At 58.9% G+C, this 47,763-nt stretch carries 51 protein-coding genes; 25 read left to right on the forward strand and 26 right to left on the reverse strand.

Features of this window, described 5'->3' with window-relative positions:
* Window positions 1–14: 14 nt before the first annotated feature.
* A complete protein-coding gene (gene glp / locus C8K63_RS27795; RefSeq protein ID WP_108219611.1) occupies window positions 15–1,241 on the reverse strand; it encodes a gephyrin-like molybdotransferase Glp in 1,227 nt (408 codons plus the stop codon).
* Window positions 1,225–1,764 carry a molybdenum cofactor biosynthesis protein B gene (moaB, locus tag C8K63_RS27800; protein WP_108219612.1) on the reverse strand — a complete coding sequence of 180 codons (540 nt, stop codon included), beginning with the start codon at window positions 1,762–1,764 and terminating at the stop codon, window positions 1,225–1,227. The genes glp and moaB overlap by 17 nt, the downstream gene beginning before the upstream one ends.
* Before the next feature lie 81 nt (window positions 1,765–1,845).
* Between moaB and mobA the strand changes: the two genes are divergently transcribed.
* Both mobA and C8K63_RS27810 read left to right on the forward strand, forming a co-directional pair.
* Window positions 1,846–2,448 (forward strand): molybdenum cofactor guanylyltransferase MobA, encoded by a 603-nt coding sequence (gene mobA, locus C8K63_RS27805; RefSeq protein WP_108219613.1) that lies wholly within the window; start codon window positions 1,846–1,848, stop codon window positions 2,446–2,448.
* A gap of 78 nt (window positions 2,449–2,526) precedes the next feature.
* Complete coding sequence (locus tag C8K63_RS27810; RefSeq protein ID WP_108219614.1) at window positions 2,527–2,748, forward strand: YgdI/YgdR family lipoprotein; 222 nt, start codon at window positions 2,527–2,529, stop codon at window positions 2,746–2,748.
* Between the two features lie 84 nt (window positions 2,749–2,832).
* On the opposite strand, the gene C8K63_RS27815 is transcribed toward C8K63_RS27810, so the two are convergent.
* From C8K63_RS27815 to C8K63_RS27830, 4 genes are all read right to left on the reverse strand, one after another.
* Window positions 2,833–3,723 (reverse strand): pseudouridine synthase, encoded by an 891-nt coding sequence (locus tag C8K63_RS27815; protein ID WP_108219615.1) that lies wholly within the window; start codon window positions 3,721–3,723, stop codon window positions 2,833–2,835.
* Window positions 3,724–3,845: 122 nt separating this feature from the next.
* The gene (locus C8K63_RS27820; protein WP_108219616.1) at window positions 3,846–4,163 is read right to left on the reverse strand and encodes a transcriptional regulator; all 318 of its coding nucleotides are present in this window, start codon (window positions 4,161–4,163) and stop codon (window positions 3,846–3,848) included.
* 172 nt (window positions 4,164–4,335) lie between these two features.
* On the reverse strand, window positions 4,336–4,572 hold the full coding sequence (locus C8K63_RS27825) for a glutaredoxin family protein (RefSeq protein WP_108219617.1): 237 nt from the start codon (window positions 4,570–4,572) through the stop codon (window positions 4,336–4,338).
* Window positions 4,573–4,677: 105 nt separating this feature from the next.
* Window positions 4,678–5,886: an ammonium transporter gene (locus C8K63_RS27830; RefSeq protein WP_108219618.1), complete on the reverse strand. Its 1,209-nt coding sequence runs from the start codon at window positions 5,884–5,886 to the stop codon at window positions 4,678–4,680.
* A gap of 328 nt (window positions 5,887–6,214) precedes the next feature.
* Between C8K63_RS27830 and C8K63_RS27835 the strand changes: the two genes are divergently transcribed.
* The 7 genes from C8K63_RS27835 (at window position 6,215) to C8K63_RS27865 (ending at window position 13,903) form a co-directional block, all read left to right on the forward strand.
* The gene (locus tag C8K63_RS27835; RefSeq protein ID WP_007983472.1) at window positions 6,215–6,529 is read left to right on the forward strand and encodes a YqjD family protein; all 315 of its coding nucleotides are present in this window, start codon (window positions 6,215–6,217) and stop codon (window positions 6,527–6,529) included.
* A gap of 1 nt (window position 6,530) precedes the next feature.
* A complete protein-coding gene (locus C8K63_RS27840) occupies window positions 6,531–6,923 on the forward strand; it encodes a phage holin family protein (RefSeq protein ID WP_108219619.1) in 393 nt (130 codons plus the stop codon).
* The gene (locus tag C8K63_RS27845) at window positions 6,920–7,264 is read left to right on the forward strand and encodes a hypothetical protein (protein WP_108219620.1); all 345 of its coding nucleotides are present in this window, start codon (window positions 6,920–6,922) and stop codon (window positions 7,262–7,264) included. Before C8K63_RS27840 ends, C8K63_RS27845 begins: the two co-directional genes overlap by 4 nt.
* Before the next feature lie 216 nt (window positions 7,265–7,480).
* A complete protein-coding gene (locus tag C8K63_RS27850) occupies window positions 7,481–8,809 on the forward strand; it encodes a deoxyguanosinetriphosphate triphosphohydrolase (protein ID WP_108219621.1) in 1,329 nt (442 codons plus the stop codon).
* 177 nt (window positions 8,810–8,986) lie between these two features.
* Complete coding sequence (locus C8K63_RS27855; RefSeq protein ID WP_108219622.1) at window positions 8,987–9,379, forward strand: response regulator; 393 nt, start codon at window positions 8,987–8,989, stop codon at window positions 9,377–9,379.
* A gap of 247 nt (window positions 9,380–9,626) precedes the next feature.
* A complete protein-coding gene (locus C8K63_RS27860; protein WP_108219623.1) occupies window positions 9,627–10,253 on the forward strand; it encodes a response regulator transcription factor in 627 nt (208 codons plus the stop codon).
* Window positions 10,254–10,261: 8 nt separating this feature from the next.
* Window positions 10,262–13,903 carry a transporter substrate-binding domain-containing protein gene (locus tag C8K63_RS27865; RefSeq protein WP_108219624.1) on the forward strand — a complete coding sequence of 1,214 codons (3,642 nt, stop codon included), beginning with the start codon at window positions 10,262–10,264 and terminating at the stop codon, window positions 13,901–13,903.
* An 86-nt stretch (window positions 13,904–13,989) separates the two neighbouring features.
* On the opposite strand, the gene C8K63_RS27870 is transcribed toward C8K63_RS27865, so the two are convergent.
* A complete protein-coding gene (locus C8K63_RS27870; RefSeq protein ID WP_108219625.1) occupies window positions 13,990–14,472 on the reverse strand; it encodes a GAF domain-containing protein in 483 nt (160 codons plus the stop codon).
* Window positions 14,469–15,359: an ATP-binding protein gene (locus C8K63_RS27875; RefSeq protein ID WP_108219626.1), complete on the reverse strand. Its 891-nt coding sequence runs from the start codon at window positions 15,357–15,359 to the stop codon at window positions 14,469–14,471. Before C8K63_RS27875 ends, C8K63_RS27870 begins: the two co-directional genes overlap by 4 nt.
* Before the next feature lie 123 nt (window positions 15,360–15,482).
* Here C8K63_RS27875 and C8K63_RS27880 point away from each other — a divergent pair, with 123 nt between their 5' ends.
* Window positions 15,483–17,846 (forward strand): response regulator, encoded by a 2,364-nt coding sequence (locus C8K63_RS27880; protein WP_108219627.1) that lies wholly within the window; start codon window positions 15,483–15,485, stop codon window positions 17,844–17,846.
* On the opposite strand, the gene C8K63_RS27885 is transcribed toward C8K63_RS27880, so the two are convergent.
* The 3 genes from C8K63_RS27885 to msrB form a co-directional block, all read right to left on the reverse strand.
* Complete coding sequence (locus C8K63_RS27885; protein WP_108219628.1) at window positions 17,830–18,291, reverse strand: MarR family winged helix-turn-helix transcriptional regulator; 462 nt, start codon at window positions 18,289–18,291, stop codon at window positions 17,830–17,832. The two genes, C8K63_RS27880 and C8K63_RS27885, sit on opposite strands and share 17 nt — an antisense overlap.
* On the reverse strand, window positions 18,288–18,773 hold the full coding sequence (locus tag C8K63_RS27890; protein ID WP_056727098.1) for a glutathione peroxidase: 486 nt from the start codon (window positions 18,771–18,773) through the stop codon (window positions 18,288–18,290). The genes C8K63_RS27885 and C8K63_RS27890 overlap by 4 nt, the downstream gene beginning before the upstream one ends.
* 125 nt (window positions 18,774–18,898) lie before the next feature.
* Complete coding sequence (gene msrB, locus C8K63_RS27895) at window positions 18,899–19,294, reverse strand: peptide-methionine (R)-S-oxide reductase MsrB (RefSeq protein ID WP_108219653.1); 396 nt, start codon at window positions 19,292–19,294, stop codon at window positions 18,899–18,901.
* A gap of 226 nt (window positions 19,295–19,520) precedes the next feature.
* Here msrB and C8K63_RS27900 point away from each other — a divergent pair, with 226 nt between their 5' ends.
* Together C8K63_RS27900 and htpX are read left to right on the forward strand one after the other, a co-directional pair.
* Complete coding sequence (locus C8K63_RS27900; RefSeq protein WP_007973513.1) at window positions 19,521–20,732, forward strand: pyridoxal phosphate-dependent aminotransferase; 1,212 nt, start codon at window positions 19,521–19,523, stop codon at window positions 20,730–20,732.
* 315 nt (window positions 20,733–21,047) lie between these two features.
* Window positions 21,048–21,938 (forward strand): protease HtpX, encoded by an 891-nt coding sequence (gene htpX / locus C8K63_RS27905; RefSeq protein ID WP_007973520.1) that lies wholly within the window; start codon window positions 21,048–21,050, stop codon window positions 21,936–21,938.
* Between the two features lie 180 nt (window positions 21,939–22,118).
* On the opposite strand, the gene C8K63_RS27910 is transcribed toward htpX, so the two are convergent.
* The gene (locus C8K63_RS27910; RefSeq protein ID WP_108219629.1) at window positions 22,119–22,775 is read right to left on the reverse strand and encodes a thiopurine S-methyltransferase; all 657 of its coding nucleotides are present in this window, start codon (window positions 22,773–22,775) and stop codon (window positions 22,119–22,121) included.
* A gap of 102 nt (window positions 22,776–22,877) precedes the next feature.
* Here C8K63_RS27910 and C8K63_RS27915 point away from each other — a divergent pair, with 102 nt between their 5' ends.
* Window positions 22,878–23,645, forward strand: coding sequence for a class III extradiol ring-cleavage dioxygenase (locus C8K63_RS27915; RefSeq protein ID WP_108219630.1), 768 nt, complete (start codon window positions 22,878–22,880; stop codon window positions 23,643–23,645).
* 117 nt (window positions 23,646–23,762) lie between these two features.
* Here the strand turns inward: C8K63_RS27915 and C8K63_RS27920 are convergent, their stop codons facing one another.
* Window positions 23,763–25,436, reverse strand: coding sequence for a DEAD/DEAH box helicase (locus tag C8K63_RS27920; RefSeq protein WP_108219631.1), 1,674 nt, complete (start codon window positions 25,434–25,436; stop codon window positions 23,763–23,765).
* A 422-nt stretch (window positions 25,437–25,858) separates the two neighbouring features.
* Here C8K63_RS27920 and C8K63_RS27925 point away from each other — a divergent pair, with 422 nt between their 5' ends.
* On the forward strand, window positions 25,859–26,650 hold the full coding sequence (locus tag C8K63_RS27925) for a crotonase/enoyl-CoA hydratase family protein (RefSeq protein WP_108219632.1): 792 nt from the start codon (window positions 25,859–25,861) through the stop codon (window positions 26,648–26,650).
* 101 nt (window positions 26,651–26,751) lie between these two features.
* Here the strand turns inward: C8K63_RS27925 and C8K63_RS27930 are convergent, their stop codons facing one another.
* Window positions 26,752–27,507, reverse strand: coding sequence for a spermidine synthase (locus tag C8K63_RS27930; RefSeq protein ID WP_108219633.1), 756 nt, complete (start codon window positions 27,505–27,507; stop codon window positions 26,752–26,754).
* Between the two features lie 150 nt (window positions 27,508–27,657).
* Here C8K63_RS27930 and C8K63_RS27935 point away from each other — a divergent pair, with 150 nt between their 5' ends.
* A complete protein-coding gene (locus tag C8K63_RS27935; protein ID WP_108219634.1) occupies window positions 27,658–29,004 on the forward strand; it encodes a class II 3-deoxy-7-phosphoheptulonate synthase in 1,347 nt (448 codons plus the stop codon).
* An 87-nt stretch (window positions 29,005–29,091) separates the two neighbouring features.
* On the opposite strand, the gene C8K63_RS27940 is transcribed toward C8K63_RS27935, so the two are convergent.
* Window positions 29,092–30,321 (reverse strand): winged helix-turn-helix domain-containing protein, encoded by a 1,230-nt coding sequence (locus tag C8K63_RS27940; protein WP_108219635.1) that lies wholly within the window; start codon window positions 30,319–30,321, stop codon window positions 29,092–29,094.
* A 64-nt stretch (window positions 30,322–30,385) separates the two neighbouring features.
* Entirely contained in the window at window positions 30,386–30,601 is a 216-nt protein-coding gene (locus C8K63_RS27945) for a DUF1127 domain-containing protein (protein ID WP_108219636.1), read from the reverse strand.
* A gap of 95 nt (window positions 30,602–30,696) precedes the next feature.
* On the opposite strand from C8K63_RS27945, the gene C8K63_RS27950 reads away from it, so the two are divergent.
* On the forward strand, window positions 30,697–31,551 hold the full coding sequence (locus C8K63_RS27950; RefSeq protein WP_108219637.1) for a LysR substrate-binding domain-containing protein: 855 nt from the start codon (window positions 30,697–30,699) through the stop codon (window positions 31,549–31,551).
* Here the strand turns inward: C8K63_RS27950 and C8K63_RS27955 are convergent.
* Window positions 31,541–32,275, reverse strand: coding sequence for a sulfite exporter TauE/SafE family protein (locus C8K63_RS27955; RefSeq protein ID WP_108219638.1), 735 nt, complete (start codon window positions 32,273–32,275; stop codon window positions 31,541–31,543). The two genes, C8K63_RS27950 and C8K63_RS27955, sit on opposite strands and share 11 nt — an antisense overlap.
* Window positions 32,276–32,401: 126 nt before the next feature.
* Here C8K63_RS27955 and C8K63_RS27960 point away from each other — a divergent pair, with 126 nt between their 5' ends.
* From C8K63_RS27960 to C8K63_RS27975, 4 genes are all read left to right on the forward strand, one after another.
* The gene (locus C8K63_RS27960; protein ID WP_108219654.1) at window positions 32,402–33,358 is read left to right on the forward strand and encodes a LysR family transcriptional regulator; all 957 of its coding nucleotides are present in this window, start codon (window positions 32,402–32,404) and stop codon (window positions 33,356–33,358) included.
* Window positions 33,359–33,425: 67 nt separating this feature from the next.
* Entirely contained in the window at window positions 33,426–33,887 is a 462-nt protein-coding gene (locus C8K63_RS27965) for a MarR family winged helix-turn-helix transcriptional regulator (RefSeq protein WP_008017203.1), read from the forward strand.
* A 346-nt stretch (window positions 33,888–34,233) separates the two neighbouring features.
* Window positions 34,234–34,653 (forward strand): organic hydroperoxide resistance protein, encoded by a 420-nt coding sequence (locus C8K63_RS27970; RefSeq protein ID WP_108219639.1) that lies wholly within the window; start codon window positions 34,234–34,236, stop codon window positions 34,651–34,653.
* A 34-nt stretch (window positions 34,654–34,687) separates the two neighbouring features.
* Entirely contained in the window at window positions 34,688–35,701 is a 1,014-nt protein-coding gene (locus C8K63_RS27975; RefSeq protein ID WP_108219640.1) for an alpha/beta hydrolase, read from the forward strand.
* Window positions 35,702–35,887: 186 nt separating this feature from the next.
* Here C8K63_RS27975 and C8K63_RS27980 read toward each other — a convergent pair whose 3' ends face one another.
* On the reverse strand, window positions 35,888–36,457 hold the full coding sequence (locus tag C8K63_RS27980) for an elongation factor P (RefSeq protein WP_007943632.1): 570 nt from the start codon (window positions 36,455–36,457) through the stop codon (window positions 35,888–35,890).
* A 48-nt stretch (window positions 36,458–36,505) separates the two neighbouring features.
* The gene (gene earP, locus C8K63_RS27985; RefSeq protein WP_108219641.1) at window positions 36,506–37,648 is read right to left on the reverse strand and encodes an elongation factor P maturation arginine rhamnosyltransferase EarP; all 1,143 of its coding nucleotides are present in this window, start codon (window positions 37,646–37,648) and stop codon (window positions 36,506–36,508) included.
* 124 nt (window positions 37,649–37,772) lie between these two features.
* Here earP and C8K63_RS27990 point away from each other — a divergent pair, with 124 nt between their 5' ends.
* Window positions 37,773–38,183, forward strand: a complete 411-nt coding sequence (locus C8K63_RS27990; RefSeq protein ID WP_108219642.1) for a hypothetical protein — start codon at window positions 37,773–37,775, stop codon at window positions 38,181–38,183.
* 2 nt (window positions 38,184–38,185) lie between these two features.
* The gene (locus C8K63_RS27995) at window positions 38,186–38,668 is read left to right on the forward strand and encodes a GreA/GreB family elongation factor (protein WP_108219643.1); all 483 of its coding nucleotides are present in this window, start codon (window positions 38,186–38,188) and stop codon (window positions 38,666–38,668) included.
* A 16-nt stretch (window positions 38,669–38,684) separates the two neighbouring features.
* Here the strand turns inward: C8K63_RS27995 and cysB are convergent, their stop codons facing one another.
* The 5 genes from cysB to C8K63_RS28020 all read right to left on the reverse strand — a co-directional run bounded on the left by cysB (window position 38,685) and on the right by C8K63_RS28020 (window position 42,638).
* The gene (cysB, locus tag C8K63_RS28000; RefSeq protein WP_007998136.1) at window positions 38,685–39,659 is read right to left on the reverse strand and encodes an HTH-type transcriptional regulator CysB; all 975 of its coding nucleotides are present in this window, start codon (window positions 39,657–39,659) and stop codon (window positions 38,685–38,687) included.
* 112 nt (window positions 39,660–39,771) lie between these two features.
* Window positions 39,772–40,275, reverse strand: a complete 504-nt coding sequence (locus C8K63_RS28005; protein WP_108219644.1) for a universal stress protein — start codon at window positions 40,273–40,275, stop codon at window positions 39,772–39,774.
* A 95-nt stretch (window positions 40,276–40,370) separates the two neighbouring features.
* Window positions 40,371–41,276: a 5'-nucleotidase gene (locus C8K63_RS28010; protein ID WP_108219645.1), complete on the reverse strand. Its 906-nt coding sequence runs from the start codon at window positions 41,274–41,276 to the stop codon at window positions 40,371–40,373.
* 25 nt (window positions 41,277–41,301) lie between these two features.
* Entirely contained in the window at window positions 41,302–42,255 is a 954-nt protein-coding gene (locus C8K63_RS28015) for a putative 2-dehydropantoate 2-reductase (protein ID WP_108219646.1), read from the reverse strand.
* Complete coding sequence (locus tag C8K63_RS28020; protein ID WP_108219647.1) at window positions 42,252–42,638, reverse strand: co-chaperone YbbN; 387 nt, start codon at window positions 42,636–42,638, stop codon at window positions 42,252–42,254. Before C8K63_RS28020 ends, C8K63_RS28015 begins: the two co-directional genes overlap by 4 nt.
* Between C8K63_RS28020 and C8K63_RS28025 the strand changes: the two genes are divergently transcribed.
* Window positions 42,637–43,080 (forward strand): PilZ domain-containing protein, encoded by a 444-nt coding sequence (locus C8K63_RS28025; RefSeq protein WP_108219648.1) that lies wholly within the window; start codon window positions 42,637–42,639, stop codon window positions 43,078–43,080. The two genes, C8K63_RS28020 and C8K63_RS28025, sit on opposite strands and share 2 nt — an antisense overlap.
* 188 nt (window positions 43,081–43,268) lie before the next feature.
* Window positions 43,269–44,345: a 3-deoxy-7-phosphoheptulonate synthase gene (locus C8K63_RS28030; protein ID WP_108219649.1), complete on the forward strand. Its 1,077-nt coding sequence runs from the start codon at window positions 43,269–43,271 to the stop codon at window positions 44,343–44,345.
* 71 nt (window positions 44,346–44,416) lie between these two features.
* Here C8K63_RS28030 and C8K63_RS28035 read toward each other — a convergent pair whose 3' ends face one another.
* A complete protein-coding gene (locus C8K63_RS28035; RefSeq protein WP_057397257.1) occupies window positions 44,417–44,704 on the reverse strand; it encodes a GNAT family N-acetyltransferase in 288 nt (95 codons plus the stop codon).
* Between the two features lie 638 nt (window positions 44,705–45,342).
* On the opposite strand from C8K63_RS28035, the gene oprI reads away from it, so the two are divergent.
* Entirely contained in the window at window positions 45,343–45,594 is a 252-nt protein-coding gene (gene oprI / locus C8K63_RS28040; protein WP_003199355.1) for an outer membrane lipoprotei OprI, read from the forward strand.
* A gap of 122 nt (window positions 45,595–45,716) precedes the next feature.
* On the opposite strand, the gene C8K63_RS28045 is transcribed toward oprI, so the two are convergent.
* Entirely contained in the window at window positions 45,717–46,691 is a 975-nt protein-coding gene (locus tag C8K63_RS28045; RefSeq protein WP_108219650.1) for a L,D-transpeptidase family protein, read from the reverse strand.
* Window positions 46,692–47,763: the final 1,072 nt, after the last annotated feature.

The raw sequence follows: 47,763 nt of genomic DNA on the forward strand, positions 1-47,763 counted from the left end.
GGCCGCTGAAACCATCAGCTCAGAACTTCACTCAGTGGAATGAAGAAAACGCTATCGCCCTGAACCAGCGTGCGACCTTCCAGGACTTCTACCAATCCATCAGCCCAGGCGGCGCTACGCAGTACGCCAGAACTCTGGTTTTTGTAGATCGTCGCCCTGCCGTTTTCCAGCCGTGCGCGCAAATACTCACGCCGATTGCCAGGTTTGAGCCAGTCAAACCCTGCCGGCACCTGCACCTTCAGCGGCTCGACTTCTTTTACACCCTGACGGCGCAAGAGATAGGGCCTGGCCAACAATGCAAAAGTCACGAGGGTCGATGCCGGATTGCCCGGCAAGCCAATCACCGGCACTCCGCGAAAATGTCCGAAGGTCAGCGGTTTACCGGGCTTGATGGCGAGTTTCCACAGCGTCAATTCGCCCTCTTCACGCAAGGCGATGCCCAGAAAATCGGCTTCCCCTACCGATACGCCACCGGTCGAGAGGATCAGGTCGACATCCTTCAACTCACCCAATCGGGAGCGAGTGGTTTCCAGATTGTCTGGCAGAATTCCCGCGTCGACGACCTCACACCCCAAACGCTGCAACCAGCTGCACAACAACACCCGGTTGCTGTTGTAGATCTGTCCCGGCCCCAGCGTCTGCCCAGGCTCAATCAATTCGTCGCCGGTGGACAGCACCGCCACACGCACCTTGCGAACCACCTCCAGCTCAGCGCACCCCAATGAGGCAGCCAATCCTTGCTCGATCGGCCCCAACCGCGTACCTGCCGGCAGAATCAGCTCGCCGACGGTGGTTTCCTGGCCTTGCGGACGGATGTTCTGACCTTGGGTCAAGGCTTCAGCGAAACGTACTCGCTCATCCGCCTGAACCTCGACATTTTCCTGCATCTCGACGCAATCGGCACCGGCGGGAACAGGCGCCCCGGTGAAAATGCGCGCACAGGTTCCTGGCTGCAACGGATCGGGGGCCTGGCCGGCAAACACCTTCTGACTGACCACCAACGGCTCTCCCGTCCAGTCAGCCATGCGCAGGGCAAAACCATCCATGGCACTGTTGGGCCAGGGTGGCAGATCAAGGGTCGACACCAGGTCTTCAGCCAGTACACGCCCCTGTACCTGTGCCAACGGCAAGCGTTCGCGCTCGACAATCCTTGAGGCCTCGGCCATTTCCAGCAAGCGTGCCAACGCCAGCTCGACGGGCATCAGGCTGCCAGTCTTGCCAGGCTTACCCACGGGATTCACAAGGCGCTGCCTGTTTCAAGTGAGGCACGAAATTGCACGGACGATGCCGCGAATCCAGTTGCTCGGCCAGTATGCCGTCCCAACCGGTGCGCACGGCATTGGTCGAGCCCGGCAAGCAGCAAACCAACGTGCCGTTAGCCAAACCGGCCAACGTCCGGGACTGAACGGTCGAGGTGCCGATATCGGCAACCGAGATCTGGCGAAACAGCTCACCAAATCCATCAACCTGTTTGTCCAGCAGGCAACTGACGGCTTCCGGCGTGCTATCACGCCCGGTAAAACCGGTTCCGCCGGTGATCAGCACAACCTGCACGACATCGTCGGCAATCCAGTTGGCGACTTGCGCGCGAATTTTGTAGAGGTCATCTTTGAGCAACACCCGGGCTGCCAGGTTATGACCGGCAGCGGTCAGGCGGTCGACAAAGACCTGACCTGAGGTGTCGGTTTCCAGTGTGCGGGTATCGCTGACAGTCAGCACTGCAATATTCAGTGGTGCGAAAGGCACATCAGCCTTGGCTTTCATAGGCTCGTCCAGTTGTAGGAGAAACAGCCCGGTGTTATATCACAGCGCTCGGTTTTTTCGCCGCTCCCATGGAGACCTGCCATGACCTCGAATTCACAATTGCCACCCTGCTCCATTCTGCTCCTGGCGGGCGGGCGCGGCCAACGTATGGGCGGGCGGGACAAAGGATTGCTGGACTGGCACGGCGAACCGTTGATTGCACACTTGCATCGCAAGACCCGCCCGCTGACCGATGACCTGATCATCTCCTGCAATCGCAACCTTGAGAAGTACGAGCCCTACGCCGACCAGTTGGTCCACGATGATGAAGGTGACTTCCCCGGGCCGCTGGCCGGTATTCGCGCAGGCCTGAAAGCGGCTCGTCATACCCATCTGCTGGTCCTGCCCTGCGACGTTCCCGGCATTGATGCGGCGCTGATCGGCAATATGCGCGAGGCCGCCAACCTGCATCCGGAAAAGCCGCTGATGGTGCGGCATGATGGCCACTGGGAACCGTTGTTGTGTGTGATTCCTGTGCTACACAGGGCAGCATTTGAAAACGCCTGGAACGAAGGTGAGCGCAGCCCTGGCCGGTTGATGCGCAAGCTCGGTGCGACCGCACTGCAATGCCCCGACAAGGACCCTCGGCTGGCCAACCTCAACACGCCGGAACTGTTAAGCGGTCATAACACTGTGTCAGACTGAGATTAATCAGGAACTTGCGCGAACGGTGCACGTCTCAAGTTCAGTAACCAAAGATTTCTTTTTCGGAGATACACACTCATGACTCAACGGACCCTCGCCACTTTCATGCTCGCACTCGGTCTCGCCACCCTCGCCGGTTGCGCATCACCTACGGTGATCACCTTGAATGACGGTCGCGAAATCCAGGCCGTCGACACGCCAGATTTCGACAAGGATTCCGGTTTCTACGAATTCGAACAGCTCGACGGCAAACAGACCCGTATCAACAAAGACCAGGTTCGTACCGTTAAGGAGCTGTAATCCTGGCACCGCCGGATACAGAAAAGCCCGCTTGATGCGGGCTTTTTCATGCCTGAAGAACAATGCTTCAGGGTAGCTTTGTGATCACCATTGCAGGGTGATTTCACTCTCGAACTCTCGCGCCCGGCCTGTGACCGGATCGATAAATTTCAGCCCCTGAGCCAGCAGTTTCAAAGGATTGGCGTAGTCATCCTGCGCATCCTTGAGCACCTCGGGGTAAAACGGGTCGTTGCAGATACCGGCTCCCAACGCCGCCATATGTACCCGCAGCTGATGTTTCTTGCCCGTCACCGGGTAAAGACCGTAACGCCAGAGATCCCCCTGTTTCTCCCTGACTTGCATCGCTGTCTCGGTGTTGCTGGCCCCGGGCCCCTCCTGCATGCGGAAAAACGGTTCGCCATCGACCAGTCGGCTTTTATGCACCAACGGGAAAGCAAGCTCAGGCAACGCCGCTGCGATGGCCTCGTAACGCTTTTCGATCTGCCGGGTTGGAAACAACGACTGATAAGCCGAACGACTCTGCGGATTGGCGGAAAACAGTACCAGCCCTGCGGTATGCCGGTCGATGCGATGCAATGGCACCAGATGCGGGTTGTCCAGGCGACGGATCAAGCGCCTGAGCAGCGTCTGTTCGACGTATTCGCCAGCCGGCGTCACGGGCAGAAAGTGCGGTTTGTCGGCCACCACCAGATGCTCGTCCGCGTACAGGATCGACTCGATCACCGGGATCGGCTTTTCATCCGGCACCTCGCGAAAATAATGAATCCGCAAACCTTCCTTGTAGGCCAGATCGAGGGCTATCGGCATGCCCTGTCCATCGAGGACCCGGCCACGGGCGATTCTGTCCAGCCATTGTTCGCGACCGATGGCGCTGAAATGCTCGCACAGGCAATCGACAACGGTGTGCCACTGGCCGGGCGGCAAGTAGAGCGTACTGGCCTGACTGTGTGCCGCGGAAAAAGAAGAAGTGGACATACGAAAGCTCTAACCCTCAGTGCAGAGCGGCATTATCCAACAGCAAGGGGAATGAACCTAGGGGCCGTTCTCAATTAGTTTTCCCGTGAAAACTAATTGAGAACGCCACTGGAGGAGATTCCTCAAGCCGGGATCAGCGTGCGCGCCGCCGCTTCGGTGTACTCCTTGAGCCAGCGCAACACATCGACTGCCTCCCAGCGGGCAGGGTCATACAGGGCGTACAACAATCCCTGATAACCCACGACATCGAGTTGCCGGTGATATCCCGCGCGCTGAAACAAGGCTTCGATTTCTGCGAAACAGGTATTGAAATGCGTTTTATTGAAGGGCGTTTTCCCCTCGGTCACCAGACCATCCAGACTCAACTCAAGGACGGCTTCGCGCACGACGTCTGCGGACATCCGGTTCACGCTGTTCTTCAACTGTTCGACATTGACCACGATTCATCCCTCTCACGCTCGGGCTTGCCGGCTCACTCCCGTAAATCAGGAGCGGCAAGGCAGGCGCCGCGAATAACTGTATGAGCATACAGTATCCGATCAACACCGATTAAGCCAAGGGGATCAATCGCAAAGTTCGACAGGCGGGACATGTCGCCAGCGCAAAAACCGCTCAACGCAGGAATATCACCACCTGATCGGCACTGAACGGCCAGCCCAGCTCAGCGCCGGTATCAACTCGTCGCAGCACTGGAATTCGCAGGCTGTAAGCGGCGTACCACTCTTCATCGTCGGCGATATCCACCAGTTCCACCAGCAGGCCGCGCTCGACGAACTCCATCAACATGGCTTCGGCTACTTCACAGAGGTGGCATCCAAGGGTGCCGAACAGCTGACATTCGGGATACATGAGCGCTCAACCAGATAATGAATTGATCATTCTAGGCCTGCCCCGAAAAACCGTCGAGCCATTGAGCTCCCTGCCCTGATGCCACAGACGATGAAAAGACCTGAATCAGTCCTGGCTCACGGCACCGATCTTGTGGATCGACAGGTCCGCGCCGTAATACTCCTGTTCCTGACTCAGGCGCAATCCATGCAACGCCTTGATCGCGCCATACACGGCAAACCCGCCGGCCAGGGCCACAGTGATGCCCAGTGCAGTGCCGATCAACTGGCTGATCAAACTGACCCCACCCAGCCCGCCCAAGGCGCTCTGACCGAAAATGCCGCAGGCAATGCCGCCCCACACGCCGCACAAGCCATGCAACGGCCACACACCCAATACATCGTCGATGCGCCATTTGCCTTGGGCCGCGGTAAAGCACCAGACAAACAGGGCCCCCGCGATGGCACCGGTGACCAGCGCCCCCACAGGATGCATCAGGTCGGAACCGGCACAGATTGCCACGAGCCCCGCCAACGGACCGTTATGCAGAAAGCCGGGGTCGTTGCGCCCGACAATCAACGCCGCCACCGTACCGCCCACCATGGCCATTAGCGAGTTCACCGCCACCAGTCCGCTGACACCTTGCAGGGTTTGCGCGCTCATGACGTTGAAGCCGAACCAGCCAACGATCAGGATCCACGAGCCCAACGCCAGAAACGGGATGCTCGATGGCGCGAACGCAACCAGGCGACCTTCGCGATAGCGGCCATTACGTGGCCCGAGCAACAGCACCGCCGCCAGTGCCAGCCAACCGCCCATGGCATGCACCACCACGGAGCCTGCGAAATCATGGAAACCGGCGCCGAAGCGCTCCAGCAACCAGGCTTGCAAACCCAGGTTGCCATTCCAGACCACGCCTTCGAAGAACGGATAGATGAACGCGACAATCAACGCGGTTGCACACAATTGCGGGACAAACCGGGCGCGCTCGGCGATCCCGCCGGAAATGATCGCCGGGATCGCCGCGGCAAAGGTCAGCAGGAAGAAAAACTTCACCAGTCCATAGCCATGGTCGGCATTGAGCACGGCCGCTGGCTGCATGAATGTCACGCCATAGGAAATCCAATAGCCTATAAAGAAGTAGGCCAGTGTCGAAACGGCGAAGTCACTGAGGATTTTCGACAACGCATTGACCTGGTTTTTCTGTCGCACGGTTCCGACTTCGAGAAAGGCAAAACCGGCGTGCATGGCCAGAACCATGACCGCACCGATCAGAATGAACAGCGTGTTGGAGCTATGGACCAGGGTGTCCACAGCGCTTTGCAGGTTTTCCATGGGATGGGCAGACCTTATGGCAGAAAAAAGCACCAAAGCAGTTCGCGATGACTGTCCGTGCACCAAGTTGCGGCTTCCAAGCATCAGCGCACTGATCTCGTTGAACCACTTTGGCGCACGGACGCCCTCCAGGAAAAACGCGCCCCGGACGTTTACGCGAGTTTTTGATTGTTGGTCCTACGGTTTTACTGAAATCATGCCCGGCCATAGCGCAATGGTGCGAACCGGTGCACCACGACAAAGCAAAAGTTGTACCAGTCATTTGTACTGAACCTTCGCCGAAGGCTCATACTCGAACGCATCAGAAAGCCACTTAAGGAGATCCACCATGGCCCGCACCCAGGCAAAGACCGCCCAAGAAATCCTGATGAACGACTTTCAGACACTGGTCAGTGACACCGAACGGTTGCTGGAGCACACCGCGACCCTGGCCGGCGATCAGGCCGACGAATTGCGCGAGCAGATTCACGACAGTCTCTTGCGTGCCCGTGAAACCCTGAAACTGACCGAAGACTCCCTGCGCGAACGCGGCAAGGCAGCTGTCACCGCCACTGAAGACTATGTCCAGGCCAACCCTTGGCAATCCGTCGGGATCGCGGCCGGCGTGGGGTTCCTGATCGGCCTGCTGGCCAGCCGGCGCTGATATGTCGATCGGTGAATCCGGCCCGTCTGTAGCGGGTACCAGCAGCTCCTCATCGCGGCGCCTGGGCGCTGCCTTCCTTGGGTTGCTGCACAGCCATGTCGAACTGTTCGGCATCGAATTGCAGGAACAAAAAGCCCGCACCGTCAGCCTGTTGCTGTTTGCCGGCCTGGCACTGGTGTTTGCATTGCTGCTGTTGGTGGGGTTGTCGACGCTGGTGCTTATCGTGTTCTGGGACACCTATCGCCTGACCGCCATCATCGGGCTCTGTGTGTTCTACACCCTCGCCGCCATATTCTGTGGAATGCGTTTGAGAGCAGCGATTTTCGATGAATCCTCGCCCTTCCACGGCACACTGCAAGAGCTGGCCAACGATCGGGAGCGCCTGCTGCCATGAGCCTGCCTGAATTGCCACACAACAGCTCTCGCACGGAAATGCGCAAGGCCCTGATCCGCTTGCGCATGGAAATGCATCGTCAGGAAATCCGCCACGAATCCGCGCAACTGCTACAACCTTTGCAGCGGGTGCGCGGGATCACACAAAACCTGCAGGACGGTTTTGGTATCAAGCACGCGCCACTCTGGGGCGTGGCCGCCGTCACCTTGCTGGGCTTTCTGAGCGGCAAGGGTGCAAAAAACGGTGGCGGCCTCAGCAGCCTGACCCGGCTGGTCCGGCTCGGTGCCACACTGGCGCCGCTGATCAAGCTGATCACGCAGGGCTCTTCGCGCAAAGACTGACCAGTTTTTTCTGGCTGTATTCTTGCCATGCCGACGGGATGCGCCCCTCTATCGAGGGGTGCAATCCTGTGTGCCTATCCGGTCAACAGGCACCCTGCAAAAAAAGATCTTACAAGGAGGCCTCGATATCGACGCCGCCGAGTTGTAGTTCCGCTTGCAGGTCATGGCGCGAAACGGGAAGCTAGGCCATCAGTCACCTGACGGAGAGACCCCGCCTTGGATTGGCACACTCTGCTTACCCGCGAACGCCTCGGAAAGCCTCTGCACAGCCCTGAAGAACTCGGCCGCAGCCCTTTTCACAAAGACCACGACCGCATCATTTTCTCGGGGGCTTTCCGCCGCCTCGGGCGCAAGACCCAGGTCCATCCGGTGTCCAGCAATGATCACATTCATACGCGCCTGACCCACTCGCTGGAAGTCAGTTGCGTGGGTCGTTCACTGGGCATGCGGGTCGGCGAAACCATCCGCAATGCCCTGCCCGACTGGTGCGAACCCAGCGACCTGGGGATGGTGGTGCAATCGGCTTGCCTGGCACACGACATCGGCAACCCGCCTTTCGGCCATTCCGGTGAAGACGCGATCCGGCACTGGTTCCAGCAAGCCGCCGGCCGTGGCTGGCTGGATGCAATGAGTGAAGCCGAGCGCAATGACTTCCTGAATTTCGAAGGCAATGCCCAGGGCTTTCGGGTACTCACTCAACTGGAGTATCACCAGTTCGACGGCGGCACCCGACTGACCTATGCAACGCTGGGCACGTACCTGAAGTATCCATGGACGGCCAGGCACGCCGACTCGCTGGGCTACAAGAAACACAAGTTCGGCTGTTATCAGAGCGAGCTGCCGCTACTCGAGCAGATCGCCCATAAACTCGGCCTGCCACAACTGGAGGAGCAACGTTGGGCGCGACATCCTCTGGTGTACCTGATGGAGGCTGCCGACGACATCTGCTATGCACTGATCGACCTGGAAGACGGCCTGGAAATGGAGTTGCTGGAATACGCCGAAGTCGAATCCCTGCTGCTGGGCCTGGTGGGCGATGACTTGCCGGAGACCTATCGCCAGCTCGGCCCCGGCGATTCGCGCCGACGCAAACTGGCGATACTGCGCGGTAAAGCCATCGAGCACTTGACCAATGCCGCGGCCCGGGCGTTTGTCGAGCAACAGGATGCGCTGTTGGCCGGTACGCTTTGCGGCGACCTGGTGGAACACATGCACGGTCCCGCCAAGCGTTGCGTGCTGAATGCCAAGGACATGGCCCGCAAGAAAATCTTCCAGGACAAACGCAAGACTCTGCACGAGATCGGTGCCTACACCACACTGGAAATCCTGCTCAACGCCTTTTGCGGCGCAGCGCTGGAGCAACACAACGGACGTACGCCGTCGTTCAAGAGCCGTCGTATCCTTGATCTTCTGGGCAACAATGCACCCGACCCTCACGGCCCATTGCACACTTCGTTTTTGCGCATGATTGATTTCATCGCCGGCATGACCGACAGCTATGCCAGTGACATGGCCTTGGAAATGACCGGACGCGCCAGCCACTGAGGTGTATCGATTGATCAGCCATTACGGCATTCGTAATGGCTGATCCCCCCTTCAAACTCCAACAGCACTCAAGTTTCGTCGAATCGCCCTACAGCACCTGTCGAGCAAACTGATCGCTTGTCCGGCACTCTCGCGAAACAATCGCCCTCCCTTCTGTTCGACAGATGAAGTGCGCCCATGGCCGAAGACGATCTACGCATCCTCGTGGTGGAAGACCATCCCTTCCAACTAATAGCCACTCAGTACTTGCTGGAAAGTTATGGTTTCACCCGGCTGACTACCTCCGATAGCGCCAAAAGCGCCATGCAGCAAATGCTCGGAGCCGACCAACCGTTCGACATTCTTTTATGCGATCAATGCCTGCCCGATCTGACGGGACTCGATCTGGTCCGGTTCGCCAGCCAGCGAGGGCTGATCAGACAGGCGATCATTCTGAGTAGCCTGACAACGTCTGAATTGGATGAGCTTGTAAAAACGGCCACTGATTACGGGCTGCCATTATTGGGATACTTGATAAAACCGCTGAAACAATCTGAATTTAGAGACTTGTTGACCTCAGCACCACTATAGAAAAAAGAAACATATAAAAGCCGGAAGACATACAGCGTAAAACTTACAGACAACTTCCTTCCAAAGTGCACCAAAGCGCTGGACTTCCTTAGCCTTCCTAATAAGAAACCTAGTTGATACGTAGTCCCATTCCTTTTAATCTGTAGGATTTCTCCTATATTGCTGCTACAGCTCGGTCAGTTCATGCGGCCCTTCAAGTATCTGAGCTAAGGTGCGCGCTTTATTTGAGCTCGCATGGGACTTGATTATGAACTCCGTTTTTATTGTCGACGATCACCCGGTTATCCGCCTTGCCGTTCGAATGCTGCTGGAGCATGAAGGTTACAAAGTCGTCGGCGAAACTGACAATGGGGTCGACGCCATGCAGATGGTTCGCGAATGCATGCCGGATCTGGTCATTCTCGACATCAGCATTCCAAAACTGGATGGCCTGGAAGTGCTATCCCGATTCAACGCAATGAATACACCTATTAAAACACTGGTACTGACAGCACAATGCCCGACACTTTTCGGCATTCGTTGCATGCAATCCGGTGCCTCGGGCTATGTCTGCAAACAAGAGGACATCAGTGAACTGGTCAGCGCCATAAAAGCGGTATTTGCAGGTTACAACTATTTTCCGAGTGAGGCCTTGAACCCCGTTCGCGGAGATGAAACACGCTGCATCGAACTGGAACTGTTCAAATCCGTAAACGACCGGGAACTGATGGTCTTACAACTTTTTGCCCAAGGTCGCACAAACAAGGAAATCGCCAAGGGGATGTTTCTGAGCAACAAGACCGTGAGCACCTACAAAAAGCGCCTCATGCAGAAGCTCAAAGCCAAATCCCTGGTTGAACTAATCGAGATGGCTAAACGAAACGCGCTAGTGTGAGATCCTCGATGCCCAGCCGTTTGAAGGTTTATCTGATACAGGTGACTGCAGGTCTATGCGTGAGCACCTCGTTGTTTGGGGCACCGAACAGTGAACACTACACGCTGCTCAGCCGTTCGAAGGCCGGAGCAATGGAGGTTCGACTGGATGAATCCCAACGGCAATGGATAAAGCAAAAACAAGAACTGACGCTCGGGACGTCGGCCCCGGACTACCCCCCTTTCGACCTGACCACCAGTGGGCAGGACTATGAAGGGTTTACTGCCGATTACGCGGGTCTTCTGGAAAAAATAACCGGTTTGCCCGTCAAGGTTCAGCGTTTCGATTCCCGAGGGGCCGCGATCGCTGCACTGGAAAGCGGCGAAGTCGATCTGCTAGGCACCGCGAATGGATTCGAAGCTGGCAATGCCGACATTGCACTGTCGATACCCTATGCCGTCGACCAGCCCGTATTGGTGACCCGCGAAGGGGAAACCCGATCCCTCACCGATGGCCTGGCCGGATTGCGCCTGAGCATGGTGTATCACTACTTGCCGCTGACGGAAGTCAGGGCGTTGTACCCGAAGGCGATCATCACGTCCTATCCCTCCTACCAGAATGCAATCAACGCCGTTGCTTTCGATCAGGCGGACGTGTTTCTCGGTGACACCATTTCAACTCACTACATGATCAACAAGGGATACTTGAACAATATCCGGATGGCCAACTTCGGCAAACATGAAGCCTATGGTTTCAGCTTCGCCGTTAACAGGAACAACCCCGAGCTGCTTGGCATCATCAACGCGACGATCACGGCCATCCCCTCCAGTGAACGAGAAAACATCGCCAAACGCTGGAGCGCCGGCAGCGACATTCTGCTGACCGATCAAAAGTTGCAACTCACTGAACGGGAAGAACGCTGGCTGGCACGCCACCCGATAGTGCGCGTCGTCGTCAACGAAGCCTTTGCGCCACTGACGTTTTTCGATAGCAACGGCAACTTTCGCGGGGTCACCGCAGATTTGCTTGAGCTGATCAGACTGCGCACCGGCTTGCGCTTTGACATCCGGCACAGTCGGAGCGATGACGAGATGATCAAACAGATCAAGGACAACAAGGCCGATGTGATCGCCGCGTTGCTTCCCAGCGCGCAACGTCAAACCCAACTGAACTTTACCCGACCCTTTCTGGAAAATTCCTACGTCCTGCTGACCCGCAAAGCCGCCGACAGCCCGACCAACCTCGTGCAGTTGCAGGACAAGCGCCTGGCCATTGCCCGCGGCAATCCACTCATGGACTACCTGCGCAGAGAATTTCCCCGGATCAAGTTGATCGAAGCCCCGGACACCTTCAGCGCCGTAGAGTTACTCGCCGGAGGCCAGGCCGAGGGCGCGGTGAACTCACTGATCATTGCCAATTACTTCATTTCGTCGCGACTGTTCGAGCACACACTGCAAATCAGCACCACCATCGGCACCGAGCAGGCAGCGTTTTCCCTTGCCACTGCTCAGGGCGCCAAAGAGCTGAACGCGATTCTCGACAAGGCGTTACTAAGCATCTCGCCGGAAGAGCTGGGCATCATCAACAGCCGTTGGCGCGGCTATTCGGCGTCTTCGCAAAACACCTGGCGCAACTATCAACGACTGTTCTATCAGATCGTCATCGGTGCCGGCTTGCTGTTGCTGATTTCCATTGCGTGGAACGACTACATGCGACGCCAGATCAAGCAACGCAAGGCTGCCGAGCGTGCGTTGAACGATCAGTTCGAGTTCATGCGATCGCTGGTCAATGGCACGCCCCATCCGATCTATGTACGTGATCGCCAGGGGCTACTGCAAAGTTGCAACGACAGTTACCTGCAAGCGTTCAGTGCCAGGCGTGAAGATGTCATCGGCAAAAGTGTCATGCAGGGCTCGATGAGCAATGTATTCGAAGCCCGGGAGTACCAGGCTGACTACCAACGCGTGGTGGCCGAGGGCAGGCCTTTGATCGTCGATCGCGAACTGCACATTGGCGGCCGGCGGCTGACGATCTATCACTGGATTCTTCCCTATCGGGATTCCAGCGCAAAAGTGCAAGGCATTATCGGTGGCTGGATCGATATCAGCGAACGGCGGCAACTGCTCGATGATCTGCGTTGCGCGAAAGAACGTGCCGATAACGCAAACCGGGCCAAAAGCACGTTTCTAGCCACGATGAGCCATGAGATCCGCACGCCGATGAATGCAATCATCGGCATGCTTGAACTGACACTCAAGCGTCTTGATCATCAGCACCCGGAGCGTGCGGCCATTGATGTCGCGTACAACTCGGCGAAAGGGTTGCTGGAGCTGATTGGCGACATTCTAGACATTGCCAGAATCGAATCAGGACGCTTGAGCCTGAGCCCGGAGCGCGTTATTGCGGGTGAACTCGTAGCCTCGGTCGTGCGGATTTTCGATGGCCTGGCCCGACAGAAGGAGCTCGAGCTGGTACTGGAGTTCTCACCGGCCAACCCGACCTTCGATGTGTTGCTGGACCCTTTGCGCTTCAAGCAAGTGCTGTCCAACCTGATCAGCAATGCCATCAAGTTTACCGAGCAAGGTCAGGTCCGGGTCATTGTCGATCTGCAGCCGGCAACGCAATCCGGGCGCGTGCAGATGCAGGTGCAGGTTCACGACAGTGGTATCGGGATCAGCGAACAGGATCAACAGCACCTGTTCGAACCCTTCGCCCAGGCCGACAACGCCATGCAATCGGCCAGGGGGGGCGCAGGGCTGGGGCTGGTGATCAGCCGCAACCTCTGCGAGATGATGGGCGGCAGTCTGCAATTGCGCAGCGAGCCGGGCGTCGGCACTCAAGTGGAGGTGTTGCTGCTGCTGGAAACGTTGCCGCTGCAACAGTCAGCCCAGGTGGCCGAAACGCAAATCATCGTCGCCACAACCCCGTTGAGTGTGCTGGTAGTCGACGATCACCCGGCCAATCGCTTGCTCACGTGCCAGCAACTGGAGTTTCTTGGACATCGATTTACCGTCGCGGCCGATGGCCAGGAGGGACTGGATGCATGGAAAGACCAGCCGTTTGATCTGGTGATCGCCGATTGCAACATGCCGGTCATGAACGGTTACGAGCTGGCCCGCGCCATTCGCCAGCATGAACGACAAAACCATCGTCCTCCTTGCACCGTTCTCGGCTTTACTGCCAACGCGCAACCGGAAGAAGTACAGCGCTGCAAACAGGCGGGAATGGACGACTGCCTGTTCAAACCCCTCAGCCTCGGTGCCTTGAGTCAATGGGTGGAAGGCATTGGGCCCACCCAGACAACCCCGGCGTTCAACCTGCACGGGTTGAAACTGATGACCGGAGGCAACCCGATGTTGAACCGGCGATTGCTCAACGAGTTAGTGAATAGCAACCGCCAGGATCTGCAAACACTGTTGGCACTATCCAGCTCAGGGGATACGCAGGCGCTGCAGGACATTGCCCACAAAATCAAAGGCGCAGCCCGGATAGTGCAGGCATCCCGCTTGATCGACCGCTGCGAGGCACTCGAAGCAGCCTGCCATGAGGATTTCGATCGCGAAAATGTGGCTGCATGCTGCAAATCCATGGAGTGCGCCATGCTTGAACTGGAGGACGCGTTACTACGTCAGATCGAGCATTACGACGAAGGCAAAGTGACAGAGCCTTGACGATGCCTGGCCCCTCGGCAGTGCGTTGACCATCATGGAGAAAACCGGCGTCAGGCCTGCTGCTCAAGGCAGGCCCGGGGTCTTGATCAGCAGTCGGTCAGCCGCAGGAAAATCGCCGCCAGATGTTCGATTCCTGCCTGGTCCTGTGCAGTGAAACGCGCCAGTTTCGGACTGTCGAGATCGAGCACGCCGATCAATCGGCCGTCCTTGACCAGCGGCACCACCAGTTCGCTGTTCGAGGCGCTGTCGCAGGCAATGTGACCGGGAAACGCGTGCACATCTTCGACCAACTGAGTCTGCAAGGTGGCTGCCGCTGTCCCGCATACGCCGCGACCGAATGGAATCCGCACGCAAGCAATCTGCCCCTGAAACGGCCCCAGCACCAGTTCTTCATGGCGGTTGAGGTAGAAGCCGGCCCAGTTCAAGTCATCGAGCTGATTGAACAGAAACGCCGAGAACTGCGCGGCATTGGCGATGAAATCCCGCTCGTCCGCCAGCAAGGACTCCAGTTGCGCGTGCAGCATGCCGTAGCCCTCGAGGCCCTGGCCGCTCTTTTGTAAATCGATCATGCCTTGTGCTCCAACAGTTTCAGCCCGACCCAATAACGGGCAAATTGATAAGCGCAACGTCCATTGCGATTGCCCCGGCCGGTGGCCCAGCGTACCGCCAGAATGTCCAGTTCCTCGGTGCGCTGCCACGCCAGTCCGGCCTTGCCGGCCAACTGGCCGATCCAGTGTTCGACGACGTCGAGGAAGTGTTCCTGGGTAAACGGATAGAACGACAGCCACAGGCCGAAGCGGTCCGACAGCGCGATCTTGTCTTCCACCGCCTCGCTTGGATGCAATTCGCCGTCGACCCGTTTCCAGTTTTCGTTGTCGCTTTCCTTTTCCGGCACCAAGTGGCGACGGTTGGACGTGGCGTACAGCAAAACGTTGTCCGGCGCCTGTTCCAGCGAGCCATCGAGGACGCTTTTGAGCACTCGGTAATCACCCTCGCCCGACTCGAAGGAAAGGTCATCGCAAAACAGCACGAAACGCTGGGGCAGTTTGCCGATCTGTTCGACCACTCGCGGCAGGTCTGCCAGGTGATCACGTTCAATCTCGATCAAGCGCAAACCGGCTTGGGCGTGCTCGGCCAACAAGGCGCGCACCAGTGACGACTTGCCCGTGCCGCGCGAGCCCCAGAGCAAGGCGTGGTTGGCCGGCATGCCATCGAGAAACTGTCGGGTATTGCGCCCAAGCTGCTCGACTTGCCGGTCGACGCCGATCAGGTCCGACAGGCGCATGTCGAGGCAGACCTCCAGCGGCATCAGATAACCGCCGCGCGACTCACGCTGCCAGCGCGCGGCCAGGCATTGCGTCCAGTCGATGGCTGGCCGGGGGGCCGGCAGCAACGGCTCGATACGGGCCAGAACGGCATCGGCGCGTTCAAGAAAAGCATTCAATCGGGAATCCACGACTTCTCCTCGGGCACGTTCACGGTAATGATGGTGATACAGCGACGAAACACAGCGTCACACAAGCGGCGGCCCCCGCAGTACTGGCCTCGCGAGAACATCAACAGGCAGGCATGATCGACTATGCTTGAGCAGCGAAAGGAAACGGAAGTGGTTCACCCCTCCATGGACATCAAATTCACCAACCGGCTGTCATTCAAGCAAGCCCGGCTTACCGTGCTGGTCGGTTTCATTCTGGGCACGCTGCTCAGCCTGCTGCAAATAGGCATCGATTATGCCAGTGAAGACGCCTCCATCAATCGTGAAATCCTTTCATTACTGGAAATCAGCCACAACCCGGCCTCGCGAATTGCCTACAACATCGACGCCGAACTCGCCAAGGAACTGACTCTGGGCCTGCTGCGCTCGCCAGCGATCACTGGTGTGAAACTGACCGACAACAACGGCACCGTGCTGGCCAGCGTCAAGCGACCCGGTGTGGAAAACGGATACCGGATGCTCAGTGACTTCCTGTTCGGTGCCAACCGACAGTTCGAAGACCGGCTTTACCTGGATCATTTACCCAACGAATCCCTGGGTACGCTGCGACTGAACGTCGATACTTACGCTTTCGGCGACCGGTTCCTGCGCCGGGCCGAAGTGACCCTGCTCAATGGTTTCGCCCGCAGCCTGCTGCTGTCCGGCATCCTGCTGGCGCTGTTCTATGTGATGCTGACCAAACCCCTGGTGCGGGTCATCCGTGAACTCAGCGGTCGCGACCCGAGCAGCACCGAGCCGACCTCACTGGAGTGTCCCGCCGGGCACGCCGACGATGAGATCGGCGTGTTGGTCAAGGTTGCCAACCAGCAATTCAAAAACATCGCCACCGAAATCCAGCAGCGGCGCAATGCGGAAAACCGCCTGACCGAGTATCTCGGCCAACTGGAAAATATCGTCTCGGCCCGCACTGCCGAACTCAACGCGATCAATGCCCGGCTGAGCCAATCCAACGAGGAACTGGAAGTCGCTCGCAGCACAGCACTGGACATGGCCGACGCCCGCTCGGTGTTCCTGGCCAACATGAGCCATGAAATCCGCACGCCCCTCAATGGCTTGCTCGGGATGATCGCGCTGTCCCTCGACGGGCCGCTGACTGCCGAACAACAGCAACAGCTGTCCATCGCCCATGACTCGGGCAAAGTGCTGGTGGAATTGCTCAACGATATTCTCGACTTGTCGAAGTTCGATGCCGGTCAACTCGAACTCGAACACATCCCCTTCGACCTCGGTTCGCTGATCGAAGACACTGCCAACCTGTTATCGCAGAACGCCGCCCCCAGCGTCGAACTGACCTGCCTGATCGATCCGAATTTCCCGACACTCGTGCTCGGCGATCCGACCCGGGTGCGGCAGATCGTCAGTAATCTGCTGTCCAACGCCCTCAAGTTCACCCGTTTCGGGCGTGTCGACGTGCGCCTGTCGACATTCGGGGACGGCGTCAGAATCGAAGTGTGTGACACCGGCATCGGAATCCCTCTGGATGCCCAAGTGAAAATTTTCCAGCCTTTCACTCAGGCCGGCGCCGGTATTACCCGCCAATTTGGCGGCACCGGGCTGGGCCTGGCGCTGACCTACAACCTTTGCGAAGCCATGCAAGGGCGCCTGACGATCGACTCCGAGCCGGGTTTTGGCAGCCAGTTCTGCGCGGACTTGCCATTACCCAGCCATACCCGTGCAATGCCTGCTGTTTCGCTCAAGGGCAAAGTCATCGCCATCACGGCCGCCAGCAGCGGGCTGGGCGAACTGCTGAACGGCCTGTTGCCTGGCTGGGGACTGGACTACGAACGGCGCTCCATGGATGACCCACTGTTTGGCCTGGCGGCCGACGTGCTCATCACCGACTGCCCCGAGTGCCTGTTCAATTTGCGCCCCACCCTCAGCGCGCCGATCCTGCTGGTTACCGCTTATGGCAATTTCATGCCCAGCGAAGAGGTCAATGCCCTCGCCCCCTTGCAACAGCAGGCCCGCCCCCTGGCACGCAATACGCTGCATCAGTTGCTGCGGCGAATCCTGCAACCGCAAACCCACCCGATCAACAATGCCCCACTCGACGCGCAAAGCCCGCCGCGCCGCGGGCGCGTGCTGCTGGTGGAAGATAATCCGGTCAACCAACTGGTGGCCAAGGGCATGCTCGGTAAACTCGGCTGCGAGGTGACCACCGCGGCCCATGGTGCCGAAGCCCTGGATCAACTCGAACAACGGGAATTCGATCTGGTGCTGATGGACTGCAACATGCCCGTGATGGACGGCTATGAGGCCAGCCGGCAAATCCGCCGCAGCGGACGCTGGCCCCAACTGCCCATCGTCGCCCTGACGGCCAACGCCATGTCGGAAGAGCGCGAACGCTGTCGTGCCGCGGGCATGAGTGACTACCTGGCCAAACCCTTCCGGCGGGAAGAACTGGCTGCCCTGCTGGACTTGTGGATCTGCGCTACGTCAGCGCCTTGATCTGTCCCAACAAGTGATCGAGACCATCGCGCAAATCGTTGAGACGGTTCAGATCGACCCCGCTGTCGCACAACAGGCGGGCCTTGAGTGGCCCTACCTGATCGCGCAGGGCCGTGCCGGCTGGCGACAGGCTCAGATGCACTTCACGCTCATCGCGCGCCGAACGCTGACGCTGCACCAGTTGCAGTTGTTCGAGGCGCTTGAGCAACGGTGTCAGCGTGCCGGAATCCAGGGCCAGACGCTCGCCCAGCGCCTTGACGGTCGGCTGCTCCGGGGGCGCTTGCTGCCACTCCCACAGCACCAGCATCGCCAGGTACTGAGGGTAAGTCAGGCCCAACTGATCGAGCATTGGCTTGTAGGCGCGAATGACCGCCCGGGAAGCGGCGTACAGCTTGAAACACAGCTGGCTGTCGAGCTTCAGGGAATCGACTGACAAGGTATTCATTTGAGCAGGGCTTCGATCTCGCGGGTCAGGTCCTGCGGCTTGGTCGCCGGGGCGAAGCGCTTGACCAGTTGCCCGTCCTTGCCGATCAGGAACTTGGTGAAGTTCCACTTGATGCCTTGGGAACCCAGCACACCCGGTGCGCGCTTTTTCAATTGCACGAACAGCGGATGGGCGTCGGCACCGTTTACGTCGATCTTTTTGAACAACGGGAAGCTGACACCGAAGTTCAGTTCGCAGAATTCGGAGATCGCCCCTTCATTGCCCGGCTCTTGTTTACCGAACTGGTTGCAGGGAAAACCGAGCACCACCAGGCCCTGGTCCTTGTAGGTCTGCCACAGTTCTTCCAGGCCTTTGTACTGCGGAGTGAAACCGCATTTGCTGGCCGTGTTGACCACCAGCACGGCCTTGCCGGCGAAATCCGCCAGGGTCTTTTGCTCACCCTTGATGGTGGTGCAAGGGATGCTCAGCAGGTTGTCGCTCATGTTTGAGGGTCCGAGTGGATGGGAGATATAACAAAATAGCGAGCAATTGAATTGAGTGCAATTTAATTAATCAAAACGCTGACCAACTGTAGGAGCTGCCGAAGGCTGCTCCTACAGGGCTTGCATTACGCGCGGGGCACCAGGTCCAGGCACACCGAGTTGATGCAATAGCGCAGACCGGTCGGCGGCGGACCATCGGGGAATACATGCCCCAGGTGCGCGTCGCATTTGGCGCAGACCACTTCGGTGCGGATCATGCCGTGGCTGACATCACGGATTTCGGTCATGGCGCTGTCGCCGATCGGCGCGTAGAAACTTGGCCAGCCGCAGCCGGAGTCGAACTTGGTCCGGGAGTCGAACAACGGCTCGTTACAGCAGATGCAGTGGTAGATACCGTCGGTCTTGGTGGCGTTGTATTTGCCGGAAAACGGACGTTCGGTGCCTTTGAGGCGGCACACGTTGTACTGCTCTGGGTCGAGCATCGCCTTCCATTCTTCCAGGGTTTTTTCCAACTTTTCCATCATCACACCTCAGCGGCTGAAAAAGCCCGATCTGTACCTTTTCCACGGATCGGGCGGCACGTATGATTGCGCCTCGTCAAACGCCAGTCTGGCAGCCAGTCCACGCGCATTCAAACGGAAATATGGGTGCTGCATCTCAAGGCGTCAGGCCTGTGTGAATACGCAGGATTCCCAGCACGGTTGTCCAAACGCCGTCTGGATCGTTCATTTTCGGGAACACATCGCCATGCAGGTCAGCAAATCGAACAAGCTCGCCAACGTCTGCTACGACATTCGCGGCCCGGTGCTCAAGCACGCCAAGCGCCTGGAAGAGGAAGGCCATCGCATCCTCAAGCTGAACATCGGCAACCCGGCGCCCTTTGGTTTCGAAGCACCGGATGAAATCCTCCAGGACGTGATCCGCAACCTGCCGACCGCCCAGGGCTATAGCGACTCCAAGGGCCTGTTCAGTGCGCGCAAGGCCGTAATGCAGTACTACCAGCAAAAGCAGGTGGAAGGCGTCGGCATTGAAGACATTTACCTGGGCAACGGCGTTTCCGAACTGATCGTGATGTCGATGCAGGCCCTGCTCAACAATGGCGACGAAGTGCTGGTACCGGCGCCGGACTATCCGTTGTGGACCGCAGCCGTGAGCCTGTCCGGCGGCAATCCGGTGCATTACCTGTGCGACGAGCAAGCCAACTGGTGGCCGGACCTGGCCGACATCAAGGCCAAGATCACCCCGAACACCAAGGCCCTGGTGATCATCAACCCGAACAACCCGACCGGCGCGGTGTATTCGAAGGAAGTGCTGCTGGGCATGCTGGAACTGGCCCGCCAGCACAATCTGGTGGTGTTCTCCGACGAGATCTACGACAAGATTCTCTACGACGATGCCGTGCACATCTGCACCGCCTCCCTGGCGCCGGACCTGCTCTGCCTGACCTTCAACGGTCTGTCCAAGTCCTATCGCGTGGCCGGTTTCCGTTCCGGCTGGATCGCCATTTCCGGCCCGAAACACCACGCCCAGAGCTACATCGAAGGCATCGACATGCTGGCGAACATGCGTCTGTGCGCCAACGTGCCGAGCCAGCATGCGATCCAGACCGCCCTGGGTGGCTATCAGAGCATCAATGACCTGGTGTTGCCGCAGGGCCGCCTGCTGGAACAACGCAACCGCACCTGGGAGTTGCTCAACGACATTCCGGGCGTGAGCTGCGTCAAGCCGATGGGCGCGCTATATGCGTTCCCGCGGATCGACCCCAAGGTCTGCCCGATCCATAACGACGAAAAATTCGTCCTGGACCTGCTGCTCTCCGAGAAGCTGCTAGTGGTACAAGGCACCGCCTTCAACTGGCCATGGCCAGACCACTTCCGCGTCGTGACCCTGCCGCGTGTCGATGACCTGGAGATGGCCATCGGACGCATCGGCGGCTTCCTCAAGTCCTACCGCCAGTAAACGATCTGTCACCGTGCGACGCCCCCGAACGTCGCACGGTGATTCATCCGGCAACATTTGTTTGCATTGCGCCACTGGCAGTCGCTTTGTCACTGCCGGACAGCGCCTTGCCTGCTCGCGCCTAACAAAGGCTGGGCCTTCGACACGAATTGACTGACAAACACTTCCCGCATACTTGTCGGAAATGCCCTGCAAGCAGCTAGACTGTTGCCGTAGGACACAGTTTGAAATAGTCACCCGGTTGAATACCCCAGTGCAGCACCTTATATACCCCGCAGTACGCTACATCTTTAGCATGAGGAGATTTCTACAACCATGATGCGCATCCTGCTGTTCTTGGCCACTAACCTGGCGGTCGTGCTGATTGCCAGCATCACCCTGAGCCTTTTCGGCTTCAACGGGTTCATGGCGGCCAATGGGGTTGATCTCAACCTCAATCAGCTGCTGATTTTCTGTGCGGTCTTTGGTTTCGCAGGTTCCTTGTTCTCGCTGTTCATCTCCAAGTGGATGGCGAAAATGAGTACCAGCACCCAGATCATCACCCAGCCGCGCACCCGTCACGAGCAATGGCTGCTGCAAACCGTAGAGCAACTGTCCCGTGAAGCCGGGATCAAGATGCCCGAAGTCGGTATCTTCCCGGCCTACGAGGCGAACGCCTTCGCTACCGGCTGGAACAAGAACGACGCATTGGTCGCGGTCAGCCAGGGTTTGCTCGAGCGCTTCTCGCCGGATGAAGTGAAAGCTGTCCTGGCCCACGAAATCGGTCACGTGGCCAATGGCGACATGGTTACCCTGGCGTTGATCCAAGGCGTGGTGAACACCTTCGTGATGTTCTTCGCACGGATCATCGGCAATTTCGTCGACAAGGTGATCTTCAAGAACGAAGAAGGCCAGGGCATTGCCTACTACGTGGCGACCATCTTCGCCGAACTGGTTCTGGGCATCCTGGCCAGCGCCATCGTCATGTGGTTCTCGCGCAAGCGCGAATTCCGTGCCGATGAAGCCGGTGCGAACCTGGCCGGCACCGCCGCGATGATTGGCGCCCTGCAACGCCTGCGGGCGGAACAGGGGCTACCGGTGCACATGCCCGACACCCTGAACGCCTTTGGCATCAACGGTGGCATCAAGCAAGGGTTCGCTCGCATGTTCATGAGCCACCCGCCGCTGGAAGAGCGTATCGACGCACTGGCTCGTCGCCGGGGCTAAGAGGCTCCACAGCAAACAAAAAAGGCCCGCAGCGATGCGGGCCTTTTTTTGTCGGCTAATTATTGGTATGTGTGAGGGCCTCATCGCGAGCAGGCTCACTCCTACAGGTGATTTGTGAACGATGCAGACCCCTTGCAGGAGCGAGCCTGCTCGCGATGAGGCCAGAACTGTCGCTACAAATTACCGCGTGGAAACCCGATACACCCGCTCCTCAAGCCGCGTAACACCCGCCTCCAGGAATTTCCCGCCTTCACTCAACACATCCTGATCCTCGAGGATCTTCAGCGTCCACGAGTCCCCGAACAACCGCCGCACCTCATCATCGAGCACAGCAAACGGCGGGCCGGGCATTTGCGCCTGGTCATAGTCCAGGGTAATCACCAGGCCAAGGGACTCCTTCGGCAGTATCCGCTTCAAATGGGCGGCGTAGCGCTCGCGCATTTCCGCCGGCAACGCGATCAACGCCGCGCGATCATAAAGCGCGGAGCAATCGGCAACATCGCCTGCCGTCAGCTCGAAGAAATCGCCGCACCACAGCTCAATGGAACCTGCCCGATAAACCTTGAACGGCCCCTGCTCGCTGACGGCCGGATCAAAGCCATGTTCGCTGAAAAACTCCTCGACGGCTTTTTCCGACAGTTCGACTCCCAAGACCTCATGGCCTTGATGGGCGAGCCATAGCAAATCCAGGCTTTTTCCACATAACGGCACCAACACGCGTGCGCCTTCTTCAAGGCTTAACGCTGGCCAGAACCGCTTCAGATGAGGGTTCACCTGCGGCAGGTGAAAGCCGATCTGGTTCGCCGCCCACTTTTTGTGCCAAAACTCCGGCTGCATAAATAACCCCGAAAATTCGATCAAAACACCCTAAAACTTATATTAGATTTAGATTAATGATCTGACTGAAGATGTTGCATCTTAACTCTCAGGAGCTCATTCATGTTCCCCAGCCTGTACATATCCCACGGCTCCCCCATGCTCGCCCTGGAACCCGGCGCCAGCGGGCCGGCACTCGCCCGCCTGGCCGCCGAGATACCGAAGCCAAAAGCCATCGTGATTGTTTCCGCACACTGGGAAAGCAATGAGCTGCTGGTCAGCGGCAATCCACAACCGGAAACCTGGCATGACTTCGGTGGCTTTCCCAAAGCTCTGTTCGAAGTGCAGTACCCAGCCCCAGGTGACCCACGACTCGCCGCAGAGGTTGCCGAATTATTGAAAACCGCTGGCTTTCCAGCACGCATCGACAGCAATCGGCCTTTCGACCATGGCGTCTGGGTACCTTTATCGCTGATGTACCCGCAGGCAGACATTCCGATTGTCCAGGTTTCGCTGCCCACCCGCGGCGGCCCCACCCTGCAGACCCGCGTTGGCCACGCGCTGGCCAGCCTGCGCGAGCACGGAGTCCTGCTGATCGGCTCAGGCAGTATCACCCACAACCTGCGGGAACTGGATTGGCATGCCGGCCCCGAGAGTGTTGAGCCCTGGGCCCTGGCATTTCGCGACTGGATGATCGAGAAGCTCGCAGCGAACGACGAAGCTGCGCTGCACGACTATCGCGCGCAAGCACCGAATGCTGTGCGTAACCATCCCAGCGACGAGCACTTGTTGCCGCTGTACTTTGCCCGTGCCGCCGGGGGGCAGTTCGGGATTGCCCACCAGGGGTTCACCATGGGCGCGCTGGGGATGGACATCTACCGCTTCGGCTGACAGACAGACCGCGTCGCGGGCTTGCTCGCGAAGGGCGGCGACACAAATCAGCAGGCAAAAAAAATCCCCGAACCAGTCGGGGATTTTTTATGTTCGATCAATCAACCCAAGAGCGGATCAATCTTCGCGATAACGACGCAGCTTCAACTGCTTGCCGGCAACGCGAGTGTCCTTCAGCTTGGTCAGCAACTTCTCAAGACCATCTTCCGGCAGCTCAACGAGGCTGAAGCTGTCACGCACCTGGATGCGACCGATCGCTTCACGTGCCAGACCACCTTCGTTGAGGATGGCGCCCAGCAGGTTCTTGGCAGCGATACCGTCACGCGCGCCCAGCGCGGTACGGCAACGTGCACGGCCTTCGCCCAGTGGCATCGGAGCACGACGCTCGCGGTCACTACGCTCAGGACGATCACCGGAACGCTCTGGACGATCGCCACGCGGTGCATTGTTCGGCACCAGTGGACGCTCTTTCTCGATTGCAGCCAGGGTCAGCGCTTGAGCGTTGGTTGCCTTGCGCAGCAGGGCTGCGGCCAGGGCACGCGGGCTGCAACCGATGTCGGCAGTCAGGCGATCGAGCAGATCACCGTGAGTCGATTCGGCATCGGCCACCAGCGGCGACAGGCTGTTGGTCAGCTTCTTGATGCGCGCATCCAGAACAGCTTGAGCGTCTGGCAAGCGAACTTCAGCAACCTTTTGACCGGTTACACGCTCGATCACTTGCAGCATGCGGCGCTCACGCGGAGTCACCAGCAGCAGTGCACGACCTTCGCGACCGGCACGGCCGGTACGGCCGATACGGTGAACGTAGGACTCCGGGTCGTACGGCATGTCAACGTTGAACACGTGAGTGATGCGCGGAACGTCCAGGCCACGAGCAGCAACGTCGGTCGCCACAACGATGTCCAGACGGCCATCCTTGAGGGAGTCGATCACGCGCTCACGCTGGTTCTGGGCGATGTCACCGTTCAGCGCAGCGGCTTTGTAGCCTTTGGCTTCCAGGGCACTGGCCAGATCCAGGGTCGCTTGCTTGGTGCGCACGAACATGATCAGGGCGTCGAAATCTTCCACTTCCAGCAAGCTGAGAACGGCGGATGTCTTCTGGTCAGCGTGAACCAACAGGTGAGCCTGTTCGATCGCGGTAACGGTCTGGGTCTTGGTCTGGATCTTCACGTGTTGCGGATCGCGCAGGTGGCGTTCGGCAATGGCACGGATCGACTGCGGCAAGGTAGCCGAGAACAATACGGTCTGACGGGTTGCAGGCAGAGCCTTGAAGATAACTTCCAGGTCGTCCATGAAACCCAGCTTGAGCATTTCGTCGGCTTCGTCGAGAACCAGATGGTTCACGGTCGCCAGTACTTTTTCGTCGCGACGCAGGTGGTCGCACAGACGCCCCGGAGTAGCGACAACGATCTGTGCGCCATTACGGATTGCTTTCAGTTGTGGGCCCATCGGCGCGCCGCCGTAGACAGCCACAACAGTTACGCCCGGCATTTGCTTGGCGTAGGTTTCGAAAGCGGTTGCAACTTGTAGCGCCAACTCACGAGTTGGGGCCAGGATCAGGGCTTGCGGTTCGCGCTTTGCAGGATCGATGCGATGCAGGATCGGCAGGGCGAACGCAGCGGTTTTACCCGTACCGGTTTGCGCCTGACCAATCATGTCGTGACCGGCCATGATGATCGGGATCGATTGCTGCTGAATAGCCGATGGTTCTTCGTAGCCAGTCGCGGTGACGGCTGCAAGAATATTCGGATTAAGATTAAAAGCGGCGAAGCCGCCGGTTTCCTGGGTCATGGGTCTGCCTCTAAGTGCATCCGCAAAGACCCATGCTCCAAAGCTGCGCGTGCCGTGTTGAGACTCAAGAGTCGCCCTGGCAGCTTTGTCGGCGGGGATTTGCGAAAACGAATGAATGAAAAGAATCGTCAAGGGAGAGTCCGCAGTACGGACGTGCAGCCGAAGCTGACTTCGGGGAATTGCTCTACCTAAACGCGGCCCGGCTAAAGGCCGGCGCGCACTATACCGGAATTTGCCCAAAAAGGGAGCTTTTTTTATCGGAAATCCACCTGATACACCGTTGTGTCACAGGCTTTGCGAATAATCGGTCAGCCGTCTACTTTTCAAAGGCCCGGCCTTGCGGGTGATGGCGCTAAAACGGTTCACCCTTTGCCGTGCAGACCGCCGGTCCGGCACGCCTTTCCCACCCCGAGGATCACTCCATGAATCAGCCCAGCACCAGTCGAGTCAGCCGCGAACGGCATGGTCATGTGTTCATGATCGGTCTGGATCGGGTAGCCAAGCGCAATGCCTTCGATCTCGACCTGCTCAACGCATTGAGCCTGGCCTATGGCGAGTTCGAAGCCGACAGCGAGGCGCGCGTGGCGGTGGTGTTCGCTCATGGCGAGCACTTTACCGCCGGGCTCGACCTGGTCGATGCCAGCGTTACACTCGCCGAAGGCTGGCAGGTGCCCGCTGGCGGCTGTGATCCGTGGGGGGTGTTCGCTGGCCCCAGGGTCAGCAAACCGGTAATCGTCGCCGCCCAGGGCTATTGCCTGACCATCGGCATCGAGTTGATGCTGGCCGCCGATATCAACCTGTGCGCCAGCAACACCCGGTTCGCGCAGATGGAAGTGCAACGCGGGCTCTTCCCGTTCGGCGGCGCCACCCTGCGCCTGCATCAAGTCTCCGGTTGGGGCAATGCCATGCGCTGGTTGTTGACCGGTGATGAATTCGACGCCCGTGATGCCTTGCACCTGGGTCTGGTGCAGGAAGTCATGGCCAGTGAAGACTTGCTGCCCCGGGCGATTGAACTGGCCGAGCGGATCGCCCGGCAGGCGCCGCTCGGCGTTCAAGCGACGCTGATGTCTGCGCGACAGGCCCGGTATGAAGGGGAAACCGCTGCTGCACAAGCATTGCCTCTGCTAGTCAAGAAGTTGATGGCTAGCGAGGATGTCAAAGAAGGTGTGCGGTCGATGGTGGAGAAGCGGCCTGGAGTGTTCAAAGGTTGCTGAAAGTCTGTGTAGGAGCTGCCGAAGGCTGCGATCTTTGATATTGCTTTTGAAGATCAAAAGATCGCAGCCTTCGGCAGCTCCTACAAGGGGATCTGTGCTCCTCAGGTAGCCGGGCGAATGCACTTGATCAATGACTGCAACGAATACCCCAAGCGCGGCCCCAGCGCTTCGGCGCGGGCGATCAGGCCGTCCATGTCCAGTTCCTGATCCAGCTCCGACGGCACGATCAGAATCACGTTGCCCTCCTTCACCGGCAGCTCCCAGTAATGTCGGTGGTACAAACCACGCAACAACGCGGCGCCCAAGGGTTTGCCATCGTCGGTAGCCCACTGATTGATGACCAGCCAGCCACCCGAATTCAATCGCTTCTGGCAGTTTTCCAGAAAGCTCCAGGCCAGATGCCCGACACCCGGACCGACATCGGTATAAAGGTCGACGAAAATCAGGTCGGCCGACTCAGCCGTGTCGAGCAGTTCCAGGGCATCGCCAACGCGGATGTACAGGCGCGGATCGTCATCCAGCCCCAGGTACTCGATGGCCAGACGCGGTACGTCCGGGCGCAGTTCGATGGCTTCGACATCTTCCAGCGGCAGGAACTTGAGGCAGGCCTGAGTCAGAGTACCGGCGCCGAGACCGAGAAACAGCGCACTTTCCGGTTGCTCGTGGCACAACGCGCCGATCAGCATCGCCCGGGTGTAGTCGTACTCGAGCCAGCTCGGATCGGCCGTGAACACGCAGCTTTGCTCGATGGCATCACCGAACTCGAGAAAACGGTAATCGGCCACTTCCAGCACACGAATCACGCCGAACTCGTCCTGTACCTCGGCGAGCAGATGCTCGACGCGCTCCTCAGTCATTTCATCTCCTGATCGTCACCGGGGCCGGTAACGCAATAACACCGCGTATAGAGAGCGGCAAAGGCGAGATTGTCGGCGAAGCGACGGGAACAGGTCACGCACTAATTTGCTGATAACATGGAGGTCCGAGCGAAAACACTAGAGACCGTGATGAGCCAACCCTGGAGCCCTGACAGCTGGCGCGCCCTGCCGATCCAGCAACAACCCCAATACCCCGACGCCGCGCATTTGCAGCAGGTCGAACAGACTCTGGCCAGCTATCCACCACTGGTGTTTGCCGGTGAAGCCCGGGAGTTGCGCCGTCAGTTTGCCGAGGTGACCCAAGGCCGCGCGTTTCTGTTGCAGGGTGGCGACTGCGCCGAAAGCTTCGCCGAATTCTCCGCGGCGAAAATCCGCGACACCTTCAAAGTGTTGTTGCAGATGGCGATCGTGATGACTTTTGCCGCCGGCTGCCCGGTGGTCAAGGTCGGGCGCATGGCCGGGCAGTTCGCCAAGCCCCGCTCGGCCAACGACGAAACCATCGATGGCGTGACCCTGCCAGCCTATCGTGGCGACATCGTCAACGGCATCGGTTTCGACGAAAAAAGCCGCGTGCCGGACCCGGAGCGCCTGTTGCAGTCCTATCACCAGTCCACTGCCACCTTGAACCTGTTGCGCGCGTTCGCCCAGGGCGGTTTTGCCGATCTGCATCAGGTGCACAAGTGGAACCTGGACTTCATTGCCAACTCGGCACTGGCAGAAAAGTACAGCCACCTGGCCGACCGCATCGATGAAACCCTGGCGTTCATGCGTGCCTGCGGCATGGACAGTTCGCCGCAATTGCGTGAAACCAGTTTCTTCACCGCCCACGAAGCGCTGCTGCTGAACTACGAAGAAGCTTTCGTACGTCGCGACAGCCTGACCAACGATTACTACGACTGCTCGGCCCACATGCTGTGGATCGGCGACCGTACGCGCCAGCTCGACGGCGCTCACGTCGAATTCCTGCGCGGGGTGAACAACCCGATCGGGGTCAAGGTTGGCCCGAGCATGAACCCCGACGACCTGATTCGCTTGATCGACGTGCTCAACCCGGACAACGACCCGGGTCGCCTGAACCTGATCGCGCGGATGGGCGCGAACAAGGTCGGCGATCACTTGCCGCAGCTGATCCGCGCCGTCGAGCGGGAAGGCAAGCAAGTGCTGTGGAGTTCCGACCCGATGCACGGCAATACGATCAAGGCCAGCAGCGGCTACAAGACTCGCGACTTCGCGCAGATCCTTGGCGAAGTGAAGCAGTTCTTCCAGGTACACGAAGCCGAAGGCAGCTATGCCGGTGGTATCCATATCGAAATGACCGGGCAGAACGTGACCGAATGCATCGGTGGTGCGCGGCCGATTACCGAAGACGGCTTGTCGGATCGCTACCACACCCATTGCGACCCGCGGATGAATGCCGATCAGTCGCTGGAGCTGGCGTTTTTGATTGCTGAAACGCTGAAGCAGGTTCGGCGCTAAATCCCGTCGCCTTCATCGCGAGCAAGCTCGCTCCCACATTGGACCGCGTTCCCCTGTGGGAGCGAGCCTGCTCGCGAAGGGGCCTGCTCAGTCACCATCAATCTGTGCCAATGCCACCCGCAACCTTGCCGCACTCGCTCGTGGGCAATTCAGCTGAACATGCGCCAACCCCAGCCAATCCGCCATCTGCCGCAGATTGACCGCCAACGCCAGCATCCCCTCGTCATCCAGCCCCGCTTCCTCCTCATGCACTGCATGCACCGCCAAACCTCCAGCCTCCCGCTCGGCGCGCAGATCGACTCGCGCGGCAATCCGTTCGTTGTGCAAAAAAGGCAGGACGTAGTAGCCATAAACGCGCTTGTCCTGTGGCGTGTAGATCTCCAGCCGATAACGGAAATCAAACAGCCGCTCGGTCCGGCTGCGCTCCCAGATCAGCGAATCGAACGGTGAAAGCAAGGCACTGGCCGCGACTTTGCGCGGCACTTTTGGCTCGGGCAGACAATAGGCCGGTTGCCGCCAGCCCTCAACTTCGCAGGTCAGCAACTCACCGGCCTCGACCAACTCAGCCAATCGTGGGCGACTGTCCGCAGGGTTCAAGCGGAAATAGTCGCGCAAGTCCTTCTCCGTACCGACACCCAGGGCCGTTACCGCATGCCGCAACAGGCCGCGCTGGGCTTCCTCTTCGCCCAGAATGGGTTGTGCAAGCACCGCCGTGGGAATCACCCGCTCCGGCAGATCGTAGAGCCTTTCGAATCCGCGCCGTCCGGCAACAGTCACTTCACCGGCGGCGAACAACCATTCCAGCGCATGCTTTTCCGCGCTCCAGCCCCACCAGGGACCGGCCCGTTCCTGACGGGTCGACAGGCTCCCGGCACCCAGCGCGCCCCGCTGCTCAACTGAAGCCAGCACCCGGCGAATGGTGTCTTGTTGTTCGCGACCAAAACGCGCCAGTTGCTCATAAATGTCTTCGCCACGGCTCGCACGCTGCATGCGCCAACGCATCAACGGGTACATGGAAAGAGGCAATAACGAGGCTTCATGGCCCCAGTACTCGAACAACGTACGGTGCCGGCCCTGACTCCAGGCAGCCTGGTCGAGTAAACCGGAAGAATAGTTACCGAGGCGGGAAAACAGCGGAAGGTAGTGCGAACGCACCAATGCATTGACTGAATCGATCTGCAAAATGCCCAGCCGTTCGATCAGGCGATTGAGCGCAGCAGCCTTGATCGCCGCTGGCGGCTGCCGCCCGTTGAACCCTTGGGCGGACAGCGCCAGACGCCGAGCCTGTTTGAGGGTAAAGGACAATGTTGCGGGCATGGGCGTCTCCTTGTCTGCTCGCAACCTACCTCACCGGTAAGGGGTTTGTGTAGCTTGGGACTCATCATTTATGCATCGGGTCATTCCAGAACGGTTTGATCGACTCGTTCTCCACATCCGCACGGCTCATGCCGATGTCCTTGAGTGCTTCGTCGCTCAAGCTCGCCAGCATTTCGCGCTCGCGATGCAGTTCGTACCAGCGGCTGACCTTGTGCAGCAGATCGGATATCACGTGAATCGAGTGTTTTTCTGCACCGTGGAATTCATGTTGACCTTTCATCTTGTTGCCCTCCGTTTGGATGGCTCCAGTCTCGCGCCGGGTCTAAGATCAATCCAACGAATGTTTCTGATGTCACATATCTCGGAGATTGATGGATGTCTGCCTACCCGAGTATCGATACCGAAGTGTTGCGCACCTTCGTCGCCATCGCCGACCAGGGCGGCTTTACCCGCGCCGGTGAAATGGTCAACCGTACCCAGTCAGCCGTCAGCATGCAGATGAAACGGCTGGAAGAAGATGTGCTGCAGCGCCAGTTGTTCCAGCGCGACGGGCGGCAGGTGCGGCTGACGGCCGAAGGCCAGGTGTTGCTGGGCTATGCGCGACGGATCCTCAAGCTGCACAGCGAAGTGTTCAACACCCTGCGCGAACCCGACATGGTCGGCACTGTGCGCATCGGCACGCCGGACGATTATGTGATGCGGTTCCTCCCGGGGATTCTGCGCCGATTTGCCCAGTCCTACCCGCTGATTCAGATCGAGGTGCACTGCGAATCATCCAAACAACTGCTGATGCGCCAGGACCTGGACCTGTCCATCGTGACCCGCGAACCGGGCAGCGAAATCGGCCAACTGTTGCGCAAGGAGCGTTTTGTCTGGGCCGAGGCGCAATGCTACAGCGCCCATGAACAGACGCCGTTGCCGCTGGCGATGTTCAACAGTGATTGCTTCTGCCGCCTGTGGGCCTGTAATGCACTCGATGCCATGGGTCGCGATTACCGGGTGGCGTACAACAGCGACAGCCTGTCGGCGATCATGGCGGTGGTCAGCGCCGGCCTGGCCGTCACCGCGCAACTTGAAAGCCTGATTACCACGGACATGCGCATCCTCGGTGAGGCCGAGGATCTGCCGCTGCTGCCCGAGGCCAGCATCATGCTCGTGCGCAACCTGCATAACCCGTCGCCGATCACCGAGTGTCTGGCCGAGCACATTGTCGAAGGTTTCAAACCTTGAAGGCGAGCATCGCCGAACAGAACACCAGGAACCCGCAAAACAGCCCGCGCAGCAGCCGCTCCGGCAATGCGTGGGCAACCTTCACGCCCCAACTGATGCTCATCAGCCCGCCGACCGCCAAGGGTAAGCCGATCACCCAACTGACCTGATGGTGCACGGCGTAAGTCACCAGCGTCACTCCGGTACTCGGCAAGGCCAGCGCCAACGACAACCCCTGCGCAACCACCTGGCTGGTGCCGAACAGGCTGGTCAGCACCGGCGTCGCCACCACCGCGCCCCCCACGCCGAACAACCCGCCCATCGTGCCGGATGCAGCGCCAAGCACGCCAAGCCAGGGCCATGAATAGTTCATCTGCGAAACCGGCGCAGCACTGGCGGCGAACATGCGAACGAGGTTGTACGCCGACAGTGCGACCAGAAACGCGACAAAACCTATGCGCATGGTTTGCGCATCAATGCCCACCGCCCAGATCGACCCGAGCCAGGCGAAGCAGAACCCCATGATGGCCAGCGGTAGCGCGTGGCGCAGCTCGATCCGGTTGCGCTGATGATAGCGCCACAGCGCCAGCATCACGTTCGGCACCACCATCACCAGTGCTGTGCCTTGGGCAATCTGCTGATCGAGCCCAAACAGCACGCCCAGCAGCGGAATGGCGATCAGGCCGCCGCCGATGCCAAACAACCCGCCGAGCGTGCCCAAGGCAGCGCCGAACGCCAGATACATCAAGAACTCAATCACAGCATTTTCCCCGTTGCCGTCAGGCCTTTGATCCTACGCAGTTGCTTGTGGCGCGGAAACGCACAGCGACGCACAATGGCTGTGCCAAATTCGCACAAGCGCAAACCTGCCATGAACCCCAATCAACTGACCGACCAACTGGCTTTGTTCCTCGACGTGCTGGAAACCGGCAGTTTTTCCGCCGCCTCGCGCCGTCATCCGCTGACCCCTTCGGCCGTCGCACGGCGTATCGACAGCCTGGAAAGCGCGGTCGGCAGTCAATTGTTCCTGCGCAGCACGCATGCAGTACGCGCCACCCCGGCGGGATTGGCCTTTGCCGAGCGAGCACGGCGGATCGTCGCCGAGTTGCGCCTGGCCCGGGCCGAGGCGGTATCCCTGAGCAGCGTGCCGGAAGGTCTGATTCGTATCGATGCACCAGCAGCCTTTGGGCGCCGGCATCTGGCACCGGTGATTGCCGATTTCCTCATGCTCTATCCCGGGCTCGATGTGCAATTGCACTTGATCGACAGTTTCGTCGACATGCAGGGACAGAACCTCGGCAAGGTCGATCTGGTGCTGCGCGCCGGCCAAATGGCCGACACCCGACTGGTGGCCACGCCGCTGGCGAGCATCGTGCGCATCGCCTGCGCCAGCCCTGAGTATTTGCGGTGTCGCGGCGTACCGACCGATCCGTCACAACTGAATGAACACGACGGACTCGATTGGGATGGCCTGGCCCCGCTATTCGCCTGGCGCTTCGAGCGGGATGGGCAAATGCAGCTGCACCGGCCGGCGCGGGTCCGCATGAGCGCCAACAATGCCGAGGCACTGGTCTGCGGCGCGCTGGCCGGACTGGGTATCGCGCACCTGCCAACCTGGCTGGCCAGCGAGTACCTGTTGCGGGGTGAGTTGCTGCCGTTGTTCTGCGAAAGCGGCCTGCCGAAACCTGAAAGCGCCGGCATCTATGCCTTGCGCCTGGAACAACAACCCAACTCCCGCAGTCGCTTGTTGCTGGAGTACCTGAAAACCCGCTTCAGCCCGGTTCCACCCTGGGATCTGCTGCTGCAAACCCATTTGCAACAGCATTGATCAAATTTATCTGGCGCATTAAAGATTCGCCCGCTAGATTCTTAGGATCACAGATCAAGGCTTCGACATGACCACCGAGCGCAACACCCCGGACAACTGCGACAACCTGCTGCTGGACAATCAGGCCTGCTTCGCCCTGCATTCCACTTCGCTGATGATGACCAAGGTCTACAAACCCTTGCTGCAAGCGCTGGGCCTGACCTACCCGCAATACCTGGCGATGATGGTGTTGTGGGAACGGGACGGTTTGACCGTAGGCGAAATCAGCACGCGGTTGCTGACCGATCCAGGCTCGTTGACGCCGCTGCTCAAGCGCCTGGAAGCCGAAGGCTTGCTCAGCCGCACCCGCAGCCGCGAGGACGAGCGTGTGGTGATCGTCGAACTCACCGAGCAGGGCCGAGCCTTGCGCGACAAGGCCCGGGATATCCCCCAGTGCATCCTCGGCGCTAGCGGAATGACGCTGGAGCGCCTGCAAAACCTGCAAGCGGAGCTACAAGAACTGCGTCGTCACCTGCAAGACAGCCTCTGACTTCAAGACCAACAAAGCCCCCCTGTGGGAGCGAGCCTGCTCGCGATGGCAATGTCACATTCAACCTCTACGTTGACTGACACACCGCCATCGCGAGCAGGCTCGCTCCCACATTTGTTTTGCGCGGGACCGAAAAATCGAGTTCGCCACATCTTCTTGAAAAATCCTCCTCGATAGCTCTAATTCAACACTTCCAGCCAAAACGCCCCCGCTGCCTTTTCGTTTTTTCAAATTTCTTTGAAAATTTATCTTGCGCGCAAAATATTAGCGATATACATTTATCTCGCACTTACTTAGCGCGCAAACATTTAGCGCAAAAAACAAAACCCCGAACGAGGCCTTCACCATGCAAACTCTCTACACCGCAATCGCAACTTCCACCGGTGGCCGTGACGGTCGTGCGGTTTCCAGCGACAACATCCTCGACGTCAAACTCGCCACCCCGAAAGAACTCGGCGGCGCCGGCGGCGCAGCCACCAACCCTGAGCAACTGTTCGCCGCCGGCTACTCCGCCTGCTTCATCGGCGCCCTGAAATTCGCGGCCAGCCAGACCAAACGCAGCATCCCGAACGACGCCTCGATCACCGCCCATGTCGGCATCGGCCAGATTCCTGGCGGCTTCGGTCTGGACATCGACCTGCACATCAGCCTGCCGGGTCTTGAACAAGCCGACGCACAAGCACTGGTCGACGCGGCCCACCAGGTCTGCCCGTACTCCAACGCCACCCGTGGCAACGTCGATGTGCGTCTGCACGTAACCGTCTAAGCGCTGACTACCCAGGCCCGAACAGGAAACGAACATGAACACTTTCAGCAAAGTCTTGACCGGTACCCTTCTCGTCTTGTCCATCAGCAACGCGTTCGCAGGCACCGGGGTTGAACACAACACCCAGGCGTTCCTCGACGTTCTGAACGCCGGTACCGGCAAGCCGATGGAGCAAATGACGCCCGCCGAGGCCCGCGCCGTTCTGGTAGGCGCGCAGGCCGGGGTGAAGCTGACACTGCCAAAAGCCGATGTCAGCCAGAAGACCATTCAAGTCGACGGCCAACCGATCAGCCTGACCATCGTCCGGCCGGCCGGGGTCAAGGGTGAGCTGCCGGTGTTCATGTTCTTCCACGGCGGTGGCTGGGTACTGGGAGATTTCCCGACCCACGAGCGGCTGGTACGTGACCTGGTGACAGGTTCGGGTGCAGCAGCCGTCTTCGTGAACTACACGCCGTCGCCGGAGGCGCATTACCCGGTGGCGATCAACCAGGCTTACGCCGCGACCCGTTGGGTGGCCGAGCACGGTAAAGAGATCAACGTCGATGGCAAGCGCCTGGCGGTAGCCGGCAACAGTGTCGGCGGCAACATGGCGGCGGTGGTTGCGCTGATGGCCAAGGATAAGGGCACACCGGCGATCAAGTTCCAGGTGCTGCTGTGGCCGGTGACTGATGCCAACTTCGAAACGGCGTCCTACAACCAGTTTGCCGAGGGGCACTTCCTCACCAGGAACATGATGAAGTGGTTCTGGGACAACTACACCACCGATGCCAATCAACGGAACGAGATCTACGCCTCACCACTGCGCGCGACCACCGCCCAGTTGAAAGGACTGCCTCCAGCGCTGGTGCAGACCGCCGGAGCCGACGTGTTGCGCGACGAAGGTGAAGCCTACGCCCGCAAACTCGATGAAGCCGGTGTGCCGGTGACCTCGGTTCGCTACAACGGCCTGATCCACGACTACGGTTTGCTCAACGTAGTGAGCCAGGTGCCGGCGGTGCGTTCGGCGATGTTGCAGGCGTCTGAAGAACTGAAACAGCACTTGAAATAACACCGCCCAACTGTAGGAGCGAGCCTGCTCGCGATGGACGCCCAGACAACGCGGGCATTCAGGAAGCTCGCGTTATCGTTAACGCCCATCGCGAGCAGGCTCGCTCCTACAGGAGAACTGGATGTTTCATCCAGGCACAAAAAAGCCCGACTCAATGGTCGGGCTTTTTCATTCCTGAAGCTGTGCTTATTTGGCACGGCCTTTGTAGGAACCGCCTTCGCGGGTATCGATCTCGATCATGTCGCCGATTTCGATGAAGTCAGCAACCGACAGCTCGGTACCGTTCTTCAGTTTGGCAGGCTTCATTACCTTGCCGGAAGTGTCGCCGCGAGCGGAACCTTCGGTGTAGTCAACCTGACGCACGATGGTGGTCGGCAGCTCTACGGAAACCAGACGCTCTTCGAAGAAGATCGCTTCGCAAACATCGGTCATGCCTTCTTCAACGAAAGGCAGAACGGCTTCGATGTCTTCAGCGTTCAGCTCGTACATGGTGTAGTCGGTGGTGTCCATGAACGTGTAGGTATCGCCGCTGATGAAGGACAGGGTCGCTTCTTTGCGGTCGAGGATTACGTCGTCCAGTTTGTCGTCGGCGCTGTAAACGATCTCGGTCTTGTAACCGGTCAGCAGGTTCTTCAGCTTGGTCTTCATGATCGCGCTGTTACGACCGGACTTGGTGAATTCAGCTTTCTGAACCAGCCAAGGATCGTTTTCGAGACGAATCACGGTCCCGGGTTTCAGTTCTTTACCAGTTTTCATTGCGAATATCCGAATTTGGATGGGATTTACAAAAATCTAGGCCGCGTATCATATCCAATTTCCATAAAACTGTACCAGCGCCGTGGCAAGATCGGCCTGCAAGGCCTGCTCCAGACACCACGCCTCGGCGTGTTTTTCCAGCTCTGGCCAGTGTTTACGGGTGAATTGCCAGTGGTCGGCCATTTTCTCACCGGCGTTCCACGCGCGCCAGAGACCGCTGATCGCCTCCCGTGCAGGTTCAGAAAGCCCCTTTATATAGACTTCGAGGAAGGCCTCGAGTTTGTCCAGATGGATATCTTCTTCCTGCCGGTAGATGTGCCAGAGAAATGGCCGGCCGGCCCATTGAGCGCGCACAAAGGAGTCTTCGCCGCGCACGGCATTGAAATCGCAACACCACAGCAACAAGTCGTACTGGTCCTGGCGGACGAACGGCAGCACTTGCACGGTCAAGGCATCACGCACATGCACCGCACCGGCCGCCAAACCCTCCATACCGAGCCAACGTTCTACGTCGCCGAGAATCCGCCCTTCCGGCACCAGCAGATGAGTGGTCGTCGAATCGCCTGCCATCCCATCGAGCCAACTGCTCAAACCGGTATTTTCGTAGGCAAACAATGAGATCATCTGTGCGCCGGGTGCAGGATCAATCCCCAAACCTTGCAGGAATTCTCTTTGAGCCTGCGGGTTTTGCTGAAATTGCCGACGACGCTCAAGCAACCCGCGCTCACGTAACAACCCCCCAGTGCCCTTCTGGAACCCCGGAAAGAAAAAGAACTTCTGCACGCTTTTGTATTTCACCGAGGGCAAACCGTGGCAGCCGATGACCCAGTCCTCGGCACTCAGGTAATCGAGGTTCATCCACAGCGGCGTTTTTTCCCGCTCGGCCATGGCCTCCATATAGGCGCTCGGCAACTGGCAGGCAAATGCAGCAATCACCACATCGGCGGCTTCGGTCGGCTGCCACTCGGCGGGCCATTGGCGCACTTCGACGTCTTGCTGCCACTGCTGCACAGCATGGATGTCGATTTCCGGGCACAGGCGCTCGAACGCTCGCAGATCATCGACCCACAGACGCACCGCCACTCCATGCTCGGCCACCAGTTGCCGGGCCAGTCGCCAGGTCACGCCGATGTCGCCGAAGTTGTCGACCACGGTGCAAAAAATATCCCAGCGGGTTTTTATTTCAGGCATTGCAGGCTCCCGTTGGCAAAGGCGCCGATTGTCCGCATAAATTACCCCGTACAGAAGAGCCGACGGCGATTATTCTTCATGCGACAATCGCCACTCGCCAGTGACCTTTCGCCAAGAGGCAACCATGCCCCACCGCCCCACTCCGCGCCGTTCTTTCCCGATCAGCCTCAACGCCCTGCAACTGACCGGCAGCATCGCCCTGGGCATATGGCTGGGATTCATTGCCATTGTGCTGACCTGCTGGCTCGCTTCGCGCCTGCTTTTCAGCGAACAATTGGCATCTGTGGCGGCAGCTGTGGAACAACTGGCCAAACCACCGGTGGTGACTCAACCAGTGCCGGACATCGCGCCACAGAGCCCGCTGTTCGAGCAATATGAAGAAAATCTGCGCAAGAACGAGCAGCGGCAACGGCTCGATCAGGCGCGCAGCAGCGGTCGCAACCTGTCCAACCCAAGCTGTCAGTTCTGGCTGCAACAGGACCGGACTGCACCCAGCGAAAAAAGCCGCGCCAACGTCCAGCAATTCTGCGATTGATCATGAATAAGCATACCGTCCACCAACTGATTCTCGATAAGCTGCGGATCGATCTCGACATCTCTGAACGGGCCGCACAAACCGCCTACGAAACGGCGACCCATGAAGAAAACATCGCCGAGAACAAATACGACACCCTGGGGCTGGAAGCCTCCTATCTCGCGGCAGGACAAGCCAGGCGGGTCGAGGAAATTCGCCAGTCACTGAGCCTCTGCCAGAACCTGGCCCTGCGCCCGTATGACGATCAGCGGGGCATCGAAGTGGGCGCGCTGCTCGGGCTCGAGGACGAGAAGGGGCGCGAACAATGGCTGTTTCTTGCCCCCGATGCAGCCGGATTGAAGGTCGATCTGGTGGGGCAACTGATAACCGTCATCACCCCGCGCTCACCGCTGGGCAAAAGCCTGCTGGGCAAGTTCGAGGGCGATGAGGTGGAGATCATGGTGGCGGGCGCTCGGCAACAGTTCGCTGTCACCGAGGTGATTTGACCGGCAGGAAACGCTATCAGTGAACGGGCAGTTCGACGCCGTCGAACAGCTCTTCCAGTTCCTGCTTGTTGTGGCATTGAATGGCCTTGGCCATGACTTCGCGGGTCAGGTGCGGCGCGAACTTCTCGATGAAGTCGCACATGAAACCCCGCAGGAAGGTGCCGCGACGGAAGCCGATCTTGGTCACGCTGGACTCGAATAACTCACTGGCATCGAGCACCACCAGGTCGCTGTCGAGTTTGCTGTCGACGGCCATTTTCGCCACGATGCCCACGCCCAGACCCAGGCGAACATAGGTCTTGATCACGTCGGCGTCGGCGGCGGTGAACACCACTTTCGGCGTCAGGCCACGATGGCTGAACGCTTCGTCGAGTTTCGAACGACCGGTAAAACCGAACACATACGTCACGATCGGGTACTCGGCCAGCGCTTCGAGGGTCAGTTTCGACAGTTTGGTCAACGGGTGCCCTTGAGGCACGACCACGCAACGGTTCCAGCGGTAGCACGGCATCATCACCAGATCACCGAACAGCTCGAGCGCTTCGGTGGCAATGGCGAAATCCACGGTGCCATCAGCGGCCATTTCGGCGATTTGCATGGGCGATCCCTGGTGCATATGCAGGGCAACGTCCGGATATTGCTTGATGAAATTGCTGATCACCGGCGGCAACGCATAACGCGCCTGGGTGTGGGTGGTGGCGATCGACAGGGTGCCTTTCTTCTCGTTGGAGAATTCCTGGGCGATCTGCTTGATGCTTTCAACCTTGCGCAGAATTTCGCCAGCGGTGGTGATGATGCGCTCGCCGGCCGGGGTAACCCGGGTCAGGTGCTTGCCGCTGCGGGCGAAAACCTCGACGCCCAGTTCGTCTTCCAGCAGACGGATCTGTTTACTGATGCCCGGTTGAGAGGTGTAAAGACTTTGGGCTGTAGCGGAAACGTTGAGGTCGTGGTGCGCCACTTCCCAGATGTAGCGCAATTGTTGAAGCTTCATATGAATCCCTCAAAGCAGGTAGACGCCACGGGCATCAGCGACGGTATATAACTATATTAATGGTACGAAGAATAAATCTAGAACTTTTTTATCAAATTGCCATTATTCTGTTCTAGCGATCCCCTTGCCGACGACGTTGCATCAGCGGCACCAGATAGACCGGTACCTTGGACAGTTGCAGCACACGGGCGGCGGTTCGCCCCAGAGGCGTTTCCGCACCCGCACCGTGGCTGTGACTTCCTACGATCAACAAATCCACGGAGAGTTTCTGCGCCTGGTCCAGAATCACCTGCGATGGGTCGCCCTGCAGCACCCGTACTGCCTGAATCCGCTCCAGATCGTGCTCCCCTTCATCCCCCAACTCCTCACGAAAACTGTCGAGCACACGCTGCTCGATACTGGCAATCACAGTATTCAGGCCCTGGCTGTGAAACTCGTTCAGCGCCTGTTCATCGAGATAACTTTCGAGCACCGATTCAGCAAACAACCCCATGGGTTCAACCGCATGCACCACATACAAATCGGCATTGAAGATCCGGGCCAGCTCCAGGGCATGCTGCATCACCACGGGCGCGTACAGGCCAAGGTCAGTGGCATACAGCATCGAACGAATCATATGACCTCCTCGACTGCCAACATGGCGGAGATTTGATTCAGCTTAGCAGTGCCTTGGCGACTGCGACGTGCGGCGCAACGCATTGAACGGCGGGCTTAAACCTTTTGCTCGTTGCTTATGCCATGGGGCACATGACCGGTGGCGACGACTTCACGGGCCAATTCGCAGTGGCCGGCCTGATCGTCGAAAAACACATCGGCCGCGAAGGCTTCGAGAAAGGCTGACTTGGTCAGGCCGCCGAGGAACAGCGACTCGTCGAGACGGATGTCCCATTCGCGCAACGTGCGAATCACTCGCTCATGGGCCGGCGCCGATCGCGCCGTGACCAGCGCAGTACGGATCGGACAGGCGTCCTCCGGGAACTCACGCTGCAAAAGATTGAGGGCGGCGAGAAAGCCCTTGAACGGTCCGCCGCGCAACGGCTCACGGGCGGCCTCACGCTCGCTGGCCTGGAACGCCTCCAGACCACCGGCCTGATAAATGCGCTCCGACTCATCGGAAAACAGCACCGCGTCTCCGTCGAAGGCGATGCGCAATTCGTCGCTGGCCGCACGACTGGCACCGCCCGACAGAATGGTCGCCGCGGCGAACCCGGCGTCCAGTGCATTGCGTACGTCTTCGGCGTGGGTCGAGAGAAACAGGTCGCAGCCAAAGGCCTTGAGGTAGGGATACGGACTGCGCCCGCCGACAAAGGCCGCGCGCGAGATTGCCAGGCCATAATGGTCAATTGAGTTGAATACCCGCAGCCCGGTGTCGGCGCTGTTGCGCGACACCAGAATCACCTCGACCCGGGCACGGCCAAGGCTATTGTTGAGGTTCAGGAGTTTGTGCACCAACGCAAAGGCATCGCCGGGTTGGAGGATTTCGTCTTCGTGTTCGATCTGATACTGCCGGTAGGCTTCGACGCCGCTCGACAGATAGACCTTGTGGCTTTCGCTCAGGTCGAACAGCGCCCGCGAAGAAATCGCCAGCACCAGTTTGTCGTCAATTGCCTTTGGCATGCCCTTCCCCCTCAGGTCGGTCGACTCAGGTGTTTCGTCGATCAATGAAACTCAAACTGCGATACAAGGCCTCGATGCGCGGCATCTCACACCCCGCGGCCCTGGCGGCCGCCAGTGGCCGGGCGTAGATCGCGGCCAGCTCCAGCGGTCGCTTGTGCAGGAAATCGTGGTACATGCTCGGCCAGTAGTCAGGCATTTTTTCGGTCACCATGAACAGGTGCTCGGCATACCCCGCCGGTACACCGTGCCCGCACGCGACTGCGCCTTGCACCACTTCAGCCATCAGCGCCTTGATCAGTTCACGACTGTCGGCATCGGCCATCAACGGTGTGGTGCTCGCTCCCAGCAACACCGAGAGACCGTTGTACGGGATATTCCAGACCAGTTTTTGCCAACGCGCCTGATACAAATTCGCCATGGCCTGGGAATCGAGGCCGGCGTTGCGAAACAGCCCGACACCCTCCTCGACAATCGCAGTGCGTGCCGGCCCGTCGGCGGGACCGCTGTGATAACCAACGTGCACTGCGCCCAGCGCCTGATGGGTGATGACGCCCGGCGCCTCGCGATGGACGCAGATGTAGCAGAGCCCGCCGAGCACATGCAGCGAATCGGGGAGCAACTCACGCAGGCTGTCCTCGACGTCCAGGCCATTTTGCAACAGCAGTACCCTGGCGTTCGGTGCCGCCGCTTGCAGGATGGCGGGTGCCAGGCCTGCATTGCTGGTGGTTTTCGCGCCCACCAGCAGCCAGTCGCAGAGCGGCATGTCTTCGGCGTTCGAATAAGCCTGCACCGGGTTCAGTTTCAGCGCACCGTGGGGCGCGCTATCGACTTGCAACCCGTGCTCGGCCACGGCGCAAAACTCGCTGCGCAGCAGAAAATGCACATCAAAACCGGCACGCGCCAGCATCATCCCGTAGAAACCGCCGATTGCGCCGGTCCCGATAATGCCGATTCTCGGCCTGGCAACTGTCCCCATCATGGCAACTCCTCTGCTGTTCGGCTCAACGCCTGGCGCACCGCCCGATTGAGCTCGGTGTCGGTCAGGCGGGATTTCAGTGCTCCAAAGAATTCGCCGTCGCGAACAACAAACAGCGCCGGCAAGTGAAAGACCTGATAACGCTCGACCACCCCGCCGTTGTTGCCGGCATCGATCCAGCACAGTCGATCGACTGCCAGGTCGAGTGTCGGCAATTGCTCACGGGCAAAACGGCAACCGGCGCAGCCGACACTGGTGAAAATAACCAGCGATACGCCGCTCATCGCCAGCAGCCGTTGGTCGGCGTCAAAATCGGTCAGTTCCAATTCGACCACTATACTGGGGAGAACAATGTCAGATGGCCGACACATGGAGTCTGTGTTCATGGGACGTTTTATTCCTCACCCTGACGATGTTCCCGTCGAATTAACGTTGCTGAAACCTGAGTGTATTTCGCGACGACAGCTGCACACTATCAGTCTCGGGGGCATGGCTTGCAATTATCACCGCGCGTGGCGCTACGGCACGGCGCTGGAGGTACGCATGCCGACCGTGAACCCGGACATGCGCTATCTGGGCTATGTCGCCTGGTGCCTGCGGCGCAAACGCGGTTATCTGGTGGGCATCGCCTTTGTCGACGAGCAAACGCTGTTCAGCGCCCGAATGGGCGAGCAGGTGTGCCAGATCGAACGCTACTGCCGCCTGCATGACACCCATGACGACTTGCAGGATATCCAGGCCCTGGCCCTCGAATGGGTCCAGGAGCATGCCGACGAGTTCTCTCACGATTCGGTGCAAAGGGCTTTTGCCGAGCCTGTGCCGGATTAGGGGTATTGCCGAAGCGTTTGCCGGTCACGTTGGGGAAAACTCACTGAGAATGGCCCCTAAACCGGTGTCTGCCCATTGTCGAGCCACGGTGTAACGCGCTAAGGTTCGGCTTCCCGACGCGCTTAATTTGCTGTGCTCCGCCGCGCGGGTTCGCTGGCGGCCGGCACCCGTGACCTGACGAGTAAACGATGGCTGATTTACCGATCAACGACCTAAACGTCGCCTCCAACGAGACTCTGATCACTCCCGATCAGCTCAAGCGCGATATTCCCCTGAGCGACGCCGCACTGCGCACCGTCACCAAGGGCCGCGAAGTCATTCGCAACATTCTGGATGGCACCGACCACCGCCTGTTCGTTGTCATCGGGCCTTGCTCGATCCACGACATCAAGGCCGCCCATGAGTATGCCGAGCGCCTGAAGGTTCTCGCTGCCGAAGTGTCCGATACCCTGTATCTGGTCATGCGCGTTTATTTCGAGAAGCCACGTACCACCGTCGGCTGGAAAGGCTTGATCAACGACCCGTACCTGGACGACTCGTTCAAGATCCAGGACGGCTTGCACATCGGTCGCCAGTTGCTGCTGGACCTGGCCGAAAAAGGCCTGCCGACCGCCACCGAAGCCCTCGACCCGATCTCCCCGCAATACTTGCAGGACCTGATCAGCTGGTCGGCCATCGGCGCGCGCACCACCGAATCCCAGACTCACCGTGAAATGGCCTCCGGCCTGTCCTCGGCCGTCGGCTTCAAGAACGGCACCGATGGCGGCCTGACCGTGGCGATCAACGCCCTGCAGTCGGTTTCCAGCCCACACCGCTTCCTGGGCATCAACCAGGAAGGTGGCGTGTCGATCGTGACCACCAAGGGCAATGCCTACGGTCACGTGGTATTGCGCGGCGGCAACGGCAAGCCGAACTACGATTCGGTCAGCGTTGCGCTCTGCGAACAGGCGTTGAACAAGGCGAAGATCAAGCCGAACATCATGGTCGATTGCAGCCACGCCAACTCCAACAAGGATCCGGCCCTGCAACCGCTGGTGATGGAAAACGTCGCCAACCAGATCCTCGAGGGCAACAAATCGATCATCGGCCTGATGGTTGAAAGCCACCTGAACTGGGGCTGCCAGGCGATTCCGAAAGACCTCGCCGACCTGCAATACGGCGTGTCGATCACCGACGCCTGCATCGACTGGACCGCGACCGAAAACACCTTGCGCAGCATGCATGCCAAGCTCAGGGATGTACTGCCTAAACGCGATCGCAGCTGATCGCTTTTAGCGAACACACAAAAACGCCGGACTAAACCCGGCGTTTTTTTATACGTTCGTTTTATTGAAGGTCACTGACTCAGCTTGGCCGCATGCCGCTGGTGACGCTCCATGTAGCGCTCGACGTAGGAACACGATGGAATGACGGTGTAGCCCATTTCCTCCGCGTACTCCAGCGCCTTCTCGGTCAAGGCTGCCGCAATACCGCGACCACGCAACGCGTTGGGCACGAAGGTGCGATAGATATCCAGGGTCTGCTTCCCCAGATCCATATAGGTCAGATAGGCACGATGACCGTCCACAATGGTCTCGAACTGATGACCAGCCTGGTCATGGTGGATGGACAACGCCTCGCTCATCACTACTCCTCGCGGGTCTGGAATTCCGACCCCTACCTTACCGATGTTTTTCCGGCGAAGGAACATCTACGCCACCCCGTGCCTGAATGGACACCGAGAAGAGCTGCACCGATCTCGCGCTACCGAGCACCTACAAATAGTAGGCACCATTGGCAGAAATGCTCAAGGTGCGCTCGTCATCGTGCGGGTTGGCGGGTGCTGCTCCGGATCACGCAGGAATGGCTCGACCGAAGATCACTCCGGGTCGATAGCCTGAACATTGCCGGATGTTGAGACTTAAGACGAGCGCCCATTGTTAAAGTCACCTGAATATCGAGAAAGATATTGAGGGGCGCTACGCAAAAGCCGAACAAAAGTGTAGGCGAATCCATGTAGGCGGCTCTAGCCAGACTGGAAAAAGAGCGGTATACCCAAGGAACTTTTTCTCGTCAGCTGGCTCAGCCACGGGCCTTGCAGCTGGATGTTTTTTAATCAGTTCAGTTAAAAGTTGCTCGAAAAAGAATCAACGCCTACAATTTTTTTTGCTTCTTGCGTCACGTCAGTTTTACTTACTACAAGTAATAGGTAGTATGTACGCCGGCTATTTCCTCAATCGGAGGAGATAGCTACTTAATAGAAAGTCCTTGAAGGGGAACACGATGAACAACGTTCTGAAATTCTCTGCTCTGGCCCTGGCCGCAGTTCTGGCTACCGGTTGCAGCAGCGCATCGAAAGAAACCGAAGCACGTCTGACCGCTACTGAAGACGCAGCTGCTCGCTCCCAGGCTCGTGCAGACGAAGCTTACCGTAAAGCTGATGAAGCTCTGGCTGCTGCTCAAAAAGCACAACAGACTGCTGACGAAGCTAACGAGCGTGCTCTGCGCATGCTGGACAAAGCTAGCCGCAAGTAATAGTCCTTCGGGATTGTTATCAAGCCGACCCATTTTTTGGGTCGGCTTTTTTATTGCCCGGCGTTTCTCCGGGCAATAAAAAACCCGTCGACGCGGTCCGCGCCGACGGGTTCCTTACAAGCTTACTGCATCAGGTCGACCGGAGTGCTCGACACCATCGGTGCAGCGTTGTTGCCCGGCACAGCAATCTCCACCGGCAGGCCGTCTTCAGCGGCAACCACATCACGCACCACATCCCAGTTCATGCGCAGGTTGTTAGTGATGTCTTCACGCTTGAGCATCGCGTTGATGACCGCTGTGTGCTTGTCGACCACCGACGGGTTGCCCTTGTCGTCCAGCGGCGTATGCGCCTCCAGATAGACCTTGCCGCCACTCAAGCCAAACTTGTACGGGTCGTTGATGATCCGCACCGACGTACCGACCGGTACCATGCCCGCCATTTCCAGCACGTTGTTGTTGAACATGCGGAAGCAACCGTGGCTGGTGCGCATGCCGATACCGAACTTCTTGTTCGAACCGTGGATCAGGTAGCCCGGTGTGCCCAGGGTGAACTTGAACGGCCCCAGCGGGTTGTCAGGGCCGGCCGGCACGACGTTGGGCAGCGGATCACCGTCGGCTGCGTGTTCGGCCTTGATCGAAGCCGGAGGCGTCCAGGTCGGGTTCGGCGTCTTGGCGGTGATGCTGGTGTGGGCAATCGGCGAGCCCCAGCCTTCACGACCGATACCCAGCGGGAACGTGTACACCACGTTTTTGCCTTTCGGGTAGTAGTAGAGGCGGTACTCGGCCAGGTTGATCACGATGCCTTCACGCGGGCCTGGTGGCAGGATGAAGCGGGTCGGCAGAATGATTTCCGTGCCGACGCCTGGCAACCAGGCATCGACACCCGGGTTGGCCGCGACCATTTCCGTGTAGCCCAGATCGTAGGCGGTACCAAGGTCGGCGAAGGTATCTTCGTACTTGGCCTTGATCACCTGCACCTGGCCGATGATGTCTTCACCGGGCGGTGGCAGGGGAAACTCCAATGCTGCAACGGGACCGGCCACCAAAAGGGCGGCAAGTGTCAGGCAGCGGGTGACGGCAGGAAAGCGCGACAACATCCGGAAAATCCTTCGCATGATCAACTGAGAGTATAAGCACGCGATTGTACACCGCTGTCCGTTATTTCGGGGAGATGGCCCGATTGCAGGTAATGCAAGGAGATTTTGCGATTGTCCTCGATCCCTGTGGGAGCGAGCCTGCTCGCGATGGCTGTGTGCTGGGCGATGAGTGTTTTGTAGGTGTACATATCCGTTGCTGCGGTAACGGCCTCTGGCGGTTCCGCTCTTACAGCGGGTCACTTTGAAAAGCGCAAAGTAACCAAACGCTCTTGCCCCTGACATTCGGTGCCTCGCTGTGGCTCGGCATGCCCTCGCTCCGGTCCTGCTCCGTGGGCCCGCCGCGATCGGCCATCCATGGCCGTGCGCGGCTAACCCGGCATCCATGCCGGGTTGCCCACTGCGCAGAACCTCCACTCGGCCTCACGAGGGGGCGTACACCGCAACAGCGCCCGAGGCGGCCTACCGGCCGGCCTGGTTCTTCATGCGTACGCATTTCCCCGTAGGCGCTGTCGAGTGCAACGAGGCTGCGATCTGTTGGCTTTATTCCTGACATACAAGAGCAAAAGATCGCAGCCTTCGGCAGCTCCTACGCAGTGATCCATCCACGAAATCAGGTCGGCTGGCAGGCCGCCTTCGCTGGCAAGCCAGCTCCTACAGAAAAGCAAAGGCAGACCGGCGTACACCCACGCTTCTCACCACTCAACAGGCCGAGCGTTAGCTCGCCTGCAGCTTTTGACCTTGATCCACCCGCCCCCTCGGCAGGCTGAGTGGAGGTGTTTATCCGGGGATTGGCGCGCAGCGCCGTTCGACGCAGTCGAACTCATTGCATGTAGGTCGAAGCGAAGCCGACCGGAGGGCAATGCCCCCGGATGAATACCGGAGCGAAGGAACCCCGAGCCTAAGCGAGGGGCCGTACGTTCGGGGCGAGACCTTTTGGTTCCTTTTGGGGCGTTTGCCAAAAGGGACTCGCCGTAAAGGCCAGCCCTTTCAAGGTCTTCGTTTAGAATCCCCTAAAAACCAGTCAGGGTGACGAAAACGATGTGGACAGAAGTTCTAGCGCGGTTTGAAAAAA

It is taken from the genome of Pseudomonas sp. GV085, assembly GCF_003050925.1.
Lineage (GTDB): Bacteria > Pseudomonadota > Gammaproteobacteria > Pseudomonadales > Pseudomonadaceae > Aquipseudomonas.

What these genes read in the sequence shown, in the direction of transcription:
- htpX (WP_007973520.1), top strand. Translation starts at nt 21,048, where the DNA reads ATGATGCGCATCCTGCTGTTCTTGGCCACTAACCTGGCGGTCGTGCTG.
- C8K63_RS28010 (WP_108219645.1), bottom strand. Translation starts at nt 41,276, where the DNA reads ATGCCAAAGGCAATTGACGACAAACTGGTGCTGGCGATTTCTTCGCGG.
- mobA (WP_108219613.1), top strand. Translation starts at nt 1,846, where the DNA reads ATGACCTCGAATTCACAATTGCCACCCTGCTCCATTCTGCTCCTGGCG.
- moaB (WP_108219612.1), bottom strand. Translation starts at nt 1,764, where the DNA reads ATGAAAGCCAAGGCTGATGTGCCTTTCGCACCACTGAATATTGCAGTG.
- C8K63_RS27835 (WP_007983472.1), top strand. Translation starts at nt 6,215, where the DNA reads ATGGCCCGCACCCAGGCAAAGACCGCCCAAGAAATCCTGATGAACGAC.
- C8K63_RS27865 (WP_108219624.1), top strand. Translation starts at nt 10,262, where the DNA reads ATGCCCAGCCGTTTGAAGGTTTATCTGATACAGGTGACTGCAGGTCTA.
- C8K63_RS27915 (WP_108219630.1), top strand. Translation starts at nt 22,878, where the DNA reads ATGTTCCCCAGCCTGTACATATCCCACGGCTCCCCCATGCTCGCCCTG.
- C8K63_RS27855 (WP_108219622.1), top strand. Translation starts at nt 8,987, where the DNA reads ATGGCCGAAGACGATCTACGCATCCTCGTGGTGGAAGACCATCCCTTC.
- C8K63_RS27930 (WP_108219633.1), bottom strand. Translation starts at nt 27,507, where the DNA reads ATGACTGAGGAGCGCGTCGAGCATCTGCTCGCCGAGGTACAGGACGAG.
- C8K63_RS27900 (WP_007973513.1), top strand. Translation starts at nt 19,521, where the DNA reads ATGCAGGTCAGCAAATCGAACAAGCTCGCCAACGTCTGCTACGACATT.
- C8K63_RS28020 (WP_108219647.1), bottom strand. Translation starts at nt 42,638, where the DNA reads ATGAACACAGACTCCATGTGTCGGCCATCTGACATTGTTCTCCCCAGT.
- C8K63_RS28015 (WP_108219646.1), bottom strand. Translation starts at nt 42,255, where the DNA reads ATGATGGGGACAGTTGCCAGGCCGAGAATCGGCATTATCGGGACCGGC.
- C8K63_RS27955 (WP_108219638.1), bottom strand. Translation starts at nt 32,275, where the DNA reads ATGTATCTGGCGTTCGGCGCTGCCTTGGGCACGCTCGGCGGGTTGTTT.
- C8K63_RS27920 (WP_108219631.1), bottom strand. Translation starts at nt 25,436, where the DNA reads ATGACCCAGGAAACCGGCGGCTTCGCCGCTTTTAATCTTAATCCGAAT.
- C8K63_RS27830 (WP_108219618.1), bottom strand. Translation starts at nt 5,886, where the DNA reads ATGGAAAACCTGCAAAGCGCTGTGGACACCCTGGTCCATAGCTCCAAC.
- C8K63_RS27810 (WP_108219614.1), top strand. Translation starts at nt 2,527, where the DNA reads ATGACTCAACGGACCCTCGCCACTTTCATGCTCGCACTCGGTCTCGCC.
- C8K63_RS27825 (WP_108219617.1), bottom strand. Translation starts at nt 4,572, where the DNA reads ATGTATCCCGAATGTCAGCTGTTCGGCACCCTTGGATGCCACCTCTGT.
- C8K63_RS27860 (WP_108219623.1), top strand. Translation starts at nt 9,627, where the DNA reads ATGAACTCCGTTTTTATTGTCGACGATCACCCGGTTATCCGCCTTGCC.
- C8K63_RS28030 (WP_108219649.1), top strand. Translation starts at nt 43,269, where the DNA reads ATGGCTGATTTACCGATCAACGACCTAAACGTCGCCTCCAACGAGACT.
- C8K63_RS27970 (WP_108219639.1), top strand. Translation starts at nt 34,234, where the DNA reads ATGCAAACTCTCTACACCGCAATCGCAACTTCCACCGGTGGCCGTGAC.
- C8K63_RS27870 (WP_108219625.1), bottom strand. Translation starts at nt 14,472, where the DNA reads ATGATCGATTTACAAAAGAGCGGCCAGGGCCTCGAGGGCTACGGCATG.
- C8K63_RS27960 (WP_108219654.1), top strand. Translation starts at nt 32,402, where the DNA reads ATGAACCCCAATCAACTGACCGACCAACTGGCTTTGTTCCTCGACGTG.
- C8K63_RS27910 (WP_108219629.1), bottom strand. Translation starts at nt 22,775, where the DNA reads ATGCAGCCGGAGTTTTGGCACAAAAAGTGGGCGGCGAACCAGATCGGC.
- C8K63_RS27815 (WP_108219615.1), bottom strand. Translation starts at nt 3,723, where the DNA reads ATGTCCACTTCTTCTTTTTCCGCGGCACACAGTCAGGCCAGTACGCTC.
- C8K63_RS27980 (WP_007943632.1), bottom strand. Translation starts at nt 36,457, where the DNA reads ATGAAAACTGGTAAAGAACTGAAACCCGGGACCGTGATTCGTCTCGAA.
- C8K63_RS27945 (WP_108219636.1), bottom strand. Translation starts at nt 30,601, where the DNA reads ATGAAAGGTCAACATGAATTCCACGGTGCAGAAAAACACTCGATTCAC.
- C8K63_RS27935 (WP_108219634.1), top strand. Translation starts at nt 27,658, where the DNA reads ATGAGCCAACCCTGGAGCCCTGACAGCTGGCGCGCCCTGCCGATCCAG.
- C8K63_RS28035 (WP_057397257.1), bottom strand. Translation starts at nt 44,704, where the DNA reads ATGAGCGAGGCGTTGTCCATCCACCATGACCAGGCTGGTCATCAGTTC.
- C8K63_RS27840 (WP_108219619.1), top strand. Translation starts at nt 6,531, where the DNA reads ATGTCGATCGGTGAATCCGGCCCGTCTGTAGCGGGTACCAGCAGCTCC.
- C8K63_RS27990 (WP_108219642.1), top strand. Translation starts at nt 37,773, where the DNA reads ATGCCCCACCGCCCCACTCCGCGCCGTTCTTTCCCGATCAGCCTCAAC.
- C8K63_RS27925 (WP_108219632.1), top strand. Translation starts at nt 25,859, where the DNA reads ATGAATCAGCCCAGCACCAGTCGAGTCAGCCGCGAACGGCATGGTCAT.
- C8K63_RS28025 (WP_108219648.1), top strand. Translation starts at nt 42,637, where the DNA reads ATGGGACGTTTTATTCCTCACCCTGACGATGTTCCCGTCGAATTAACG.
- C8K63_RS27845 (WP_108219620.1), top strand. Translation starts at nt 6,920, where the DNA reads ATGAGCCTGCCTGAATTGCCACACAACAGCTCTCGCACGGAAATGCGC.
- C8K63_RS27885 (WP_108219628.1), bottom strand. Translation starts at nt 18,291, where the DNA reads ATGAATACCTTGTCAGTCGATTCCCTGAAGCTCGACAGCCAGCTGTGT.
- C8K63_RS27965 (WP_008017203.1), top strand. Translation starts at nt 33,426, where the DNA reads ATGACCACCGAGCGCAACACCCCGGACAACTGCGACAACCTGCTGCTG.
- C8K63_RS28005 (WP_108219644.1), bottom strand. Translation starts at nt 40,275, where the DNA reads ATGATTCGTTCGATGCTGTATGCCACTGACCTTGGCCTGTACGCGCCC.
- msrB (WP_108219653.1), bottom strand. Translation starts at nt 19,294, where the DNA reads ATGGAAAAGTTGGAAAAAACCCTGGAAGAATGGAAGGCGATGCTCGAC.
- C8K63_RS27890 (WP_056727098.1), bottom strand. Translation starts at nt 18,773, where the DNA reads ATGAGCGACAACCTGCTGAGCATCCCTTGCACCACCATCAAGGGTGAG.
- C8K63_RS28045 (WP_108219650.1), bottom strand. Translation starts at nt 46,691, where the DNA reads ATGTTGTCGCGCTTTCCTGCCGTCACCCGCTGCCTGACACTTGCCGCC.
- C8K63_RS27950 (WP_108219637.1), top strand. Translation starts at nt 30,697, where the DNA reads ATGTCTGCCTACCCGAGTATCGATACCGAAGTGTTGCGCACCTTCGTC.
- C8K63_RS27940 (WP_108219635.1), bottom strand. Translation starts at nt 30,321, where the DNA reads ATGCCCGCAACATTGTCCTTTACCCTCAAACAGGCTCGGCGTCTGGCG.
- cysB (WP_007998136.1), bottom strand. Translation starts at nt 39,659, where the DNA reads ATGAAGCTTCAACAATTGCGCTACATCTGGGAAGTGGCGCACCACGAC.
- C8K63_RS27975 (WP_108219640.1), top strand. Translation starts at nt 34,688, where the DNA reads ATGAACACTTTCAGCAAAGTCTTGACCGGTACCCTTCTCGTCTTGTCC.
- C8K63_RS27880 (WP_108219627.1), top strand. Translation starts at nt 15,483, where the DNA reads ATGCTTGAGCAGCGAAAGGAAACGGAAGTGGTTCACCCCTCCATGGAC.
- C8K63_RS27995 (WP_108219643.1), top strand. Translation starts at nt 38,186, where the DNA reads ATGAATAAGCATACCGTCCACCAACTGATTCTCGATAAGCTGCGGATC.
- oprI (WP_003199355.1), top strand. Translation starts at nt 45,343, where the DNA reads ATGAACAACGTTCTGAAATTCTCTGCTCTGGCCCTGGCCGCAGTTCTG.
- earP (WP_108219641.1), bottom strand. Translation starts at nt 37,648, where the DNA reads ATGCCTGAAATAAAAACCCGCTGGGATATTTTTTGCACCGTGGTCGAC.